The sequence below is a fragment of the Streptomyces zaehneri genome (assembly GCF_032248645.1).
Taxonomy (GTDB): Bacteria; Actinomycetota; Actinomycetes; order Streptomycetales; family Streptomycetaceae; genus Streptomyces; species Streptomyces coriariae.
This window is the reverse complement of record NZ_JASTTJ010000023.1, coordinates 56,849-111,954: the sequence shown is the minus strand read 5'-3', so window position 1 is coordinate 111,954 and position 55,106 is coordinate 56,849. Positions and strand designations below refer to the sequence as shown.

50 protein-coding genes and 2 pseudogenes (1 of these 52 cut by a window edge) are annotated in these 55,106 nt (G+C 72.5%); 23 read left to right on the top strand and 29 right to left on the bottom strand.

Annotated elements, in window-relative coordinates:
• The 6 genes and pseudogenes from QQM72_RS31505 to QQM72_RS31480 form a co-directional block, all read right to left on the bottom strand.
• Window positions 1-372 carry the 5' end (the start) of a DUF72 domain-containing protein gene (locus QQM72_RS31505; protein WP_314224241.1) on the bottom strand. The gene continues 408 nt to the left of window position 1, outside the view, so only the first 372 of its 780 coding nucleotides appear in the window; its start codon is at window positions 370-372; its stop codon lies off the left edge, out of view.
• A 16-nt stretch (window positions 373-388) separates the two neighbouring features.
• Window positions 389-1,483, bottom strand: a complete 1,095-nt coding sequence (locus QQM72_RS31500) for a DUF5925 domain-containing protein (protein ID WP_314224240.1) — start codon at window positions 1,481-1,483, stop codon at window positions 389-391.
• A gap of 144 nt (window positions 1,484-1,627) precedes the next feature.
• Window positions 1,628-2,413 carry a polysaccharide deacetylase family protein gene (locus QQM72_RS31495; protein WP_314224239.1) on the bottom strand — a complete coding sequence of 262 codons (786 nt, stop codon included), beginning with the start codon at window positions 2,411-2,413 and terminating at the stop codon, window positions 1,628-1,630.
• Window positions 2,410-3,408 (bottom strand): glycosyltransferase family 2 protein, encoded by a 999-nt coding sequence (locus QQM72_RS31490; protein WP_314224238.1) that lies wholly within the window; start codon window positions 3,406-3,408, stop codon window positions 2,410-2,412. Before QQM72_RS31490 ends, QQM72_RS31495 begins: the two co-directional genes overlap by 4 nt.
• Entirely contained in the window at window positions 3,405-4,235 is an 831-nt protein-coding gene (locus tag QQM72_RS31485; protein WP_314224237.1) for a glycosyltransferase family 2 protein, read from the bottom strand. The genes QQM72_RS31490 and QQM72_RS31485 overlap by 4 nt, the downstream gene beginning before the upstream one ends.
• A 501-nt stretch (window positions 4,236-4,736) precedes the next feature.
• A pseudogene (locus QQM72_RS31480) lies at window positions 4,737-4,943 on the bottom strand (S8 family peptidase); the annotation flags it as partial.
• Window positions 4,944-5,266: 323 nt separating this feature from the next.
• Here QQM72_RS31480 and QQM72_RS31475 point away from each other — a divergent pair.
• Entirely contained in the window at window positions 5,267-6,073 is an 807-nt protein-coding gene (locus tag QQM72_RS31475; protein WP_314224236.1) for an SGNH/GDSL hydrolase family protein, read from the top strand.
• A gap of 39 nt (window positions 6,074-6,112) precedes the next feature.
• Here QQM72_RS31475 and QQM72_RS31470 read toward each other — a convergent pair whose 3' ends face one another.
• The 4 genes from QQM72_RS31470 to QQM72_RS31455 all read right to left on the bottom strand — a co-directional run bounded on the left by QQM72_RS31470 (window position 6,113) and on the right by QQM72_RS31455 (window position 13,102).
• Window positions 6,113-7,741: a serine/threonine-protein kinase gene (locus QQM72_RS31470; RefSeq protein WP_314224235.1), complete on the bottom strand. Its 1,629-nt coding sequence runs from the start codon at window positions 7,739-7,741 to the stop codon at window positions 6,113-6,115.
• A gap of 60 nt (window positions 7,742-7,801) precedes the next feature.
• A complete protein-coding gene (locus QQM72_RS31465; protein WP_314224234.1) occupies window positions 7,802-9,505 on the bottom strand; it encodes a nickel transporter in 1,704 nt (567 codons plus the stop codon).
• A complete protein-coding gene (locus tag QQM72_RS31460; protein WP_314224233.1) occupies window positions 9,502-11,418 on the bottom strand; it encodes a tetratricopeptide repeat protein in 1,917 nt (638 codons plus the stop codon). Before QQM72_RS31460 ends, QQM72_RS31465 begins: the two co-directional genes overlap by 4 nt.
• Window positions 11,419-11,593: 175 nt before the next feature.
• Window positions 11,594-13,102, bottom strand: coding sequence for a DUF4331 domain-containing protein (locus tag QQM72_RS31455; RefSeq protein ID WP_314224232.1), 1,509 nt, complete (start codon window positions 13,100-13,102; stop codon window positions 11,594-11,596).
• Between the two features lie 210 nt (window positions 13,103-13,312).
• Here QQM72_RS31455 and QQM72_RS31450 point away from each other — a divergent pair, with 210 nt between their 5' ends.
• From QQM72_RS31450 to QQM72_RS31440, 3 genes are all read left to right on the top strand, one after another.
• A complete protein-coding gene (locus QQM72_RS31450; protein WP_314224231.1) occupies window positions 13,313-13,855 on the top strand; it encodes a sigma-70 family RNA polymerase sigma factor in 543 nt (180 codons plus the stop codon).
• A complete protein-coding gene (locus QQM72_RS31445; protein WP_314224230.1) occupies window positions 13,852-14,670 on the top strand; it encodes an anti-sigma factor in 819 nt (272 codons plus the stop codon). The genes QQM72_RS31450 and QQM72_RS31445 overlap by 4 nt, the downstream gene beginning before the upstream one ends.
• Before the next feature lie 126 nt (window positions 14,671-14,796).
• Window positions 14,797-15,078 (top strand): hypothetical protein, encoded by a 282-nt coding sequence (locus QQM72_RS31440; RefSeq protein WP_314224229.1) that lies wholly within the window; start codon window positions 14,797-14,799, stop codon window positions 15,076-15,078.
• Between the two features lie 35 nt (window positions 15,079-15,113).
• Here QQM72_RS31440 and QQM72_RS31435 read toward each other — a convergent pair whose 3' ends face one another.
• The 4 genes from QQM72_RS31435 to hmgA are packed head-to-tail and all read right to left on the bottom strand — an operon-like array spanning window position 15,114 to window position 19,619.
• The gene (locus QQM72_RS31435) at window positions 15,114-16,322 is read right to left on the bottom strand and encodes a CaiB/BaiF CoA transferase family protein (protein WP_314224228.1); all 1,209 of its coding nucleotides are present in this window, start codon (window positions 16,320-16,322) and stop codon (window positions 15,114-15,116) included.
• A 9-nt stretch (window positions 16,323-16,331) separates the two neighbouring features.
• Window positions 16,332-17,477 (bottom strand): type ISP restriction/modification enzyme, encoded by a 1,146-nt coding sequence (locus QQM72_RS31430; protein ID WP_314224227.1) that lies wholly within the window; start codon window positions 17,475-17,477, stop codon window positions 16,332-16,334.
• 25 nt (window positions 17,478-17,502) lie between these two features.
• Window positions 17,503-18,252, bottom strand: coding sequence for a GntR family transcriptional regulator (locus QQM72_RS31425; RefSeq protein ID WP_314224226.1), 750 nt, complete (start codon window positions 18,250-18,252; stop codon window positions 17,503-17,505).
• Between the two features lie 26 nt (window positions 18,253-18,278).
• Window positions 18,279-19,619, bottom strand: a complete 1,341-nt coding sequence (gene hmgA, locus QQM72_RS31420) for a homogentisate 1,2-dioxygenase (RefSeq protein WP_314224225.1) — start codon at window positions 19,617-19,619, stop codon at window positions 18,279-18,281.
• Window positions 19,620-19,796: 177 nt separating this feature from the next.
• On the opposite strand from hmgA, the gene QQM72_RS31415 reads away from it, so the two are divergent.
• From QQM72_RS31415 to QQM72_RS31370, 10 genes are all read left to right on the top strand, one after another.
• Entirely contained in the window at window positions 19,797-20,318 is a 522-nt protein-coding gene (locus QQM72_RS31415; protein ID WP_314224224.1) for a hypothetical protein, read from the top strand.
• 91 nt (window positions 20,319-20,409) lie between these two features.
• On the top strand, window positions 20,410-21,027 hold the full coding sequence (locus QQM72_RS31410; protein ID WP_314224223.1) for a TetR/AcrR family transcriptional regulator: 618 nt from the start codon (window positions 20,410-20,412) through the stop codon (window positions 21,025-21,027).
• Between the two features lie 139 nt (window positions 21,028-21,166).
• Window positions 21,167-23,404 (top strand): molybdopterin oxidoreductase family protein, encoded by a 2,238-nt coding sequence (locus QQM72_RS31405; protein WP_314224222.1) that lies wholly within the window; start codon window positions 21,167-21,169, stop codon window positions 23,402-23,404.
• A gap of 141 nt (window positions 23,405-23,545) precedes the next feature.
• Window positions 23,546-24,967, top strand: coding sequence for a CitMHS family transporter (locus QQM72_RS31400; RefSeq protein WP_314224220.1), 1,422 nt, complete (start codon window positions 23,546-23,548; stop codon window positions 24,965-24,967).
• Between the two features lie 19 nt (window positions 24,968-24,986).
• The gene (locus tag QQM72_RS31395) at window positions 24,987-26,225 is read left to right on the top strand and encodes an MFS transporter (protein ID WP_314224297.1); all 1,239 of its coding nucleotides are present in this window, start codon (window positions 24,987-24,989) and stop codon (window positions 26,223-26,225) included.
• Between the two features lie 103 nt (window positions 26,226-26,328).
• Window positions 26,329-27,213: a hypothetical protein gene (locus QQM72_RS31390; RefSeq protein ID WP_314224219.1), complete on the top strand. Its 885-nt coding sequence runs from the start codon at window positions 26,329-26,331 to the stop codon at window positions 27,211-27,213.
• Window positions 27,200-27,967 (top strand): class F sortase, encoded by a 768-nt coding sequence (locus tag QQM72_RS31385; protein ID WP_314224218.1) that lies wholly within the window; start codon window positions 27,200-27,202, stop codon window positions 27,965-27,967. The genes QQM72_RS31390 and QQM72_RS31385 overlap by 14 nt, the downstream gene beginning before the upstream one ends.
• 185 nt (window positions 27,968-28,152) lie before the next feature.
• Complete coding sequence (locus QQM72_RS31380; protein ID WP_314224217.1) at window positions 28,153-29,490, top strand: ABC transporter ATP-binding protein; 1,338 nt, start codon at window positions 28,153-28,155, stop codon at window positions 29,488-29,490.
• A 132-nt stretch (window positions 29,491-29,622) separates the two neighbouring features.
• Complete coding sequence (locus QQM72_RS31375) at window positions 29,623-31,011, top strand: aldehyde dehydrogenase family protein (protein WP_314224216.1); 1,389 nt, start codon at window positions 29,623-29,625, stop codon at window positions 31,009-31,011.
• Window positions 31,012-31,026: 15 nt separating this feature from the next.
• Window positions 31,027-32,109, top strand: coding sequence for a Zn-dependent alcohol dehydrogenase (locus tag QQM72_RS31370; protein ID WP_314224215.1), 1,083 nt, complete (start codon window positions 31,027-31,029; stop codon window positions 32,107-32,109).
• Between the two features lie 60 nt (window positions 32,110-32,169).
• Here the strand turns inward: QQM72_RS31370 and QQM72_RS31365 are convergent, their stop codons facing one another.
• The 3 genes from QQM72_RS31365 to QQM72_RS31355 all read right to left on the bottom strand — a co-directional run bounded on the left by QQM72_RS31365 (window position 32,170) and on the right by QQM72_RS31355 (window position 35,183).
• Window positions 32,170-33,189, bottom strand: a complete 1,020-nt coding sequence (locus QQM72_RS31365) for a DMT family transporter (protein ID WP_314224214.1) — start codon at window positions 33,187-33,189, stop codon at window positions 32,170-32,172.
• 472 nt (window positions 33,190-33,661) lie between these two features.
• Window positions 33,662-34,507 (bottom strand): ArsR/SmtB family transcription factor, encoded by an 846-nt coding sequence (locus QQM72_RS31360; protein WP_314224213.1) that lies wholly within the window; start codon window positions 34,505-34,507, stop codon window positions 33,662-33,664.
• A 34-nt stretch (window positions 34,508-34,541) separates the two neighbouring features.
• A complete protein-coding gene (locus QQM72_RS31355; protein WP_314224212.1) occupies window positions 34,542-35,183 on the bottom strand; it encodes a TetR/AcrR family transcriptional regulator in 642 nt (213 codons plus the stop codon).
• Between the two features lie 100 nt (window positions 35,184-35,283).
• On the opposite strand from QQM72_RS31355, the gene QQM72_RS31350 reads away from it, so the two are divergent.
• The 3 genes from QQM72_RS31350 (at window position 35,284) to QQM72_RS31340 (ending at window position 37,497) form a co-directional block, all read left to right on the top strand.
• Complete coding sequence (locus QQM72_RS31350) at window positions 35,284-36,435, top strand: acyl-CoA dehydrogenase family protein (RefSeq protein WP_314224296.1); 1,152 nt, start codon at window positions 35,284-35,286, stop codon at window positions 36,433-36,435.
• Window positions 36,436-36,510: 75 nt separating this feature from the next.
• Window positions 36,511-36,798, top strand: coding sequence for a YiaA/YiaB family inner membrane protein (locus QQM72_RS31345; protein WP_190148644.1), 288 nt, complete (start codon window positions 36,511-36,513; stop codon window positions 36,796-36,798).
• Window positions 36,799-36,870: 72 nt separating this feature from the next.
• Complete coding sequence (locus QQM72_RS31340; protein WP_314224211.1) at window positions 36,871-37,497, top strand: TetR/AcrR family transcriptional regulator; 627 nt, start codon at window positions 36,871-36,873, stop codon at window positions 37,495-37,497.
• Window positions 37,498-37,514: 17 nt separating this feature from the next.
• Here the strand turns inward: QQM72_RS31340 and QQM72_RS31335 are convergent, their stop codons facing one another.
• Window positions 37,515-37,976, bottom strand: a complete 462-nt coding sequence (locus QQM72_RS31335) for a MaoC family dehydratase (RefSeq protein WP_314224210.1) — start codon at window positions 37,974-37,976, stop codon at window positions 37,515-37,517.
• A gap of 130 nt (window positions 37,977-38,106) precedes the next feature.
• Here QQM72_RS31335 and soxR point away from each other — a divergent pair, with 130 nt between their 5' ends.
• Window positions 38,107-38,634: a redox-sensitive transcriptional activator SoxR gene (soxR, locus tag QQM72_RS31330; protein WP_314224209.1), complete on the top strand. Its 528-nt coding sequence runs from the start codon at window positions 38,107-38,109 to the stop codon at window positions 38,632-38,634.
• A gap of 157 nt (window positions 38,635-38,791) precedes the next feature.
• Here the strand turns inward: soxR and QQM72_RS31325 are convergent, their stop codons facing one another.
• The 3 genes and pseudogenes from QQM72_RS31325 to QQM72_RS31315 all read right to left on the bottom strand — a co-directional run bounded on the left by QQM72_RS31325 (window position 38,792) and on the right by QQM72_RS31315 (window position 41,085).
• Window positions 38,792-39,859 (bottom strand): RNA ligase (ATP), encoded by a 1,068-nt coding sequence (locus QQM72_RS31325; RefSeq protein WP_314224208.1) that lies wholly within the window; start codon window positions 39,857-39,859, stop codon window positions 38,792-38,794.
• Window positions 39,860-39,982: 123 nt separating this feature from the next.
• A pseudogene (locus QQM72_RS31320) lies at window positions 39,983-40,300 on the bottom strand (3-keto-5-aminohexanoate cleavage protein); the annotation flags it as partial.
• Between the two features lie 182 nt (window positions 40,301-40,482).
• Entirely contained in the window at window positions 40,483-41,085 is a 603-nt protein-coding gene (locus QQM72_RS31315) for a hypothetical protein (RefSeq protein WP_314224207.1), read from the bottom strand.
• 210 nt (window positions 41,086-41,295) lie between these two features.
• On the opposite strand from QQM72_RS31315, the gene QQM72_RS31310 reads away from it, so the two are divergent.
• A complete protein-coding gene (locus tag QQM72_RS31310) occupies window positions 41,296-44,082 on the top strand; it encodes a penicillin acylase family protein (protein ID WP_314224206.1) in 2,787 nt (928 codons plus the stop codon).
• A 57-nt stretch (window positions 44,083-44,139) separates the two neighbouring features.
• Here the strand turns inward: QQM72_RS31310 and QQM72_RS31305 are convergent, their stop codons facing one another.
• On the bottom strand, window positions 44,140-45,420 hold the full coding sequence (locus tag QQM72_RS31305; protein ID WP_314224205.1) for a serine-threonine protein kinase: 1,281 nt from the start codon (window positions 45,418-45,420) through the stop codon (window positions 44,140-44,142).
• A gap of 222 nt (window positions 45,421-45,642) precedes the next feature.
• Here QQM72_RS31305 and QQM72_RS31300 point away from each other — a divergent pair, with 222 nt between their 5' ends.
• The 3 genes from QQM72_RS31300 to QQM72_RS31290 all read left to right on the top strand — a co-directional run bounded on the left by QQM72_RS31300 (window position 45,643) and on the right by QQM72_RS31290 (window position 48,746).
• Window positions 45,643-46,407 (top strand): SDR family oxidoreductase, encoded by a 765-nt coding sequence (locus QQM72_RS31300; protein ID WP_314224204.1) that lies wholly within the window; start codon window positions 45,643-45,645, stop codon window positions 46,405-46,407.
• A gap of 2 nt (window positions 46,408-46,409) precedes the next feature.
• Window positions 46,410-48,077: an AMP-binding protein gene (locus QQM72_RS31295; RefSeq protein ID WP_399079379.1), complete on the top strand. Its 1,668-nt coding sequence runs from the start codon at window positions 46,410-46,412 to the stop codon at window positions 48,075-48,077.
• A gap of 75 nt (window positions 48,078-48,152) precedes the next feature.
• On the top strand, window positions 48,153-48,746 hold the full coding sequence (locus tag QQM72_RS31290; RefSeq protein ID WP_020128252.1) for a TetR/AcrR family transcriptional regulator: 594 nt from the start codon (window positions 48,153-48,155) through the stop codon (window positions 48,744-48,746).
• A 58-nt stretch (window positions 48,747-48,804) separates the two neighbouring features.
• Here QQM72_RS31290 and QQM72_RS31285 read toward each other — a convergent pair whose 3' ends face one another.
• The 3 genes from QQM72_RS31285 to QQM72_RS31275 all read right to left on the bottom strand — a co-directional run bounded on the left by QQM72_RS31285 (window position 48,805) and on the right by QQM72_RS31275 (window position 51,538).
• Complete coding sequence (locus tag QQM72_RS31285; RefSeq protein ID WP_314224202.1) at window positions 48,805-50,019, bottom strand: acyl-CoA dehydrogenase family protein; 1,215 nt, start codon at window positions 50,017-50,019, stop codon at window positions 48,805-48,807.
• 5 nt (window positions 50,020-50,024) lie between these two features.
• Window positions 50,025-51,056: a phosphotransferase family protein gene (locus QQM72_RS31280; protein WP_314224201.1), complete on the bottom strand. Its 1,032-nt coding sequence runs from the start codon at window positions 51,054-51,056 to the stop codon at window positions 50,025-50,027.
• A 185-nt stretch (window positions 51,057-51,241) separates the two neighbouring features.
• A complete protein-coding gene (locus QQM72_RS31275) occupies window positions 51,242-51,538 on the bottom strand; it encodes a hypothetical protein (protein WP_314224200.1) in 297 nt (98 codons plus the stop codon).
• Window positions 51,539-51,651: 113 nt separating this feature from the next.
• Between QQM72_RS31275 and QQM72_RS31270 the strand changes: the two genes are divergently transcribed.
• Complete coding sequence (locus tag QQM72_RS31270; protein ID WP_314224199.1) at window positions 51,652-52,611, top strand: NADP-dependent oxidoreductase; 960 nt, start codon at window positions 51,652-51,654, stop codon at window positions 52,609-52,611.
• Between the two features lie 25 nt (window positions 52,612-52,636).
• Here QQM72_RS31270 and QQM72_RS31265 read toward each other — a convergent pair whose 3' ends face one another.
• From QQM72_RS31265 to QQM72_RS31250, 4 genes are all read right to left on the bottom strand, one after another.
• Window positions 52,637-52,963, bottom strand: coding sequence for a DUF202 domain-containing protein (locus QQM72_RS31265; RefSeq protein WP_314224198.1), 327 nt, complete (start codon window positions 52,961-52,963; stop codon window positions 52,637-52,639).
• Complete coding sequence (locus QQM72_RS31260) at window positions 52,960-53,352, bottom strand: YidH family protein (protein ID WP_314224197.1); 393 nt, start codon at window positions 53,350-53,352, stop codon at window positions 52,960-52,962. The genes QQM72_RS31265 and QQM72_RS31260 overlap by 4 nt, the downstream gene beginning before the upstream one ends.
• A 136-nt stretch (window positions 53,353-53,488) precedes the next feature.
• A complete protein-coding gene (locus QQM72_RS31255) occupies window positions 53,489-54,004 on the bottom strand; it encodes an NUDIX hydrolase (protein ID WP_314224196.1) in 516 nt (171 codons plus the stop codon).
• Window positions 54,005-54,059: 55 nt separating this feature from the next.
• Window positions 54,060-54,953 (bottom strand): DMT family transporter, encoded by an 894-nt coding sequence (locus QQM72_RS31250; RefSeq protein WP_314224195.1) that lies wholly within the window; start codon window positions 54,951-54,953, stop codon window positions 54,060-54,062.
• Window positions 54,954-55,106 lie beyond the last annotated feature (153 nt).

Genomic DNA, 55,106 nt, shown 5'->3' with positions numbered 1-55,106 from the left:
ACAGGCGTCCAGGAGCCCGGTGTCGGCCCGCAGGGTCGGCGGCAGCTGGAGCAGCACAGGCCCGAGACGGCCGCCGAGGCCGGCCGCGTGGGTCATCAGGCGCCGTACCGGCTCCTCGGGCTCCTTCAGCCGCTTGATGTGGGTCAGATAGCGGCTCGCCTTCACCGCGACCACGAAGTCCGGCGGGACGCGCTCGGCCCAGGACACGAACGTCTCGCGCGACGGCAGCCGGTAGAAGGCGTTGTTGATCTCGACGGTGGCGAAGTGCCCGGTGTACTCCTCCAGCCACCGCCGCACGGGCACGTCGGCCGGGTACAGGACGCCCTTCCAGTCCTGGTACTGCCAGCCGGACGTGCCGACGTACAGCGTCATACCTCCATCAGAACACCTACAGGTAAAGTCCCGCGTCCGACCGCCCCCGGGGTTCCGGCAGCGAGGTCGGGGAGGTGCCCCGGCGCAGGGCGTACAGCTCGGCCAGCGTCGCGCCCTCGCGGCCGACCCCCTCCTCCGTGCCGAGCCAGTCCACGGCCTCCCGGCGGGTCAGCCCACCGACCTCGATGCGGGCCAGACAGCGGCCGGGGCGGACGACGGCGGGGTGCAGGCGCTCCAGGTCCTCGTTGGTCGTGACCCCGACCAGGACGTTGCGGCCCTGGCCGAGCAGGCCGTCGGTGAGGTTGAGCAGCCGGGACAGGGCCTGGCCCGCGGTGTGCTTGGCCTCGCCGCGGATCAGTTCGTCGCAGTCCTCCAGGAGGAGCAGCCGCCAGCGGCCCTTGCCGGCGGCGTCCTCCTCGCCGATCGCGATGTCCATCAGGTAGCCGACGTCGGAGAAGAGCCGCTCGGGGTCCAGCACGCAGTCCACCTGGCACCACTCCCGCCAGGAGCGGGCCAGTGTGCGAAGCGCCGAGGTCTTGCCGGTGCCGGGCGGGCCGTGCAGCAGGAGCAGCCGGCCGGCGATGCCCTCGGGGGTCGTCCCCATCAGGTGGTCCATCGCCTCGGCGACGGGCGCCGTGTAGTTGGGGCGCACCTCGTCCCAGGTGCCCGCGGAGATCTGCCGGGTGGTGCGGTGCGGGCCGCGCCGCGGGGAGACGTACCAGAAGCCCATGGTCACGTTCTCCGGCTGTGGCTCGGGTTCGTCCGCCGCACCGTCGGTGGCCTGGTCGAGCACCTGCGCGGCCAGTTCGGCGGTGGTCGCGGTGACCGTGACGTCGGCCCCGCGGTTCCAGCGGGAGACCAGCAGGGTCCAGCCGTCGCCCTCGGCCAGGGTGGCGCTGCGGTCCTCGTCCCGGGCGACCCGCAGCACGCGGGCGTGCGGCGGCAGCAGGGTCGCGCCGGAGCGCACGCGGTCGATGTTCACCGCGTGCGAGTACGGCTGCTCGCCCGTCGCGAAGCGGCCGAGGAACAGCGCGTCGACGACATCGGACGGGGAGTCGGAGTCGTCGACGTTGAGCCGGATCGGCAGTGCGTCGTGCGGGGGTACGGACATGCCGCCATGATCCGGCACAAGAGCGTCGCCCGCACCCGGTTTCCGCAGCGCGCGAGGTGCGCCCGGTGTGTCGGGCGTGCCCGCTGCCGGGAACCGGTCCCGCCGGGTGTGCGTGGCCCCGACGGGCTCGGCCGGGGCCACCCCTCAGACCCGTTGCCGGAGCCGACGGGTCCGCCGCACCACGGCGTACCCCTTGGTGAGCACCCGGTCCCTCGCGAACGTCCGGCCGATCGCCCGGCCGTCGACGAGCCGTTCGAACTCCTCGGCGTCCGTGCCGCGCCGCACCGTCACCCGCCGCAGGGCGTACGGCCCCTGGGCGCGGTGGGCCAGGGAGTTGCCCACGGCGAGCGCCTGGGCGAACCCGTGTCCGCGTACCGCCGTACGCACCCGGCGGCTGGAGTAGCCGTACGGGTAGGCGAACGAGACGGGCGGGGCGCCCAGTTCGCCGGCGACGACGTCCCGGCAGCGGGTCAGTTCGGCGCGCAGCCGGGCGTCGTCGAGCCGGTCGAGCTGCGGATGGGTGTGGCTGTGGCCGCCGATCTCGACGCCGCCGTCCGCCAGTGCGCGCACCTGCCGCCAGTCCAGCATGGTGTCCAGGCCGCCCCCGGTGTCGTGGGCGCCCCGGATCCAGCCGGTGGTGACGAACAGGGTGGCCGGGAAGCCGTGCTCGGCCAGCGCCGGGAGGGCGTGCCGGTGCACGCCCTCGTAGCCGTCGTCGAAGGTGATCAGGACCGGGCGGCCCGGCAGCGGCCGGCCGAAGCGCCAACGGGCCGCCAGATCGGCGGTGGTGAGCGGGGTCAGACCGCGGTCCGCGAGCACGGCCATCTGTTCGGCGAACGCCTCGGGCGTGACCGAGAGGGCGCGGGTGGCGGCGTTCGGGTCGGCGGCCACCGCGTGGTACATGAGGATCGGTACGCCCGCCCCCGTCATGCGGCCCGCTCCACCTGGTCCGCCGGGATCGGCACCACGGCGAACGTCGTCCCCGCCCGCCGCGCCCGCGCGCTGCCGACCAGGTACCCGCCGGCCGCCGTCAGCACCCCGGCGACGATCGCGGCCGCCCGCCGGGCCCCGCCGGGCCGGGCCAGCAGCCGGTCGCGCAGTCCGCGGACCACACCGGCCGGCAACACCCGGGTGGCGTAACGGCGTTCGGACTCCAGACCCTTGTCGACGCCGACGCTGCGCGCGACGAGCGCCTTGGACAGCCCCTCGGCGTAGGTGCGCGTGCGGAAGTACCCGAAGTGCTCGCGCGCCTCGGGCACCTTGTGGTGGATCACCGCGCGGTCGTCCATCAGCAGGATGGCGTCGGGTCTCGCGCGGCTGAGCCGGATGCACAGATCCGTCTCCTCGCCGCCCATCGGGCGTTTGCTGCCGTCGCGTCCGATGCCGGTGGCGAAGCCGCCCACGAAGTCGAACGCGGTACGCCGGAAGGAGGCGTTCCCGCCGAGGATGTTGCGCACCCGGACCCGGCCGGGCGGCAGGCCCCGGTAGGAGCAGCCCACCACCCAGTCGAACTCCTCGGGGAACCAGTCGGGCCGCCGGCCGGAGGACCAGACGGGCACCGCCCGGCCGCCCACGGCCAGCACCCGGGGATCGGAGTACGGGTCGGCGAACCGGCGCAGCCAGTCCCGTTCGGCGACGGCGTCGTCGTCGAGGAAGGCGACGACCTCGCCCCGGGAGACGGCGATGCCGGTGTTGCGGCCGGCCGACAGACCGCGCGGTCCCGCGTTGGGTAGTACCCGCACCCCGCCGGTCTCCTTGTACTCGCTCCTCAGCCGGTCCAGGAGCGTCGGGTTGTGGTCGACGACGACCAGGGTCTCCAGGGCCGGGTGGGTCTGCGCCCGCACCGAGCCCACCGCCGCGAGGATGTCCTCCCAGCGGTCCTCGGTGTACACACAGATGACGACCGAGACGTCGATCGTGCTCAAGACGCCTCTCCCCGGCCCGAGTCGAGCATCGGCGAGCGGCGGACCAGCCGGCCTAGCGCCCGCCGGTTGGACCGCTCCTCGAGGATCACCCGCAGCACGCGCAGCCCGTCGCGGACTGCGCGCAGATTGCTGACGCCGTGGATGCGCAGGTACTCGTGGCTGGGGATCTCCTGCACCTTGAGCCCGGCCTTGACGACCCGGATGTTCATCAGGGTCTCGACCTCGAAGCCGGTGCAGTCCAGCTCGATCTTGTCCAGGCAGTGCCGCCAGAACGCGTTGTAGCCGTAGCACAGGTCGGTGTAGCGGGCGCCGAACTTGCGGTTGACGATGGCGCACAGGACCCCGTTGCCGAGCCTGCGGATGAACGTCATGTCGTCGGTGCCGCCGCCGTTGGCGAAGCGGGAGCCCTTGGCGAAGTCCGCGCCGGAGACGAGGGCGGAGACGTACGACACGATCTCGTTGCCGTCGGCCGAGCCGTCCGCGTCGACCATCACGATGATGTCGCCGCTGCACGCCTCGAAGCCGGCGATCAGGGCGTCGCCCTTGCCGCGGCCCTGTTGTCCGACGACCTTGACGCCCGGCCACAGACCCCGCGCGACCTGCACGGTGTCGTCGGTGGAGTTGCCGTCGACCAGGACCACCTCGTGGATCCAGTCCGGCAGGGTCTTGAAGACGTACGGAAGGTTCTCGGCCTCGTTCATCGCGGGGATGACCACGCTCACCGGTGGCGTGATGGCCAGGTGAGAGGAGATGGGCCGGTACTTGCCGACGGTCGACGGGCCTTCGAGATCCTGGCCCGGTGTCGCCGGCTGCAGAACGGAACTCATGAGTCTGGTCCCTCTCGTCCGGTGGGCCGCCCGCCCCTGGGCGGCCCGGAATCCACGTCCGGTTCGAAAGGGGGGTTTCTCACCCATGGCGGAGTGATCTCCGCGCAGACACGGGTGAGCCGGCAGAACTGACCGGCCACCGTCGAAGGACGGCAGCCGACCGCGCGCGGCACGGCCCGGTCGACCAGCGCGGTCACCGAGCTCGGCACCCCCCTGCCGCGCTCCCGCCCCGATACCGCCGCGGTCCCTGAGCCCTCCCCTGGAGCCGTTGCCGACGGTCCGATGCGAGTGAGATGTATGACGGTATTGATGATTACGCCCGGATGGCAAGCCCTTGGTGTCTCACTCACCTTTTTGTTCGTTTGACCGTTACACAACGATGCGTCCCCTCGAAAGGAAACGGCACAGGAACGGTCACGGGAGCGAACAAAAGTGTTCCCCGGAGGCCGCGTGGGCCTCCGGGGAACGGTGGTTCGGATCAGTGCCGTGCCTCCGCGGGGGTCACGGGACGATCTTGAGGAGCTTGTTCGGTGAGCCGGTGCCCGGGCTGGTGACCACGTTCGAGGTCGCGCCGTTCACCAGGGCCGTGGCCACCTGGGCCGGGGAGTACGGGGAGGCGTTGGCGCTGCTGTTGCCCGCCGCCACCGCGTAGGTGACGCCGCTGGCGATGGAGTTGCGCACCGCGGTGTCCAGCGTGGTGGACGCGCCACGCAGTTGTGCCATGGCGAGGGAGTCCTCCTCTGGGCGGCGCGCGCCTGGGTCGGCGCACGGCTGTGGGGGAGTGCGCGCGGTCGCGCACACGGCCTCGAACGTCGCGTTCCGTTCGCGGCCGAGGTAGAGCCTCGGCCGTCCACGGGCGTGGAACCAGGGAGTTGAGGGGCTGACCACCTTGACATGCTCACGCAACACCAGCCCCGCAAAGGGCTTCGGGCGATCCCGTCAGCGGCCGGAAAGTCTTGGCATGGACACTTCCCGTCAACACGCGTAGTTGCTACGAACGTTGTGGCAGAGATCCTGCTAAGGGAGGTTCCATGAGACGTTCCCGACTTGTCGTATTCGTGAGCTCACTCCTCCTCGCCCTCGGCACCGCCCTCACCGGGGCGGCCTCGGCGCAGGGCGCCCAACTCGCCGCCACAGGCGGCTATGTGGCGCTGGGGGACTCCTACTCGTCCGGTGTCGGCGCGGGCAGCTACATCAGCTCCAGCGGCACCTGCAAGCGCAGCACCAAGGCGTACCCGTACCTCTGGAACGCCGCCCACGCCCCCTCGTCGTTCACCTTCGCGGCTTGTTCGGGCGCGCGAACGGATGACGTTCTGGCGAGTCAGCTCGGCGGCCTGAACTCCTCGACCGGCCTGGTCTCCATCACCGCCGGCGGCAACGACGCGGGCTTCGCCGACGTCATGACGACCTGTGTCACCGGCTCCGACAGCACCTGTCTGTCCCGCATCAGCACGGCCAGGGCCTACGTCGACTCGACGCTGCCCGGCAAGCTCGACACCGTCTACTCCTCGATCCGCGCCAAGGCGCCCAACGCGCGTGTCGTCGTCATCGGCTACCCCCGCTTCTACAAACTCGGCACGGTCTGCCTGGGCCTGTCCGAGACCAAGCGCTCCGCCATCAACAGCGCGGCCGACTACCTGGACACCACGACCGCCAGGAGCGCCGCCGCCCACGGCTTCGTCTTCGGCGACGTCCGCACCCCGTTCGCCGGCCACGAGATCTGCTCCGGCAGCTCCTGGCTGCACAGCCTCAACTGGCTGAACATCGGGGAGTCGTACCACCCGACCGCGTCCGGCCAGTCGGGTGGCTACCTGCCGGTCCTGAACAGCGCCGCCTGATCCGTCAGCTCGTCAGCTCCGTGCGTTCCGTCAGTTCCGTCACTCCGAGGCGGAAGGTGAGGGGGAGGCCCCGTCCGTCGGGGTCTCCGTCTCGCAGGTGACCGAGAACGGCACCGAGTTGGACGTCGTCTTCACCGGATCACGGACCTCTACGGCGATGGAGTTCTGGTACGTCCCGCTCTCGGCGTACGTCGACACGATCACCTGGTCCTGCTTGGACTTACCGCCGCCGGACGCGAAGTCGAGCGTCTTCCAGGTCTGCCCGGAGAGCTCACCGTCCTTCGACACCCAGCGGTAGGACACCGTCGCGGGCAGCCGCCCCACCGTGATCGTCGCGGTGAAGGAGGGCGCGTCCCCGTCCGGCGGCGGACAACTGCCCGAGTAGTCCGTGTGCGCGCCGGCGACGGTGACCGAGACGGTCTGCGCCGGGGCCTCGGAACTCTCGCTCTCGCTCGGACTCGGGCTCGGCGACTCGCTGGCCTCCTCGCTCTTCTCCGGCTGTGTCGAAGGCGAACTCACCACATCCGTAGCGCTGTTGGTGACCCCGCCACCACCGCCGGCGTCGTCGCCGCCGTCGTCGCGGTTCAGCAGCCCGTACGTCAGCCCGGCGACGGCCAGCGCCAGCACCACCACACCGGCGACGAGGGCCGCACCGGCGCGCCTGCTCCGGTGCGGCTCCGCCGAGCCGGTCGTCGTCCCCGGCGCGGCCGACCAGGACCGGGGCGGGGTCGCGGACGACGGCTCCTGACGGAACGGCTCGGCCGGGGTCGAGACCGTCGGCGGATACGGCGCGAACGGCGCCGGCGGCGTCGAGCGGACCGTGTCGCCGCCGCGAGGAGCGCCGCCCGCCGCGACGAGCCGCAGGTCCTGCTCGGCCCGGTCGGCCGGCAGCCGCTCGGCCGGGTCCTTGCGCAGCAGGCCCTCGATCACGGGCGCGAGAGGTCCGGCCCGGTGCGGCGGCGGCAGCTCCTCGTCGACGATCGCGCGCAGGGTGCTCAGCGGAGTGTCGTGGCGGAAGGGCGAGTTGCCCTCCACCGCCGCGTACAGCAGCACGCCCAGCGACCACAGGTCCGACTCGGGCCCCGGGGTGCGCCCCAGCGCCCGCTCCGGCGCGAGGAACTCGGGTGAGCCGATGACCTCGCCGGTCATCGTCAGCGCGGAGGTGCCCTCGACGGTCGCGATACCGAAGTCGGTGAGCACGACCCGGCCGTCGTTCGACATCAGCACGTTGGCCGGCTTCACGTCCCGGTGCAGCACTCCGGCCTCGTGCGCGGCCCGCAGCGCGGACAGCACCTCGGCGCCGATGTGCGCGGCCCGGACCGGTTCGAGCGGCCCCTCGGCGTCCAGCAGCTCGGCGAGGGAGATCCCGCGCACGATCTCCATGACGATCCACGGCCGCCCGTCCTGCGTGGCCACGTCGTACACCGTGACGACATTCCGGTTCGCGACCCGGGCCGCGGCCCAGGCCTCGCGCTCCAGCCGTGCGTACATCCGCTCGACGTCCGAGGCCGCCAGTCCGTGCGGCGCACGCACCTCCTTGACGGCGACCTCGCGGTGCAGCACCTCGTCACGGGCCCGCCACACCGTGCCCATGCCGCCCTCGCCCAGCGGGGTCAGCAGGCGGTAGCGGCCCGCGATCAGACGTTCACTGCCCGGTTCTTCGGACACCGCGCCCCCATTTCGCTCTTCGTATCCGGGCGAAAACCTCCGCAACCCCACAAACGTAGCTCAGCCGAGTACGGATGCGGCCCCCTTGAGCACCAGTCCGGCGCCGAGCGCGACGACGACGAACGCGGACCACAGGGGCAGGTTGCGGCGGGCCAGCGTCACGACCGGGTGGGTCGTCCAGCGCGGCTGCCGGTCCAGCAGACGGGTCGCGCCCGCGCCCAGCCTGACGACGGCGAACCCGGCGGCGGTCAGGGTCAGCGCGAGCCCGACGCCGTACGCGACGACGAGCAGCAGCCCGAACCAGGCGTGCCCGAGCGCCGCCGCGCCGACCAGCACGACCACGGCGGACGGACTGGGCACCATGCCGCCGGCGAAGCCGAGGAGGAGCGTGCCGCGGAGCGTGGGGGCGACGGCGTGGGTGTGGGTGTGGCCGCCGTGGGTGTGCGTGTGGGGGCGACCGTGCTCGTGACCGTGCTCGTGACCGTGGTCGTGCTCGGGGTGGCGGTCGCCGTCGCTGTCGTGGCCGGGGTCGTGACGGTGCCCGTGATCGTGCCCGGGGTCGTGATGGGCATGGGTGTGCGGGGTGGGGGCGCCGACGAGGGCGAGTTGACGTGCGGGGGCCTTCGCGGGCTCGTGGGTGTGCGGGTCGTCGCCGTGCGGGCCGCTGCCGTGGGGGTGGGGGTGGGGATGGGGATGGGTGTGTCCGTGGGGGCTGTCGGGGCCCCGACCGCGCCAGGCCCGTCGTGTGAGGGTCGCACCCGCGAAGAGCACCAGCGCGCCGCTGGCCAGGCCCAGCCAGGCGATCACCGAAGGCGCCGCGGCCGAACCGGCGGTGACGAGGAGGCCGAGGGCGACGACGCCCAGGGTGTGGGTGACGGTGACGGAGGCGGCCAGGGGAAGGACGTCCTTCATCCGGGCCCTGCCGCCCCGCGCGGCGGCCGTCGCGGCCATGATGGTCTTGCCGTGCCCCGGGGCGACCGCGTGCATCGCGCCGAGGCCGACGGCGATCACCAGGGCCAGCGCGGCGAAGCCGACGGTGAGGTCCTGCCGGGCGACCAGGTCGTCCAGGGCCCGCGTCCAGCGGTCGGCGCCCCGCGGCAGCACGGACGCGGCCGGCGCGTCCCGGTCCTCCTCGACCAGGGCCGCGCCACCGGGCCGCACCCGCACCGACGCGGTCGAGGTGTCGGCGGGGGAGGAGAGCAACTCCTTGGGATAGCTGGTGAGTTCCGACGAGGCCGACTTCCTCGCCACGTCGGAGTCGGCGAGCGTCATGCGGTCGCCGCGCGCGGTGATCTCGCGCCAGCCGGGCCCGGAGGAGGCGCCCTCGCTGTGGAAGGTGAGGGAGAGGGTGTCCTCGCCGGACACGGCGGGCAGCGGAGCCGTCAGCCCGCACTCCACGCGCAGGGTGTCGAGCCCCGCCTGGCCGGGCCGTACGACCGCCTTGCCGGCGCCCGCCGTGAGGGTGACGGCGCGGCCGTCCACGGTCAGCCTGCTGCCGGTCGCGGCGCTCGCGCAGCGCTGCCGGGCCCACTCGGTCATCCCGAGCCGTTCGATGTCCGGCTTCGCCTGGGTCGCCGGGATCTCGGCGAGGTCCTCGACGTGGTGGACGCGGAGCTGTCCGGGAGCGGCGACGAGACCGTCGTAGCGGTTGACGGTGAAGTTGCCGAGGGGGTGCGCGCTCGCGTCGGCGGAAGGGACCAGTGCGAGCGCGCAGCCGGCCGTGAACACGGCCGCGCAGGAAGCCAGCTGACGACGGGAGATCACTTGCTCGCCTCCAGCGTCTTCAGAGCCGTACGGGCCCCGCGGGCGCCCGGCGGGGAGAAGCCGGGGTTCAGCTTCAGGGCGGCGGCGAGGTGGGTACGGGCGTCGGCGGGGTGTCCCGTGGCCTTCTCGATCACCCCGCGGTGGTAGAGGAAGGACGCGTTGCGGTAGCCGGTTGCCGTGGCCTGCCGGGCGTAGGGGAGGGCCTCGGCATCCTTGCCGTTGACGTGCAGGGCCCAGGCGAGGGCGTCCGCCGTGTGCACGGTGTGCCGGCGGGACCAGTCGTCGCGGGCCGCGCGCAGGGCCGTCGCCCGGTCGCCGTGGTCGGCGGCGGCGAGCGCGGTGTCGAGGTCGGCGTTGACGCCGTTGGCGCGGGCGATGGCCGTCCACGCGTCGACGAGGAGGTACTGGTTCTCGGCCTTCGCCGCGTCCCCCTCGCCGCCCCTGGCCTCGTACAGCTCACCGAGCTCCACCAGCGGTCCGGGGAGCGGATAGCGGGCGACGATCAGTTCCAACCCCTTGATCGCCTCCGCCTGCTGTCCGCTCGCCGCCTGGGCGCGGGCACGGCCCTCCAGCGCGGGGAGGTAGTTCTCGTCGGCGGCGAGCGCGCGGGCGTAGTGGGTGAGAGCGGTGGCGTAGTCGCCCTGGTTCCAGGCGAGTTGACCGAGCTGTGCGGCCACGTAGGCGATGTCGCCGGGTGAGGTCGACGCGGCGAGCGCCCGCTCCAGGACCCGGCGGGCGGTGCTGACGTCTCCGCGCAGTTCGTGCACGTACGCGTAGCGGGTGAACACCGGTACGCCCGGCCGCCGTTCGTCGGCCGTCTTCGCGGCCTCCTCGGCGTCGTCGTAGCGGCCGAGTTCGACGAGGGCGTCGATACGGGAGCACAGGGCGCGCTCGCTGTAGGGGTTCTGTTCCAGCGCCTGGTCGGCGAGGTCCAGGGCGTTCGCGAAGTCGTGCCGGGCGGCGGCGAGGGCGGCCCGGCCGGCGAGCGCCTGGTCGTTGTCGGAGCGCAGCGAGAGGGAGCGCTTCAGGGCCTGCTCGGCCTGCGGGTAGCGGGAGGGGTCGCCCTTGGTGCGGGCCTGCTCGACGTAGGCGAGCCCGAGGGTGGCCCAGCCGCCGAAGTCCCTCGGCTGCGAACGGAGATGGGCCTGGAGCGCGGTGATGCTCGAGTCGAGGTCGCCACTGGCGAGCAGCCCGGGGGAGACCGCAGCGGCGGTCGACACGGGCACGTTCTGTCCGTCCCGCACCGCCCCGAGCGCGACTGCCCCGGCGGTGAGCGCCACGGCCAGCATGGCGGCGCAGGCGCTGAGCTGAGCGGCCCGCCACCGACGCCCGGCGGCCCCCGCCCGCCGCACCGCGGCGACACGCTCGTCGCCGCCGGCAGCGAGTCCGCCACCGTCACCCGTGCCGGGGCCACGATCACCGGCACTGTGGTCATCGGCGTCGCGATCACCGGCGCCGTGTCCCTGGGCGCTGCGGCCGACCTCGGCATCGGCAGACACATCGCCGTCGGCCTCCGCTGCCGCTGCCTCGGTGCCGGCCTCCGTGCCAGTAGCGGTCTCGGCGCCGGCACCGGTCTCGGCGTCAGACCCGGCCTCCGCCTCGGCGCCGGCCCTGGGCTCGACCCCGGCCTCCGCGCCGGCTTCGGCATGAGCGTCGCTGTCGGCATGAGCGTCGGCCTGGGCGCCGGCTTCCGCCGGGTTCCCGGGCTTCGCCTCTTCCGCCCCGGTCTTCGTGTCTGAGGAGGCTTCCTCGGAGGCCCGACCCGGGCCGGGGTTCGGCGCCGGCCGGCCGGGGTTCGCGAGCGGTCCGCCGTGGGCCGGTGCGCCGGAATCCGATGTGCCGGAGGCCGGTACAGGTCGGGCGGAGGCCGGTCGGGTGGGCTCCGGTTCGCCGTCGTTCGTCCGCGGGGACATGCCCTCTCCTAGGTCGCCTGGGGTCGTTCAGCCTGCTTGCACGAGGGTGGCGCGGCCCGCGCCGTGGGGGATGAGTACGCGGGCCGCGCCAGTCTGTGAGGCGGGCCGGGGAGCGCAGGATTCTCCCCGGCCCGCTCAGGAGGAGGGCCCGTTGGGCCCCGCTCAGGAGGAGGGCCTAGTAGGCCCGCCGCCGGCCTCGCCACCACATCAGCCCGCCGCCGATGAGGAGGATGCCCGCCGCGCCGGCGCCCGCGGAGGACGCGATCAGCGTGGTGTTGCTGTCGGAGCCCGTGAGGGCGTCACCGAGCTGGCTGCGGGTGGCCGCGTCGGTCTTGGCGGTCGCGCCGCGCGAGCCCTCGGTGGGCAGGGCCACGTACGGGAAGTACTTCTCGAAGGACTTGTCGTTCTTGTCGACCGCGTCGCCCAGGTCGTTCTTGGAACCGACCAGCTCACCCTCGACGACCTGGAGCGAGGCGTCGATCACGTCGTCGGTGAGGCGACGGCCGTTCGGGAAGCCCGCGTTGTCACCGTCGAGGACGCCGAGCCGCTTGGGGCTCGCGGCCGGCTTGATCGAGGTGTTGAGGCGCAGTTCCTCCGACGGCGTCACGTAGGGCGGCTGGTTGAGGCCCTTGACGCCCTTCAGGAACACGTCGACGAGGTCGTTGCGCGGCTCGGCCGGCGCCTTGATCTTGTAGATCGCCTCTATGAGCTTGGGCAGCTCGGGGTTGGTGACGTTCTTCAGGAACTGGCCGTCGTCCTTCGGCTCGGACGCGTTGAACTTGTCCTTGTCCTTGATCGGGTTGACGACCTCGTTGACCAGCGGCATGCCGAGCCGCGAGACCTGCGAGTAGTGGCCCTGCGCGTTCTCGCGCTGGGTCGTCGACCAGATGCCGACGATCGGCTGGTGCGCCGACTCGGCGATCATGTCGTTGGGGACCTGAAGCGCGATCGAGTTGACGTTGTAGCCCTTGAGCGTGTCGTTGCCGACCTCGGAGAGGTCACCGCCGTACAGCAGGTCGAAGACGCGCAGGTCGAGGAAGAACGGGTCGTCGGCCTGGCCCGCGAAGGTCTTGGCGCCGCTGGAGAGCTTGTAGATCGCCTGGTCGCGCAGCTTCGAGTAGTGCGGCATCGAGGCCTTGCCCACGTTCGACGGCGCCACCGGCACGTCGTCCGCGATCTTCGTCTCGTGCTCGACCTTCCCCTTCTTCGACTTGATCAGTTCGAGGTCGTACGTCTGCGTGATGTTCAGGTCGGCGTCGTCCAGGCTCTCGACGACACCCGTGTTGTAGAGGAACGTCTTCTTGTTCTTCACGTGCGTCTTGAAGGTGTAGCGGAAGGTCAGATCCTCCTTCGCGTCACCGTTGTTGTCGATGTGCAGGTCGTACTGGGCGTCCTCGGCGAACGGGAAGAAGTTGGGACCGCCGGCCGGCTCCTCGAAGGGGATCCAGTTCGCCACGATGGTCGTCGTGTCCGGGTGGTCCGGGCTGACGAAGGCGTACACGTCGGTGTTGTCGTACTGCGGGGTGCCCGAGATGAGGGGGGCCTCGCGGTGGCTGGAGGCGTAGGCCGCCCCCGGCACCAGCGTGGCCACGCCGGCGGCTGCGAGCCCCCCGGCGGCCAACGCACCGCAGACGAGGGTCGCGACGCTCCTGCGTCCGTTGCCGCTCCTGGAGAAAGCTGTCATGCCGTCCGTCCTCTGTGCCAAGTTGCCTGACGGACAGTGATACGGAGCGGGGGGTGGGTTCGGATTGGTCGAATCCCAAAAACTTTTTCTTTCCTGCTCACCCGCGTTTTCGGCGCTTCGATACGTACCCCCCATCCGGAGGTGTGTTCGTTGCGAATGCCTGGTGTGACGGGGCGGCCCGGGTGCGGCGGCCGCAGGGAGGGGGACCGCATGGAGGCGGACGAGCTACTGGTGCTCGTGGCTGGGGGCGACCAGCGCGCATTCGAACAGCTCTACGGACTGGTGTCGGGGCCGGTGTTCGGGCTCGTGCGCCGGGTCGTCAGGGATCCCGCGCAGTCGGAGGAGGTCGCCCAGGAGGTGCTCCTGGAGGCCTGGCGCTCGGCCGGCCGGTTCGACCCGAACCGGGGCAGCGCCCTCTCCTGGATCCTCACCCTCGCGCACCGCCGCGCCGTCGACCGGGTGCGCAGCGCCCGTGCGGCCGTGGACCGTGAGCAGCGCGAGGCGTCGCGCTTTCACGACCCCGCCTTCGACCAGGTGGCCGAGGAGGTCGAGGCGGGCCTGGAACGCCAGTTGGTCCGCCGCTGCCTCGACCGGCTGACGGCGCTCCAGCGTCAGTCCGTCACCCTCGCCTACTACGACGGCTACACGTACCGTGAAGTGGCCGACCGGCTGAAGCTGCCGCTGGGCACGGTGAAGACCCGGATGCGTGACGGACTCACGCGGCTGCGCGACTGCCTGGGAGGTGCCGCATGAGTGTGCTCGGCCTGTTCCGCCGCGAGGACCTGCACTCGCTGGCCGCCCCCTACGCGCTCGACGCCCTCGAATCCGACGAACGCCGCCGCTTCGAGAAGCATCTGACGGGCTGCGACCGCTGCGCCGCCGAGGTGCGGGCGCTGGCCGAGGACGCCGTCCGGCTCGCCTGGTCCCAGGCCGCGCAGCCACCGGCCCATATGCGCAGCCGGGTGCTGGCGGCCGTGCAGAGAACGCCGCAGGAGTCCTCCCGCGCGCCGGCGAGGGGGCGCGCGCCCCAACTGCCGCCGCACGTCTGGGGCACGCAGCCGCCGCCGGGACGCTCCCGAGCGCCCCGCGCGCGCCGCCCGCTGTTCGTGCCGTTCGCCACGACCACCGCCGCGGCGGCCCTCGTCGTCGCCTCGCTCTTCGCCGTGCAGGCGGGCCGCACCCAGGACGAACTGAACGCCGAGCGCGACCGGGCGCGTGAGATCGCCCACGTTCTCGCAGCTCCCGACGCGCGGGCGAGCACCGGGAAGGACGCGCAGGGCCGCAGTATCGGAGTGATCGCCTCCGCCGGGGAGGGGGAGGCGGTCGTCACCCTGAGCGGATACGGAGAGCTGCCCACCGGACAGGCGCATCAGCTGTGGCTCATGCGCCCCGGCGCGCAACCGCGCTCCCTCGGGCTCTTCGACGGCGACACGCCCCTGGTCGCCACCGGCCTCGACAAGGTCGCCACATCACTCGCTGTGACCGTCGAGCCCGACGGGGGATCACCACAGCCCACTACAGAGCCAGTTGTCCAACTCACCCTGAAATCGGTCGGATTCGGAGAGTGATCGAAGAGGGGTCGTCAACCCCCTTACGGGGAAGGTGAATCCTGTGAGCTCGATACACGTGTGCCTCGACGGGGCGATAGGGTTACCCTGCCCGGGCCGGGTGGACTCGTACGGGTGGGGAGTGACATGGAACAGATAACGATGCACAGCAGGGCGCGGGTCCCTGCGATCACCTGCGGGAGCAGTGCGACCAGTTCGCGCCTCGACCGCCATCTCTCGGTGCTGGCGGGCCCCGCCATACCGCAGCGCGAGACGCTCGAGGCGACCTCGCTCATGCGGGAGCTGACCGCGCGTGAACCCGCGCGTGACCACGGCCCCAGGACGGCGCGGGCACGGGTGAGCCGCGTCTCGCTCTTCGCGCCGCTGCGCCGACTGCGGCGTTCACTGTTCGGAGGCAACAAGCACTGACCGGCCGGCGCGTCCTCACGTACTGAGTCCCGCGCTCAGGCGGCCACACCGTCCCGGCGCAGCGCTGCGATATCCTCGTCCGTCATCCCCACGGCACGCAGCAGCGCTTCGGTGTGTTCCCCGAGCGCGGGCACGTCTCCCATCCGTGCCTCCGTCCCGCCCGGCAGCGTGATCGGGGGCAGCAGTGCCCGCAGCGGTCCGACCGGCGTCCCCACCTCCCGCCACCGCTCACGGGCCGCCAGCTGCGGATGTTCCGCCAGTTCGCGCAGATCCCTCAGGCGTGCGCACGCGATGCCCGCGCCCTCCAGCCGCGCGAGCGCCTCGTCGGTGTCCAGGACGCCCAGCGCCCCGGCCACCAGCGCGTCCGTGCGCTCCCGGTTCACCACCCTTGCCGCGTTCGTGGCGTACACCGGATCCGTCCCCGCGTCGGGTCGGCCGAGGACCTGTTCGGCCAGCCGTCGCCACTCCCGGTCGTTCTGCACGGACAGCAGCACCCGACCGCCGTCGGCGGTGGGGTAGGCGTCGTAGGGCGCGATCACCGCGTGCGCGAGGCCGGTGCGGGCCGGGGCGGCGCCGCCGTGCATCGTGTGGTGCAGCGGATGCCCCATCCACTCCGCGAGCGCCTCCAGCATCGACACCTCCACCGGACCGCCCCGCCCGGTCGTGCCCCGCCGCACCAGCGCCGCCAGCACGCCGGAGAAGGCGTACATGGCAGCGGCGATGTCCGCCGCCGGGATCCCCGCCTTCACCGGCTGCTCGGGCGTCCCGGTCACCGACACCAGCCCGGCCTCGCACTGCACGAGCATGTCGTACGCCCGCTTGTCCGCGTACGGCCCGCTCGCGCCGTACCCGGAGATGTCGACGGCGACCAGCCGCGGATGCGCCGCGCACAGGGTGGCCGCGTCCAGTCCCAGCCGGGCCGCCGCCCCCTGCGCGAGGTTCTGCACGAACACGTCCGCGTCGGCGATCAGCCGCCGTACGACGTCCAGGCCGCGCGGGTCCTTGAGGTCCAGCGCGATGGACTTCTTGCCCCGGTTGCACCACACGAAGTGCGAGGCGAGGCCGGCGGCGGCCGTGTCGTAGCCGCGGGCGAAGTCACCGCCGTCGATCCGCTCGACCTTGATCACCCGGGCGCCGAGATCGGCGAGCTGGCGGGTGGCGAACGGGGCCGCGACCGCCTGCTCGACGGCGACGACGGTGAGGCCCTCCAGGGGCGGCGGCAGCGGCGGGGGGCTCAGGTCCATGGGGGGATGCTAGATCAGGGCGAACTGGCCCTCCGGGCCCTCCTCGTGGTGGTCGAGGACCGTCGCCGGGTGCCGGACCTGGTCCGGCACCGGCAGGACGCCCGCCGCGCGCAGCTCCTTCGCGGTGACCGTGTCCGGCACCGTCAGCTCCTCCTGCCGGGCGCGCGCTTCCGCGAACAGCGCCAACACCGTGATCAGTTCGAGGAGTTCGGAGGTCCAGGCCTGCGGCCAGGCCGTCGGGCGGATCGCGGCCAGGGTGCCGGGACCGGGCTCCGCCGTCCGGGCCGCGAACCACTGCTCCAGGACGCGGACCCCGCCCGCCGTGAAGTCCCAGGCGGCGGCCGGGACCGGGGAGACCCGGCCGGCGTCGAGGTGCAGGGTCTCCTCGTCGCGGTCGTAGTGCAGTGTCAGGGGCCGGCCGGGCAGCGGGGCGCGTACGTAGGGGCGACGGCCGCCGGGGAGCCGGGGGCGGTCGCCGTCGCGGCGCAGCAGCCACAGGGCGCGGCGGCCCAGTTCCACACCCCGGGCCCAGAGTCCGGGGTCCCGGGTGAGCGGGACGGTGAGATCGGGGCGGGCGGCGGTCAGGGTCCAGGCCAGGAAGTCCACCGGATCGGGGGAGTGGCCGAGGTGCTCGAGCAGGCCCGGCGCCAGGTTGGGTTCCACGCCGCCGGGGCGCCGGTACAGCGGGCGGATCCGGCCGGGGCGCGCCAGCGGCATCAGGGCGGTCGCGAGCAGCGGCGGGCCCGGCGGGGACGGCGTCTCCACCACGAAGACCTGGTGCTCGTCCGCCACCCGCCACAGCTCCGGGCGGGCCGCGTCGATCAGCCGGTGGTCGGGGATGAGCCAGTGCTCGTCGAAGGGCCCGGTCAGTACCCGGACCGGCTCGGGGCAGGGGCCCGAGGCGCGGACGAGCCGCTCGGTGCCGCCGGGATGCCCGGGCAGCTGCCCGACCGCCGTGTGCAGGGTGCGTGAGCGGGTCGGCTCGAACAGCGCCTCGCGGCCCGGTCCCTCGGTCTTCACCAGGGCGTCCCAGCGGGCTTTCAGGGAAGCCGGGTCGGGGTCCGTCGGCCACCCCCGGCCGAGCCGCGGCGGTGCGACGGACCACGGCATGAGGTCCGCCAGCGGCGGAGCGTCGTCGGGCGTCACGCTGGGCATCGTACGACGGGTGGCCCGTGGCCGGTCACGTCGCGTCGAGGGTGACCGAGAAGGAGAAGCGGTCGCCCCGGTAGTGGATGACGGCCACGTCGAGGACCTGTCCGCCGGTGTCGTGGATGACGCCCGTGTAGTGCAGGATCGGGCTGAGCAGCGGGACCCGCAGCAGCTGGGCGGTCTCCGGGTCCGCCAGCCGGGCCTCGACCGTGTCCGTGATCCGGCCGATGTCCACGCCCGTGAGGTCCCGCAGCACCTTCGTCATGGGCCGGCGGACCAGGTCCTCGGGGTCGATCCGGGCGGCGATCTCGGGACGGACGTAGTTGCGGGCGTGGTTGGTCGGCTCACCCGTGTTCTCGTCGCTCCGCAGCCGGTGGTAGGTCGCCACCTCGGCCAGGTCCGGGAAGTGCTCGGCGACTTCGGCGGGGACGGAGGTGCGGCCGTGGCCGAGGAGTTCCGTCGTCATGGCGGACTGCTGGGCCACGATCGCGTCGACCGAGCCGAGGAGCCGGACCGGGGCGCCCCGTCGCGCGCTCGGCTCGATGAACGTGCCCCGCCGTCGGTGCCGGCTGATCAGCCCCTCGTCCTCCAGCTCCTTCAGCGCCTGCCGCATGGTCAGCACGCTCACCCCGTAGTGACCCGCCAACTGCTCCTCGGTGGGCAGTCGGAGCGGGTCCTGCGGCGAGCGGCCGAGTATCGAGGCGCGCAGCGACTGCGACACCTGGTACCAGAGCGGCAGCTTTCGGGTGAGGACGATCGAGTCCGGCGCGAAGGAGGTCACGGGCTATCCGTACCGGTCGGCATCGTTCAGTGCAATGTTCCGTCGGAGGGACGGAAGTGGCGTTCGAGACCCTGCCAGACGTCGTCGTAGTGCTGCTGGAGGTGGTCCGCCCGGGCCGCGTGCGGGGTGAGGGCGATCGGCCAGCGGGTCTCGAACATGAAGGCCAGCCCGTCGTCGATCTTCTGCGGCCCCAGCTCGGCGGCGCTCGCCCGGTCGAAGGTCTCCCGGTCCGGGCCGTGCGCCGACATCATGTTGTGCAGCGAACCGCCGCCCGGCACGAAGCCGCCCTTTCCGGCCGTCTTGGCGTCGTACGCGCCCTCGATCAGGCCCATGTACTCGCTCATCACGTTCCGGTGGAAGTACGGCGGCCGGAAGGTGTCCTCGCCGACCAGCCAGCGCGGGGCGAAGACCACGAAGTCGACGCCGGCCAGACCGGGGGTGTCGGACGGGGCGGTCAGCACCGTGAAGATCGACGGGTCCGGGTGGTCGTAGGAGATGGTGCCGATGACGTTGAAGCGGCGCAGGTCGTAGACGTACGGCACGTGGTTGCCGTGCCAGGCGACCACGTCGAGCGGGGAGTGGTCGTACGTCGCGCTCCAGAGGTGGCCGCAGTACTTGTTGACGACCTCCACCGGGCCCTCGACGTCCTCGTACGCGGCGACGGGCGCGCGGAAGTCGCGGGGGTTGGCGAGGCCGTTGGCGCCGATCGGGCCGAGGTCGGGGAGGCGGAAGGGGGCGCCGTAGTTCTCGCAGACGTAGCCGCGGGCGGAGGCGTCCAGCAGGTCGACGCGGAAGCGGACCCCGCGCGGGATCAGCGCCACCTCGCCGGGCTCGGCGTGCAACTGCCCGAACTCCGTGCGCAGCAGCAGTCCGCCCTGCTCGGGGACGATCAGCAGCTCGCCGTCGGCGTCGCTGAACACGCGTTCCATGGAGGCGTTCGCGTGGTACAGGTGCACGGCCATGCCGGTGCGCTGGGTGACGTCGCCGTTGCCGCCGAGGGTCCACAGGCCGGCGAGCAGGTCCGTGCCGGCCGGCGGCTCGGGCAGGGGGTCCCAGCGCAGCCGGTTCGGATCGGGGACGGTCTGCGTGAAGGGGCCGGTGCGCAGCGCGCCGTCGTCGGCGCGGGTGAACGCCGGGTGCGCGGCCGACGGGCGGATCCGGTAGAGCCACGAGCGGCGGTTGTGGGCGCGGGGCTCGGTGAACGCCGTACCGCTGAGCTGTTCCGCGTACAGGCCGAGGGGCGCGCGCTGCGGTGAGTTCCGGCCGTCGGGCAGGGCCCCCGGCACGGCCTCGGAGGCGTGCTCGTTGCCGAACCCGGAGAGATAGGTCAGGCCCTCGGCCGTCTTGCGTGCGTCCCCGCTGCTCATGATCGCTCCCTCCGGCGCCCCGCGGGTGCGCCTGCTGATTCCTATGCATCACCGTAGGATTGCGATTTCCCCGGCGCAAGAGGTGCGCCGGTCCTCCTCCTGGAGGACGATCAAGACGGCCGGAACCAGACTCCAGGGGGATCCCGCGTGTCGGTCCGTTGTTCTACGCTCCCCCGCATGTCGTGGACGCGCGGAAGCCTCGCCGTGCCTGCGGTCTGTGTCCTGCTGCTGGCCGGATCCGCGGGCTGCGGCACCGGTGACGCCCATGAGCGGGGGGACGCGTCGACCGCGGCGTCGGTCTCCCCCTCGCCGGTGGGCAAGGTCCTGAAGGACACGGACGACGAAGGGCGGCACTACCGCGAGGTGGAGAAGAAGGGGGCACCCGAGGTCGGTGTCGAGGTGGAGCCCGAGGACGACGGCAGCTGGGACGTCCGCCTGAAGGTGGAGAACTTCCGGTTCACGCCCACGGCGGCGAAGGCGGGGGCGGCCCACGGCCGCGGCGCCGCCCGGCTCTACGTGGACGACCAGCCGGTCGCCGACCTGCGCTCCCCGTCCTACCGCATCCCGGCCGGCTACCTGCCGCACGGCACCCACCAGGTCACCGCCCGGCTGTACGCGGACGACGGCACGGTGTGGGCGGTGGACGGCAAGCCGGTGGAGAGCACGGCGTACATCACGGCGTCGGAACCCTCGCCCTGAGCGTGCTTCCCCGGCGCCCCCCGTTGAGTGCATCAGGCATCTTTCTCCGTACCGAGGGGTGAGGTTCACCCCGCCGCGACGGAAAGGCATCATGAGCTCCGTGCCCCAAGCGACATCGCTCCGTCGTGCGCCCGTGCAGCGGCGCAGCGCCGAACGGCTGACCAGAATCCTCGACGCCTGCGCCGACCTGCTGGACGAGGTCGGCTATGACGGCCTGAGCACCCGGGCCGTCGCCGAGCGCGCCGGCGTCCCCATCGGCTCCGTCTACCGCTTCTTCGGCAACAAGCGGCAGATGGCCGACGCGCTGGCGCAGCGCAACCTCGAGCGCTACTCCGAGCGCGTCACCGAGCGGCTGAAGGGCGCGCGCCGGGGTGACTGGCGGGCCGCCGTGGACGCCGTGCTCGACGAGTACCTGGCCATGAAGCACACCGCTCCCGGGTTCTCCCTCGTCGACTTCGGCAACCAGATCCCGGTCGGTGCCCGGCACGCGGAACCCAACCACCGGGTCGCCGACCGCCTCACCGACCTGCTCTCCGACTATCTCGTCCGCGAGCCCGACGACGACCTGCGCCGCACCTTCCTGATCGCCGTGGAGACCGCGGACACCCTCGTCCAGCTGGCCTTCCGGGTGGATCCGGAGGGCGACCCGAAGGTGATCGACGAGACGCGCGAGCTGCTGCGGGCGTATCTGGCGCGGACCCTGGACTGAGCCGTCCGGCACGGGTGCCGGAACGAGCCGCTCGCGAGTTCGCGCCGTCACCCCGAGACCCCTCCCCTCCGTCCATACCGGTCGGTATGCTCGGTGGCAGCCCGTGCGTCATCGCTGCCGCCACGCTTCAGGAGGACCCGTGTCCCGCACCGCCCTGCGAATCTGCCCGTTGTGCGAGGCCACCTGCGGGCTGACGCTCACCATCGAGGGGACGAAGGTCACCGGCGCCCGCGGTGACCGGGAGGACGTCTTCAGCAAGGGCTTCATCTGCCCCAAGGGCGCCTCCTTCGGCGCCGTCGACGGCGACCCCGACCGGCTGCGGACCCCCCTGGTGCGCCGGGACGGCGAGCTGCGCGAGGCCACCTGGGAGGAGGCCTTCGACGCCGTGGCCGCCGGGATCCGGCCGGTCGTCGAGCGGTACGGGGCGAACTCCGTCGGAGTCGTCCTCGGCAACCCCAACGTGCACACCATGGCCGGCGCGCTCTACCCGCCCGTGCTGATCGCCGGCCTCGGTACCCGCAGCCTCTTCACCGCCTCCACGGTCGACCAGATGCCCAAGCACGTCTCCAGCGGCCTGCTGTACGGCGACGCCAACGCGATCCCCGTGCCGGACCTGGACCACACCGACCATCTCCTGCTCATCGGCGCCAACCCCCTGGAGTCCAACGGGAGTCTGTGCACCGCCGCCGACTTCCCCGGCAAGCTCAAGGCGCTCAAGGCCCGCGGCGGCACCCTCACCGTCATCGACCCGCGCCGCACCCGCACCGCGAAGCTCGCCGACCGGCACATCCCGATCCGGCCGGGCACGGACGCGCTGCTCCTCGCCGCCATGGCCCAGGTGCTCTTCGAGGAACTCCTCGTGGAGCCCGGCGAGTCGGCCCCGCACCTCGAGGGGCTCGAGGAACTCGCCGAAGCGGTACAGGACTTCACCCCCGAAGCGGTGAGCGCCGCCTGTGACGTGGACGCCTCGCTCATCCGCACCCTGGCCCGCGAACTCGCCGCCGCCCCCACCGCCGCCGTCTACGGCCGCATCGGCAGCTGCACGGTCCCCTACGGCACCCTCGCCAGCTGGCTCGTCGACATCCTCAACATCCTCACCGGCAACCTGGACCGCCCCGGCGGCGCCCTCTTCCCGCAGGCCGCCACCGACCGCACGCCCCGGCCGGCCGGCCCCGGCCACGGCTTCCGGCTCGCTCGCTGGCACTCCCGGGTGAGCCGGCACCCGGAGGCCAAGGGCGAGCTGCCGCTGTCGGCGCTCGCCGAGGAGATCGACACCGCTACGGCGCAGGGCGAGCCGATCCGCGCGCTCGTCGCCGTGGCCGCCAACCCCGTCCTGTCCGCCCCGGACGGCGACCGGCTCGACAAGGCGCTCGACTCCCTCGACTTCATGGTCAGCGTCGACCCCTACCTGAACGAGACCTCCCGCCACGCCGACGTCGTGCTGCCCCCGCCGCCGCCCTCGCAGAGCCCGCACCACGACTTCGCCTTCAACACCCTCGCCGTGCGCAACCAGGTCCGCTACAGCCGCCCGGCCGTCCCGCTCGAGCCCGGCCGGATGGCCGAGACCGAGATCCTCGCCCGGCTGACCCTGGCCGCCACCGGCATGCACGGCGCCGATCCGTCCGCCGTGGACGACCTGGTCATCGGCCAGACCCTCGGCAAGGCGGTGACGGAGCCGCACTCGCCCGTGCACGGCCGCGACCCGCACGAGCTCGCGGCCGCGCTCACCGGCGAGAGCGGTCCCGAGCGACGTCTCGACATGATGCTGCGCCTCGGCCCCTACGGCGACGGCTTCGGCGCCCGCCCGGACGGACTCGGCCTCGCCCGGCTGCTCGCCCACCCGCACGGCATCGACCTCGGGCCGCTGCGCCCTCGCCTGCCCCAGCCGCTGAAGACGCGCAGCGGGCGGATCGAACTGCTGCCGCAGCCGATCGCCGACGATCTCCCACGGCTGCGGGAAGGCCTGAAGCGACGGCCCGACGAACTCGTCCTGGTCGGCCGGCGCCATCTGCGGTCCAACAACAGCTGGATGCACAACGTCCCCGCCCTCACCGGCGGCACCAACCGCTGCACCCTGCACATCCACCCCGAGGACGCCGAACGGCTCGGCGTGCGGGACGGCGCGCCGGTACGGGTGAAGGGCGCCGGGGGAGAGGTGACCGCACCGGCCGAGGTCACCGACGGCGTGCGCCGGGGCGTGGTCAGCCTGCCGCACGGCTGGGGCCACGACCGCCCCGGCACCCGCCTCGGTCATGCCGCCACCGACCCCGGCGTCAACGTCAACCAGCTCCTCGACGGCAGCCTGCTGGACCCGCTGTCGGGCAACGCCGTTCTCAACGGAGTACCGGTGGAACTTGCCCCCGTAACGCCCCGCTGAGCTGAGCAAAGCTGTGACCTGGAGTTTTGCGCTTATTGCTCGCACGTCAACGTCTTGTTAACACCGTTTGAACGGACCTAACGTCAACCCACCGCCGACCCCCAGGTGGGATGTTCAAGGGCGAACGTTAGGTATCCACTCATGTTGACCATCCTCGGCTTCGCCATGATCGCGACCTTCCTGGTCCTGATCATGCTGAAGAAACTGTCGCCGATCGCGGCGCTCGTGTTGATCCCGGCACTGTTCTGCGTCTTCGTCGGGAAGGGCGCCAAGCTCGGTGACTACGTCATCGACGGCGTCACCAGCCTCGCCCCCACGGCGGCGATGCTCATGTTCGCGATCGTCTACTTCGGTGTGATGATCGACGTCGGCCTCTTCGACCCGATCGTTCGGGGCATCCTGAAGTTCTGCAAGGCCGACCCGCTCCGCATCGTCGTCGGTACGGCGCTGCTCGCCGCGATCGTCTCCCTGGACGGTGACGGCTCCACCACGTTCATGATCACCGTGTCTGCGATGTACCCGCTGTACAAGCGCCTGAAGATGAGCCTGGTCGTGATGACCGGTGTCGCGGCGATGGCCAACGGTGTGATGAACACGCTGCCCTGGGGCGGCCCGACCGCCCGTGCCGCCACCGCGCTGAAGCTCGACGCCAGCGACATCTTCGTGCCGATGATCCCGGCCCTGGCCGTGGGCCTGCTCTTCGTCATCGCCCTCTCCTACGTCCTCGGCCGCCGTGAGCGCGCCCGGCTCGGCACGCTGACGCTGGACGAGGTGCTGGTCGAGGAGAAGGAGACCGAGACGGTCCTGGTGGGCGCCGGCGGCTCCGGCGACGGCAAGACCCCCGTCCGCAAGGGCGGTTCAGGCTCCGGCTCCGGCACCGACGCTGCCGCGCGGGACGCCGAGGACGCCGAGGACGACGACTTCCAGGGCCTCGATCCGCACCGGGCCACCCTGCGCCCCAAGCTGTACTGGTTCAACGCGCTGCTCACGGTCACGCTGCTCACCTCCATGATCATGGAGTGGCTGCCGATCCCGGTGCTGTTCCTGCTCGGCGCCGCGCTCGCCCTCAGCGTCAACTTCCCGCACATCCCGGACCAGAAGGCCCGCCTCGCCGCCCACGCCGACAACGTCCTCAACGTCTCCGGCATGGTCTTCGCCGCCGCCGTCTTCACCGGCGTCCTCCAGGGCACCGGCATGGTCGACCACATGGCCACGTGGATGGTGGACGTCATCCCCGCGGGCATGGGTCCGCACATGGCCCTCGTCACCGGCGTCCTGAGCCTGCCGCTCACCTACTTCATGTCGAACGACGGCTTCTACTTCGGCGTCCTGCCGGTCCTCGCGGAGGCCGGCGCGGCACACGGCGTCTCGCCGCTGGAGATGGCCCGCGCCTCGCTCGTCGGCCAGCCCCTGCACATGTCGAGCCCGCTCGTCCCGGCCGTCTACGTCCTCGTCGGCATGGCGAAGGTCGAGTTCGGCGACCACACGCGGTTCGTGGTCAAGTGGGCCGCCCTGACCTGCCTGGCGATCCTCGGCGCGGGCATCCTGTTCGGGATCATCTGAGCCGACCTTGGAGGAACTTGTGAGGCCCGGCGGGAACCGCGGCTGGCTGATCCGTCTCGTCATCGCCTTCGGCTTCGCGCAGGGGGCGGTGTCGATGGCCCGGCCCGCCGTCTCCTACCGGGCCCTCGCGCTGGGCGCGGACGAGCGGGCGATCGGCGTCATCGCGGGTGTGTACGCGCTGCTGCCGCTCTTCGCCGCCGTACCGCTCGGCCGCCGCACCGACCACGGCCGCTGCGCGCCGCTGCTGCCGGTCGGAGTGGTCCTCATATCCGGCGGCTGCCTGCTGAGCGGAGTCGCCGGCTCCCTCTGGACGATGGCCCTGTGGAGCGGGGTGATGGGCCTCGGTCATCTCTGCTTCGTCATCGGCTCCCAGTCGCTCGTCGCCCGCCAGTCCGCGCCGCACGAACAGGACCGCAACTTCGGTCACTTCACCATCGGCGCCTCCCTCGGGCAGCTGGTCGGCCCGATCGCGGCCGGGGCGCTGATCGGCGGGGGCGACATGGTGGCCGGCAGCGCACTCGCCCTGCTGGTCGCGGGCGCCGGCTGCGCGGTCGCGTTCACCTCGCTGTGGCGCATCGAACACCGCGACACCATGCACAAGTCCCGTACGGAGCAAGGCGAACGCGTCCCCGTCGGCCGCATCCTGAACGCCCGGGGCGTCCCCGCCGGCATCCTCATCAGCCTGTCCGTGCTGTCCGCCACCGACATCCTCACCGCCTATCTGCCGGTGGTCGGCGAACACCGGGGCATCGCGCCGTCCGTCGTCGGCGTCCTGCTCAGCGTCCGGGCGGCGGCCTCCATCGCCTGCCGGCTCGTCCTCACCCCCCTGCTGCGGCTGCTCGGCCGGACCCTGCTGCTCACCGTGACCTGTCTGCTGGCGGCCCTGCTGTGCGCCGCGATCGCGCTGCCGGTGCCGGTCTGGGGACTGGGCGTGATCCTCGCGTTGCTCGGCTTCTGCCTCGGTGTCGGGCAGCCGCTGTCCATGACGACGGTCGTCCAGGCGGCGCCCGACGGCGCCCGTTCCACCGCGCTCGCGCTGCGCCTCACCGGCAACCGGCTGGGCCAGGTCGCCGCGCCCGCCGCCGCGGGGCTGGTGGCCGGGGTCGCGGGGGTGGCCGCGCCGTTCGTGATGCTGGGGGTGCTGTTGCTGGTCTCGTCGGGGGTGGCGGTGCGGTCGCGCGGGGCCGCGCAGGCGGAGGCGGCCGTGCCCCGGCGGCGCCGGTCCGGATCGGGGTTGCGCCGGTCGAGCGATGTCTGACGGCGCGTCGGGTGGCGCTCCCACAGTCGTGGGCGCCGATGTGAAAGAGAGTCAGGTGCAAGAGCGATTTGTATGAAAATCGTCCTGACTCGGAGGAATGCGCATGTCCAGCTCGACGCTCCCGTCCGCCCTCGGCTCCCGCCTCGGCGTCACGGCTCTCACGGTGCTCGCCGCGGCGGGGTTCACCTGCCTCTCGGCACCGTCCGCCGTTGCCGTGGGGGAGGCCGGCGACATCAGGATCCACCGCGAGCAGGTCCCCCCGGGCGTCTCGAAGGACGACCCGGTGGCCTGCCGCTTCTACCTCGACGCCGCCAACTTCGGCGAGCTGCAGACCGTCGCCTACACCATCAAGGCGCGGCCCCCGGCCCCCGACACCGCCACCGTCTCCGGCAACATCACCCTGACCCAGGGGGCCGGGCACACCGACACCCTGGGGCTGGCCGAGGGGTCGTACACGCTCGAGTGGACCATCACTCCCCCGGTCGCCTCGCCCAAGGTGAAGGTCTTCAAGATCAACTGCCCTGAGCGCCAGCGCGAGGGGAACGGCAGCCCGAACCGGCCGATCACGGACGACGGCCGCGAGGCCGGCGGGCCGAACGGCCAGAACGGCGGCGGCCAGAACGGCGGCGGCCAGAACGGCGGCGGCCAGAACGGCGGCGGCCAGAACGGCGGCGGCCAGAACGGTGAAGGCCAGAACGGCACCACGCAGGGCGCCGGCGGGCGGGAAGGCGGAACAACGCAGAGCGCCGGCGGCCAGAACGGCAGCTCGCAGGGCGCCGGCGGGCGGGAAGGCGCAACGCAGGGCGGCTCCCCCTGGAGCGGCGAGAAGGGCGGCCCGGAGGGCGGCGTGCACGCGGGCGGCGGCGGTCTCGCCGACACCACGCGGGCCTTCACCCCGCTGGCCGGAGCCGCGGCCGTCGCCCTGGTGGCCGTCGGTGGAGTCGCCTACTTCCGCCTGATCCGCCGGCGCACCCATGGTGCCGCGTAGGCGCGTACGCAGGCCCTGGCACCGGACCCGCGCCTACCGCCTCACCAGGACGGCCGTGCTCGCGGTCGTCCTGGTGACGGTCGGAGTCCGGTGCGGGGGGCACGACGGCCCGGCCACGGCGGCCCGGGCCGGGGAGGTGGCGTCCGGCGGGGCGCAGGCCGCCCCGGCCCCCGGGGGCGACGCCGACGAGGGCCGGACGGCGGGGAGCAAGGCGTCGAAGAGACCGGGATCCCCGCCCCGCCCGCTGTCCCGGTCCCCGGCGACCACCCTGCGCGTGCCCTCCCTGGGCATCGACGCGCCGATCGTGCCGCTCCGGCTCGGCCCGGACCGGCACCTCGGGACACCCCCGCTCGACCGGCCGAAACTGGTGGGCTGGTACGCGGGCGGCCCCACACCCGGGGAGCGGGGCACCGCCATCGCCGTGGGCCACCGCGACACCAAGACCGGCCCGGCGGTTTTCGCGGGCCTCGCGCGCGTGGCCCGGGGCGCCCGGATCGAGGCCCGGCGCGCCGACGGCCGCACGGCCGTCTACACCGTGGACCGGGTGCGCGTCTTCGACAAGGCCACCTTCCCCGACAAGGAGGTGTACGGCCCGACCCGCCGCCCCGAGCTGCGCATCCTCACCTGCGGGGGCCTCTTCCGGCACCCGACCGGATACACCAGCAACGTCGTCGTCTTCGCCCATCTGACGGCGACCCGCCGACCCCCGGCCGTCGCCGCGCCGGGCCCCGGCCACGGGGCCGACGCCCGCTGAACCAGGCAGTCCGGTTTCTCACCAGTCGGACGGGGGAGTCCGATCCTGGCCTGTCTCTTCCCCCGGGTGCGCACAGTCCGTTAACTTCCGTGACTCACAAGCCGCGTTCGGCCCGCACGGGGCAGGTCGGACGACGGAGCACCGGCCGGGCCGGCCCGGCACACGAGTTTCCGGGGACACTTCTCATGACACGCGCCATCTCGTTGCACGACGTCAGCAAGGTCCACACCCGGGGCGTCCGGGTCGTGGACCGGCTGTCGCTGGACATCGCGCCCGGCGAGTTCCTGGTCCTGCTCGGCCCCTCCGGCTGCGGCAAGTCCACCGTGCTCCGCATGATCGCCGGCCTGGAGCACATCACCGAGGGCGAGTTACGGCTCGACGGCGAGTACGCCAACGACCTGGCGCCCTCGGGCCGGGACATCGCGATGGTCTTCCAGAACTTCGCGCTGTACCCGAACATGACCGGCCGCGACAACATCGGCTTCCCGCTGCGCATCGAGGCCCCCGGCGCCGACCCGGGCCCCCGTGTGGACGCCACCGCCCGGATGCTCGGCATCGAGGAGCTCCTCGACCGCTTCCCCGGCCAGCTCTCCGGCGGCGAACGCCAGCGCGTCGCCATGGGCCGGGCCATCGCCCGGCACCCCTCCGCCTTCCTGATGGACGAGCCGCTGTCCAACCTCGACGCCAAGCTCCGCAACCATCTGCGGGCCGAGACAGCCAAGCTGACCCGGCAGCTGGGCGTCACCACGGTCTACGTCACGCACGACCAGTCCGAGGCCATGTCGCTCGGCGACCGGGTCGCCGTACTGCGCGGCGGAGTCCTCCAGCAGGTGGGCACCCCGCGGTCCGTCTACGCCCTGCCCCGCAACATCTTCGTCGCCGCGTTCATCGGCACCCCGCGCATCAACCTCCTGCGCGGCCTGGTCCGCGCCCCGCTCGACGGAGCCATGACGATCAACCTGGGCAAGCAGGCGCTGCGGCTGCCCGAGCCCCACTCCCTGGACCACAAGCTGCTGCGCGTGCAGCAGGGCCGGGAGGTGATCGTCGGGCTGCGCTCGGAGGCGGTCCGTATCGCCACGCCCGCCGACGCCCGGCCCGGCGAGACGCACATCACCGGCCTGGTGGAGCACGTGGAGTTCCAGGGGCACGAGGTGCTCGTCCACTTCAACACCGGCTCCCGGCCCGCGGTCGTGCCGGAGCTGGAGGCGCCCCGCCCCGTTCGGCGCCCGCCCCGGCGGCGCCGCCGCGAGGGCGGGGTCCTGGACCGGCTGCGCAAGGGCGCGGGCGGCCCGCGGACCGGCGCGGTCGACGTGCTGGACGAGCCGTCGCCGCGGGAAGGGCCGCCCGCGTCCCCGGAGGCCCGCCCGCTCGGCGACCTCGTCGTGCGCACGACCCCCGACTTCGACCTCCGTCACGGGATGCAGGTCCCGCTTCTCGTCGACATCGCCCATCTCTTCGTCTTCGACCAGCACGGCGAGCGCATCAGCCCGGCTCCGGCCCGGCTGCCGGACCTCGACGAGTGAGGAGGCGTCCCGAGGCGTCCGCGGTCCGGTGCCCCGCGCGTTCCGAGTCCTTCACCCGTCGTCCTCTGGTGCCCGAAAACTAACAGCGCTAGTTTAGGTCGCGGACGACGACGCCCGCCCGAAGGGAACGCGATGAAGGCACATGACGGCATCTATCTCGACGGCGCCTGGCGCCCGGCCGCGGGCCGGGACGTGATCGAGGTTGTCGACCCGGTGGGAGAGCAGGTGATCGCCCGGGTCCCGGCTGGCGACGCCGTCGACGTCGACGCCGCCGTACGGGCCGCCCGCGCCGCGCTGCCGGGCTGGGCCGCGACCCCGCCCGCCGGGCGCGCGGCCCGGCTGACCGCGCTCCGGGACGTCCTGGCGGCCCGCAAGGACGAGATCGCCGAGACGGTCACCGCCGAACTCGGCTCGCCCCTGGCCTTCTCCCAGGCCGTCCACGCGGCGGTGCCGATCGCGGTCGCGGGCTCCTACGCCGAGCTGGCCGCGACCCACCCCTTCGAGGAGAAGGTCGGCAACTCGACCGTGTTCCAGGAGCCGATCGGCGTGGTCGGCGCCATCACCCCCTGGAACTACCCGCTGCACCAGATCGTGGCCAAGGTCGCCCCGGCCCTCGCCGCCGGCTGCACGGTGGTCCTGAAACCCGCCGAGGACACCCCGCTGACCGCCCAGCTCTTCGCCGAGGCGGTCCACGAGGCGGGCGTCCCGGCGGGCGTCCTCAACCTCGTCACCGGACTCGGTCCGGTCGCCGGCCAGGCCCTGGTCGAGCATCCCGGCGTCGACCTGGTGTCCTTCACCGGCTCCACGGCCGTGGGCAGGCGGATCGCGGCGACGGCGGGCGCGGCCGTGAAGAAGGTGGCCCTGGAACTCGGCGGCAAGTCGGCCAACGTCATCCTGCCGAGCGCCGACCTCGCCCGGGCGGTCAACGTCGGTGTCGCCAACGTGATGTCCAACTCCGGCCAGACGTGCAGCGCCTGGACCCGGATGCTCGTCCACCGCGACCGGTACGACGAGGCGGTCGAGCTCGCCGCGGCGGCGGCGGCCAAGTACGCCGACCGCATCGGCCCCGTCGTCAACGCCGCACAGCGCGACCGCGTGCGGGGGTACATCGAGAAGGGTGTCGCCGAGGGCGCGCGGCTGGTCGCGGGCGGCCCCGACTCCCCGCGTGAGCAGGGCTACTTCGTCAGCCCCACGGTCTTCGCCGACGTCACCCCCGGCATGGCCGTCGCCCAGGAGGAGATCTTCGGCCCCGTCCTGTGCGTCCTGCGCTACGAGGACGAGGAGGACGCCCTGCGGATCGCCAACGGCACGGTCTACGGGCTGGCGGGCGCCGTCTGGGCCGGTGACGAGGCGGAGGCGGTGGCCTTCGCCCGCCGGATGGAGACCGGTCAGGTCGACATCAACGGCGGCCGCTTCAACCCGCTCGCGCCGTTCGGCGGCTACAAGCAGTCGGGTGTCGGCCGCGAGCTCGGCGCCCACGGCCTCGCCGAGTACCTCCAGACCAAGTCCCTCCAGTTCTAAGGGAGTCAACCGAACATGGCTGTCCGCGCCGCCGTACTCCCCGCCATCGGAGCTCCCTTGGAGATCAGGGAGATCGTCCTTGCGGACCCCGGCCCCGGCCGGGTCCGCGTCCGGCTCGCCGCCGCCGGGGTCTGTCACTCCGACCTGTCCCTGTCCGACGGCACCATGCGGCTGCCGCTCCCCGCGGTCCTGGGCCACGAGGGCGCGGGCACGGTCGTCGCCGTCGGCGAAGGGGTCGAACACCTGGCACCCGGCGCCGGTGTCATCCTCAACTGGGCTCCTTCCTGCGGAAGCTGCCACCCCTGCACGCTCGGCGAGGTCTGGCTGTGCGTGAACGCCCTCAACGGGGCCGCTGACGTGTACGCCCGCACGACGGACGGCACGGACCTCCACCCCGGTCTGAACGTCGCCGCCTTCGCCGAGGAGACCGTCGTCCCGGCCTCCTGCGTGCTGCCCCTGCCGGACGGCATCCCGCTCGCCGACGCGGCCCTCCTCGGCTGCGCCGTCCTCACCGGCTACGGCGCGATCCACCACTCCGCGCGGGTCCGCCCCGGCGAGACGGTCGCCGTCTTCGGCGTCGGCGGGGTCGGCCTCGCCACCCTCCAGGCGGCCCGGATCGCCGGCGCCTCGACGATCGTCGCCGTCGACGTCTCCCCGGAGAAGGAGGAACTGGCCCGGGCGGCGGGCGCCACGGAGTACGTGGTCGCCTCCGAGCGGACCGCCCGCGAGATCCGCGCCCTCACCGGCAAGCAGGGGGTCGACGTGGCCGTCGAGTGCGTGGGCCGCGCGGTCACCATCCGGACGGCCTGGGAGTCGACCCGGCGCGGCGGCCGCACCACGGTCGTCGGCATCGGCGGCAAGGACCAGCAGGTCACCTTCAACGCCCTGGAGATCTTCCACTGGGGCCGCACCCTCGCCGGCTGCGTCTACGGCAACTGCGACCCGGCGAAGGACCTCCCGGTCCTCGCCGACCACGTCCGGGCGGGCCGTCTCGACCTGAGCGCCCTGGTGACGGAGCGCATCGCCCTGGAGGACATCCCGGGGGCCTTCGACAACATGCTGGCGGGCAAGGGAGGGCGTGCGCTGGTGATGTTCTGACGGTGGCCCCGCTCCGGCGCCATCGGCGCGCCCCGGCGCTCTCGGCCCGTCCGGGGGCTCTCAGCCCGTCCGGGGTCCGACCTCCCGGTCGGGCCCCGGCGCCGGAACGTCCTGCCCCGCTTCGCCACCCTGCGCCGCTTCCGCCCCCGGCGTCACCTCCGGCTCCTGCGCCGACGGGGTGCGCGGCGCACGCGGCCTCGACCGCGACACGGCCACACCCGCCAGGCACAGCAGCCCACCGGCCAGGGTGAGCAGCCCCGGCACCTCGCCCAGCGCGAGCCACGACATCAGGACGACCAGTGCGGGCACGGCGTACGTGGTCGCGCCCATGCGGCTCGCGGTCGTCCGGGCCAGCGCGTACGCCCACGTGGTGAAGGCGAGCGCGGTCGGGAAGACGCCCAGGTAGACCATGTTGAGCGTCGCGGAGACCGGCGCGTCGGCCGCCTCGTGGACCAGTTGCCCCGCGAACGGCAGACACACCACCGTCCCGATGACGCATCCGAACGTCGTCACCTGGAGCGCGGTCGCCCGGCCCAGGGCGGGCTTCTGGGCGACGACCCCGCCCGCGTAACCGAAGGCGGCGAGCAGACACAGCACCACCCCGAGCACCGACGATCCGCCCTCGCCCGACATCGACAGCCCCACCGCGACCGCGCCCGCGAACGACACGGCCATCCCCGCCAGCAGCCGCGGCGGCATCACGTCCCCGAGCAGCCGTGCGCCGAGCAGGGCGATGAGGATCGGCCCGATGTTCACCACCAGCGCCGCCGTCCCCGCGTCCACCTGCTGCTCACCCCAGTTGAGCACCACCATGTAGAAGCCGAACCACAGCACGCCCGACACGGCGATCCCGCGCCAGGCGGCCCGCGGCGGCCACCCCGCGCGCAGCACGGCGCAGATGACCCCCAGCACCAGCGCCCCGGAGGCCAGCCGCCCGAGCGCCAGCGCCCCGGGCGAGTACGCGTCACCCGCACTGCGGATCGACACGAAGGCCGAGGCCCACAGCACGACGGTCACGGTGGCCGCACCGGCGGCGAGCAACTGGGTACGACGTTCGGAACGCCGGGGGCTGTTCATCATGGTCCTCAGGCTAGGAAGGGACGCGGGCCGAAAGCTCGCGGATTTCGGACGAGAGACCGAGGGGCCGCAGGGCCGGCGGTCGGGGGCCGTGGGGCTGGGCGGCCGCCGTGAGGCCATGGGGCTCGGCGGGGCCGTGGGCTGCGCGGCCGCCGTGAGGCCGTGGGGCTCGGCGGGGCCTTGGGGCTGCGGGGCCGCAGGGCCGGCGGTCGAGGGGTCGGGGGCCGTGGGGCTGCGGGTCCGCAGGGCCGGCGGTCGAGGGGGCGGGGGCCGTGGGGCTGCGCGGCCGCCGTGAGGACGTGGGGCTCGGCGGGGTCGTGCGGCCGTAGGGCCATGAGACGGAGGGTCGGCGTCGGCTCTCCGAGGCGCGGCCGGGGTCGCGGCCGCACCCTGCGGGCAGGCGGGTGCGGCAAGCGAGCGAGGGTCGCGCCGCTCACCGCGTGCGGGTCGGGGAGGCCGGGGCGCCTCGTGCGGGTCAGCGCAGCGACCCCGCCTCGATGCCCAGCAGTTCGGCCAGTGCCCGTTCGCCCGCCGCCGTCACCTTCACGGCCCGCTCGGAGCCGATCCGCACGCACCATCCCGCGTCGAGGGCGTGCCGGCACAGGGCCGCGCCCGCCGCACCCGCCAGATGTGGGCGGCGCTCGGTCCAGTCGAGGCAGGCGCGGGCGAGCGGCCGGCGGGTCGTGCGGTCGAGCGCGATGCCACTGACCTCGAACCACCGCAGCCCGGCCTCGGTCAGCAGGAACCCGGTGGCCCGTTCCCTGGACGCCGATGACGCCGGTGACCCCGCCGGTGCACCCGGTCCGCTCGCCACCGGCCCCGCCTGCGCCCCGTCGGTCCGTCCCCCCGGCTCGCTCGCCGCGCTCAGCAGTCCGTGTGCGGTGAGCGCGTCGGTGACGGCGATGCCGAGCCGGCCGGCGAGGTGGTCGTAGCAGGTCCGGCCGCGGGCCATCGCCGATCCCGCGCTCGCGGCGCGCAGGGTGCGCGGCCGGTGGGCGCGGTGCGGGGCGACCTGGCCGGCCAGGTCCTCCACGAGCTGGGCGATCCGGGTGTCGGCGAGCCGTACGTACCGGTGCCGCCCCTGCCGTTCCTCGGCCAGCAGCCCGCCCCCGACCAGCTTGCCCAGGTGCTCGCTCAGCGTCGACGGGGCCACGCCCGCGTGCCGGGCCAGCTCACCGGCTGTCCACGCCCGGCCGTCGAGCAGCGCCAGCAGACAGACGGCCCGCGTCTCGTCGGCGACGAGTCCGGCGAGGGCGGCCAGCCCCGGCGCCCGTACGTCCCTGTCGTGCCCGGTGTCCGTGATGCTCACGTGTTCCAGCATGCGCGACGGACGCTTCGGTGGCCGCCGAACCGTGCTAGCCGTGCCGGGCCAGCTGCTCGAACTGCTGGGAGAGCCCGTCCAGCAGTGCCGTCAGCCCGGTTTCGAACGCCCGGTCGTCGATCTTCTCCTGCCGCTCGGCGAGGAGGTGGGCCTGTCCGAGGTGCGGGTAGTCGGCGGGGTCGTAGGCGCTCACGTCGTCGACGAAGCCGCCGGCGAACGAGCCGAGCGCGGAGCCCATGACGAAGTACCGCATCAGCGCGCCGATGGAGGTGGCCTGCGCGGGCGGCCATCCCGCGCGGACCATGGCGCCGTACACCGCGTCGGCGAGCCGCAGCCCGGCCGGCCGGCGGCCGGGGCCCCGGGCGAGCACCGGGACGATGTTCGGGTGGTCGCGCAGGGCGGCGCGGTAGGAGACGGCCCAGTCGCGCAGCGCGGTCCGCCACTCCCGGCCGTCCTCGAACATCGACAGGTCGACCTGCGCGCTCACCGAGTCGGCGACGGCCTCCAGGATCTCGTCCTTCGTGCGGAAGTGGTTGTACAGCGAGGGTCCGCTCACCCCCAGCTCGGCGGCGAGCCGCCGCGTGGAGACGGCCGGCAGGCCCTCCGCGTCCACGAGCGTCCGTGCGGTCTCGACGATCCGGTCGGTGCTGAGAAGGGGCTTGCGCGGTCGGGCCATGGCGCACATAGTAGGGCTGCGGAACGAAAACTAGCAGTGCTAATTTAAACGGCAATCGTGAAGCGGTCCTGAAGGCCTTCCTCTGTGAGGTGATCTCGTGGTGAATCTGGCACTCGGCGAGGAGCAGGAGGCCGTCCGGCGGCTCGCCAAGGACTTCGTGGACCGCGAGGTCACCCCGCATGTCGTCGCCTGGGACCGTGCCGAGGACATCGACCGGTCCCTGGTCAAGAAGCTCGGCGGGGTCGGCTTCCTCGGCCTGACGATCGACGAGGAGTACGGCGGCTCGGGCGGCGACCACCTCACGTACTGCCTGGTCACGGAGGAGCTGGGCCGCGGGGACTCGTCCGTGCGCGGGATCGTGTCCGTCTCCCTCGGGCTGGTCGCGAAGACCGTCGCCGCCTGGGGGAGCGAGGAGCAGAAGCGGCGCTGGCTGCCGGGACTGACGTCCGGCGAGTACGTCGGCTGCTTCGGCCTCACCGAGCCCGGCACCGGCTCGGACGCCGGCAACCTCGGCACCCGCGCGGTCCGTGACGGCGACTCCTACGTCATCAACGGCACCAAGATGTTCATCACGAACGGCACCTGGGCCGACGTGGTCCTGCTCTTCGCCCGCTCCACGGACGCGCCCGGCCACAAGGGCGTCTCCGCGTTCCTCGTCCCCACCGACACCCCGGGCCTGAGCCGCCGCGCGATCCACGGCAAGCTCGGCCTGCGCGGCCAGGCGACCGCCGAACTCGTCCTGGACGACGTCCGGGTCCCCGCCTGCGCGATGCTCGCGCCCGAGGGCAAGGGCTTCTCCGTCGCGATGTCGGCGCTGGCCAAGGGCCGCATGTCGGTCGCGGCCGGCTGTGTCGGCATCGCGCAGGCCGCCCTGGACGCGGCGGTGCGGTACGCGGGCGAACGCGAGCAGTTCGGCAAGCCCATCGCCCACCACCAGCTGGTCCAGGAACTGATCAGCGACATCGCGGTCGACGTGGACGCGGCCCGCCTGCTGACCTGGCGGGTCGCCGACCTGATCGACCGGGGCCTGCCCTTCGCCACCGAGTCCTCCAAGGCCAAGCTCTTCGCCTCGGAGGCCGCCGTCCGCGCCGCCAACAACGCCCTCCAGGTCTTCGGCGGCTACGGCTACATCGACGAGTACCCGGCGGGCAAGCTCCTGCGCGACGCCCGCGTGATGACCCTCTACGAGGGCACCAGCCAGATCCAGAAGCTGCTCATCGGGCGGGCGCTGACGGGGGTTTCGGCGTTCTGAGCCGGAGCGCCCTGAGTACGTGTCTGAGTAGGTGCGCGGATGTGGCGCGGACCCCCTGCGCCGAAGCTTGTCCCCATGAGTGACACACCGGTCAAGCACCAGAGCACGGCGGCGTTCTACGGACAGGCCGTCGCTTCCTTCGGCATCGCCATCGCGGCCACCGCCATCGGCATCTACAACCTCCACACCGACGCCTGGGTGCGCGGCTTCCTGGCGATCGCCGTCCTGTACCTCGTGACCTCCGCCTTCACGCTGGCGAAGGTGATCCGCGACCGCCAGGAGGCCGGGCAGATCGTGAGCCGGGTGGACCAGGCCCGCCTGGAGAAGCTGCTCGCCGACCACGACCCCTTCGAGAAGATCTGAGCAGGCACGCTAAGCGGCCGCTCACCTTCGGCGGTATGGTGTAGCTCCTGTACCGAGAGGGGCGAACGAGCGATGAGTACGGCGGAGGAGACGGCCGGCGGCGAGATCGAGCCGTGGGAAGAGGTCACCCCTGACGCGGCCCGGCGACTGCTGGTCGCGGCCGTGGAGGCCTTCGCCGAGCGCGGCTACCACGCGACGACGACCCGCGACATCGCGGGCCGCGCGGGTATGAGCCCGGCCGCCCTGTACATCCACTACAAGACCAAGGAAGAGCTGCTCCACCGCATCAGCCGGATCGGCCACGACCGCGCGCTGGGCATTCTGCGCTCGGCGGCCGCCGGCGAGGGCGACGCCACCGGGCGCCTCGCGGACGCCGTGAGCTCCTTCGTCCGCTGGCACGCCGGGCGGCGCACCACGGCACGGGTCGTGCAGTACGAACTGGACGCGCTCGGCCCCGACGCCCGTGCCGAGATCCTCGACCTGCGCCGCCAGGTCGACGCCGAGGTGCGCGGGATCATCGAGGACGGCGTGGCGAGCGGCGAGTTCGACGTGCTGGACGTGCACGGGACGACCCTCGCCGTCCTGTCCCTCTGCATCGACGTGGCCCGCTGGTTCAACGTGGACGGCCCCCGCACACCCGACCAGGTCGGCGCGCTGTACGCCGACCTCGTGCTGCGGATGGTGGGCGCGGCGAAGTAGCGCCCGGCGGGGGCGCCCTACAGGTAGTAGCGGGACACCGACTCCGCCACGCACACGGGCTTGTCCCCGCCCTCGCGCTCCACGGTGAAGGCGACGGCCACCTGGACGCCGCCGGTGACGTCCTCGACGCCGGTGATCGTCGCGGTGGCGCGCACGCGCGAGCCGACGGGTACCGGGGCGGGGAAGCGGACCTTGTTCGTCCCGTAGTTGACGCCCATCTTCACGTTCTCGACCTTGATCAGCTGCGGGCCGAAGAGCGGCAGCAGGGAGAGCGTCAGATAGCCGTGCGCGATGGTGGTGCCGAAGGGGCCGGCGGCGGCCTTCTCGGCGTCGACATGGATCCACTGGTGGTCCCCGGTGGCCTCCGCGAAGAGGTCGATCCGCTTCTGGTCGACCTCCAGCCAGTCGGTGTACCCCAACTGCTCGCCCACCGCCGCCTTCAGGTCGTCGGCGGACGTGAAGATCTTCGGCTCTGCCATGTCTGCGGCCCTCTCGCGTCACCAGCTGCCCATGTCACCGTGCCATAGGTCTAAGCGACTGCTTAGCATGGTCGGATGCCGGGCCGATGTCAACGGACCCGTGGGCGAGGCCATGGGTAGGCTTTCCGGGGTGCCCCAGATTCCCGAGAAGATCCACGAGCTCACGGTCGGCCAGCTCGCCGCGCGCAGCGGCGCCGCCGTCTCGGCCCTGCACTTCTACGAGACGAAGGGGCTGATCAGCAGCCGTCGTACGGCGGGCAACCAGCGCCGCTACCACCGCGACACGCTGCGTCGTGTCGCCTTCGTCCGCGCGGCGCAACGCGTCGGCATCCCGCTGGCCACGATCCGCGAGGCCCTCGCCGAACTCCCCGAGGAACGCACCCCTACCCGTGAGGACTGGGCCCGTCTCTCCGCGACGTGGCGCGCGGAGCTGGACGAACGCATCAAGCAGCTCAACCGGCTCCGCGACCACCTCACCGACTGCATCGGCTGCGGCTGCCTGTCCCTCGCCACCTGCGTCCTGTCCAACCCGGACGACGCCTTCGGCGAACGGGGTTCCGGCTCACGACTGCTGGTGGAGAAGAAGGCGGGCGAGAAGAAGGCGGTCGAGCAGCGGCCCGAGGGGCAGCGGGAGGAGAAGGCGGCCGGCTGCTGCTGAGCGGCGCCGCGCGGCCGCCCCGGCACCTCCCGTACGTCCGGTGCGTCGGGCGTCTCCGGTGTGTCCGGTGCGTCGGGCGCCTCCCGCGCGTCGAGGGCACTCCCTCACTCCCGTCTGCCCGCGCGCCGCCGCACCTCGCTGACGGGCGTCCGGTTCCTCACTCGTACTCGGTTCCGCCCTTGCGGGTCAGATACGCACCGCTCACCGCCTTGGCGATCGCCCGTCCCCCCGTCACCGGGCTGTACCGCTCGACGGCCGGCCGGATCACCACGCCCTCGCGCAGGTGCAGCCCGCGTCCGGACACCGTCTCGCGGCCGGTCGCGATCTCCAGCACCCGCTCGCTGTCGTACGGACCCTCGAACAGGCGCGGCACGAGGGGCAGTTCGCCGTCCAGCAGCTCCGCCGCGTCCAGCCAGCGCACCACGCCGTCGATCTCGGCGGACACGTCGAACACCGCGTATCCGAGGCTGTCGCGTCGGCCGTCCGCGCCGTACGTCAGGTCCTGCACGCCCGCTCCGTAGACCTCGGCGAAGACACCGATCCGGCGCGCGCCCAGCCGCTCGGCGAGACGGGCCGCCGCCTCGGGGACGCCATGGCCGCGTACGGCCCGCCAGTACAGGTTCCTCGGATCCTCCGTCAGGGCGAGGGACTTCGAGCCGAAGCCCTTCGAGGAGACGTACACCCGTTCCTCGTCGGCGACATACGTCAGCAGGCACGCCGAGCCGTGCAGTTTCTCGGTCAGGATCACCGGCTCGCCGGGTTCGAAGATGCCGGGGTAGCGCTGGATGTTCTCGATGTCGACCCAGGGCAGCAGATCAGGCGCCGCCTCGACGTCGCCGCTCATGGTCGGCGGGATGGGCGGCACCCACTTGACGATGCCCAGCCGCTCCGCGAAGTCCGTGCCCTCCGCGGCGGCCAGCGCCAGGTCGACGTCCGCCAGCGCCTCGGGCCGGCACACGATCCCCTGAGACAGCTCGCCCCGCAGCCGCACCGCCTTCACCCGGTCCGACCTGCTGCCCGCCAGCCGCCCGGTCAGCCCCAGTTCCGCGACGAGTCCGGTGGGGAGCACCGACTGCTCGGGGATGTACAGGGCGGCCTCGCCGGTGCGGTACGCGCCCTTGGCGACGACGGCCCGGTACAGGCCGACCTGCGCCAGTTCGAGGGCGTCGGCGTTGGGGTGTTCGTGGACGGTCAGCACTTCGGCGGTGACGCGCAGCGTCGACATGAGGGCTCCTTCAAGTCCTGCGGGGCATGGCTCGGTTGGGTTTCATCCCCCCAACTCTCCCCGCCGGAAAGGGATGGAGCGACCCGATTATCGGCTGGTAGCGTCCCCCTCCGGTCGGCGGACTCACCCGTGCCGGGACAGCGCGTCCACCACCAACCGGGCGTTGGACAGGGCCCGTTCGCCGTTCGGAAGGGCCAGTGTGTCCTCCAGGCCCACTCGGGTCGGCAGGCCCAGCCGCGCCGCCAGCCGTAGTACCGGCCACGCGCCGCCGTCCTCCCCGTGCGGCAGGATCGGACGGCCGAACGCGGTGCCGAGCTCGGTCAGCAGAGCGTGTGCGGTCGACTCGGCCGTGTCCGGGGCGGTGTCCGTCACCTCCGCGAGCACCCGCAGCACCGACGGCCACTGACAACGGCCTCGGTCAACGGCGTCGGCTGACGGCCACTGACAACGGCCTCGGTCGACGGCGTCGGCCGACGGTGGCGGTCAACGCCTCGGCCGGCGGTGGCGACCGACCGCGTCGGTCGGCGGCACCGGCAAAAACCGGGGGTGCGGCATCCCCGGCGCACCCCCGCCGTGCTCTCAGGCCGGCCGGGGGCCGACCTTGGGCAGAGCTCGGGCCGGTGTCAGGCGGACACCAGCAGTCGTCCGCTCCTGGCGTACGCCAGGGCCTCGGGCGTGAGCACGGGGCGCGGTACGAGAATTCCGCAGTCCGCGCAGACCGGGCCGGCCGACGGTTCGTGATCCAGGTCGTACTTCCACGGCAGTCGCTCGCCGCCGCACACCGGGCAGCCGGAACCCGGTGCGCGCTCCAGCGCGGCGATCAGCTTGCGCAGCACGCCGGCCAGCGGCTCACGGGGGTGGAGCCGCGGGTCGTCGCACCAGGCGACGCCGAAGCCGCCCCAGGTCAGCCGGTGCCAGTCGTCCACACTGCCGGGCCTGCGCAGCCCGTCGTGCTTCTCCTTCTTGCGGCGCTCGGCGAACTCGACCTCGTAGGCCAGCCACACCGCCCGCGCCTCCTCCAGCTCGTCCAACGCGGCCACGAGCCGCGCCGGATCGGGGGAGCGGTCCTCCGGACCGAACCCGGCCCGGGAACACAGGTGGTCCCAGGTCGCGCGGTGTCCGTAGGGGGCGAACCGCTCAAGGCACTTGCGCAGTGAGTACCGCCGCAGTGCCAGATCGCACCGGGGGTCTCGCACCTGTCTCGCCAGACTCCGGAAACCGGCCATCGCCTTGCACCTCCGTCACATCTGCATCTGCACTTCGGTCACTTCGGCGTCGTCGTACGGACGTCGTCGAATAGACGTATCGACATGCGATTCGGCTCCCTCCGATTTCCGAGGACCTCCACCTGTCGAAAACTTGACGCATGTTCATCTTCAATCCCGGGGATACCGGCGGTAACCTTCCGCCGACCCCCCCGTCGCTAGGAGCAGCCGATGCCACGGCGAACCCCCCGCTTCACTCTCGACAGACTGAGAACTCCCGGCAGATTCCCCGGGTTCCTGAAGACAGCCTCCGTATGCGCGCTGATCGCCGGTCTTTTGTCGCCGCTTTCCCAAGTGGCGGCAGCCGCCGAGGTCACGGCGGCGAACGACTACTGCGGCGGCCAGTGTTCCGACATCCTGCCGCCCGGCGAGAACGGCAACGCCACCCTGGCGCAGATCCTCCTCAACCAGGCCTTCGGCACCCAGCCCGAGCACGCCGAGGACCAGCTCGGCCCCTACGCCAACCTGGCCAAGGGCTACCCCACGCTCACCAACGCCACGATCAACACGTTCTTCAACGACGCGTCGTTCGGTGTCGCCTCCGATCAAGTCGCCTCCACCCTGAGTCCCGCGGGCCGCAGCGACGTGACGATCGTCCGCGACAAGAAGACGGGCGTACCGCACATCACCGGTACCACCAGATACGGCACCGAGTTCGGCGCCGGGTATGCGGCGGCCCAGGACCGGCTGTGGCTCATGGACGTCTTCCGGCACGTCGGCCGTGGCCAGCTCACCGCCTTCGCGGGCGGCGACCCCTCCAACCAGGGTCTTGAACAGCAGTTCTGGCGCAACGCTCCGTACACCGAGGCAGACCTCCAGGCCCAGATCGACAACGCGGTGGCCAACAACGGCACTCGAGGCCAGCAGGCCCTCGCCGACGCCAACGCCTACCTGGCCGGCATCAACGCCTACATCGACGCCTCCGACAGCGGCCGCTACTTCCCCGGTGAATACGTCCTGACCGGCCACAAGGACTCAATCACCAACGCGGGCACCATCGACCACTTCAAGATCACCGACCTGGTGGCGCTGGCCTCGGTCATCGGAGCGCTCTTCGGCTCGGGCGGCGGCGGCGAGGTCGACAACGCGGTGTCGCTGCTCGCCGCGCAGGAGAAGTACGGGGTGGCACAGGGCACCCAGGTCTGGGAGGCGTTCCGCGAGCGCAACGACCCCGAGGCCGTGCTCACCGTCCACGACGGCCAGAGCTTCCCCTACGCCACCAAGCCCGCGAGCCCGCAGGGCGAGGCACTGCCCGACACCGGTTCGGTGGCCTCGGAGCCGCTGATCTACGACGCCACGGGCACCGGGGGCGACGCCACAGCGACCGCCACCTCCGCCAGGGCGACCGCGACCGCCCTCGGCTCGGCCAGGCGCGGCATGTCCAACGCCCTCGTGGTCAGCGGCCAGGCCACCGCGAGCGGCCACCCGATCGCCGTCTTCGGCCCGCAGACCGGCTACTTCGCCCCGCAGCTGCTCATGCTCCAGGAGATCCAGGGCCCGGGCATCAGCGCCCGCGGCGCCTCCTTCGCGGGTCTGAGCATGTACGTCGAACTGGGCCGCGGCCAGGACTACGCGTGGAGCGCCACGACCTCCGGCCAGGACATCATCGACACCTACGCGGTCGAACTCTGCCAGGACGACTACCACTACCTGTACCACGGCACCTGCACGGCCATGGACGTGGTGGAGCAGAAGAACGCCTGGAAGCCCACCACCGCCGACGGGACGGCCGCCGGTTCGTACACGATGCGCGTGTACCGCACCAAGTACGGTCCGGTGGAGTACCGGGCGACCGTGGGCGGCAAGAAGGTCGCCTACACGACCCTGCGCTCGTCCTTCATGCACGAGGCCGACTCGATCATCGGCTTCCAGATGCTGAACGACCCGGACTACGTGAAGAGCCCGCAGACCTTCCAGAGCGCGGTGCAGCACATCAACTACACCTTCAACTGGTTCTACGCCGACTCCACGCACACCGCGTACTACAACAGCGGTGACAACCCGGTACGGGCGAGCGGCGTCGACGCCGAGTTCCCGGTGTGGGCGCAGTCGGCGTACGAGTGGAAGAGCTGGGTGCCGGCCACCAACACGGCCGCGTACACCCCGGCCTCGGCGCACCCCAACTCCATCGACCAGGACTACTACGTCTCCTGGAACAACAAGCAGGCCAAGGACTACTCGACGGCCTCCTGGGGCGACGGTTCCGTGCACCGCGGAAACCTGCTCGAGGACCGGGTGAAGAAGCTGGTCGCGGCCGGCGGCGTCACGCGCGCGTCCCTGACGAAGGCGATGGCGGAGGCGGCCCTCGCCGACCTGCGCGCCGAGGACGTCCTGCCCGACCTGCTGAAGGTGATCAACAGCTCCACGGTCACCGACTCCACGGCCGCTGCCGCGGTGACCAAGCTACAGACCTGGCTGACGGCGGGCGGCAGGCGGACGGAGACGACGGCCGGTTCCAAGACGTACGCCGACGCCGACGCGATCCGCATCCTGGACGCCTGGTGGCCGCTGCTGGTGAAGGCCGAGTTCGAACCCGGCCTCGGCACCGGCCTGTACACGGCGTTCACCGCGAACCTGCCGGTCGACGAGGCTCCGTCGGCCGCCCACGGCCCGACCGGGGCGCACGCCGGAAGCTCCTTCCAGTACGGCTGGTGGAGTTATGTCGACAAGGACATCCGGGCCGTGCTCGGCGAGTCGGTGCAGGGCGCGCTGCCCCAGAAGTACTGCGGCAGCGGCACCGTCAGCAGCTGCCGGGACATCCTCATCAGCACCCTGAAGACGGCGGCCGGCAAGACCGCGGCCCAGGTCTACCCCGGCGACACCCTGTGTGCGGCGGGCAACCAGTGGTGCGCCGACTCGATCGTCCAGCGCACCCTGGGCGGCATCAAGCACGGCAACATCAGCTGGCAGAACCGGCCCACCTTCCAGCAGGTGGTGGAGTTCACGTCACACCGCTAGTCACGTCACACCGGTAGTCACGTCACACCGTCGGTCCCTGCGGCGGCGGGTCGCGTCCTAGCGGATCCGGCCCGCCGCCAGCACCAGCCGCGCCAGCTCGGGGTGCACGATGTCACTGTGCGCCCCGGCCGGCGCCCCGCCGCGCCGGACCACCGCCGCCGCGTCGACGTTCACGCACCCCGACGTCGGCAGTGGGCGGGACAGCGCGTCGGCCAGCACGCGCGCGTGCGTGCCCGGCACGGCCTGCACCCCGTCGTGCCCCAGAGCGCCCCACCTGGCGCCCAGCACCTCCCCGACGAGCCCCTGAGCGTCGCCCGCCATCCGCGAGGCCAGCGGGTACATCGTGCTCAGCGCCTGGTCGAACCGTGAGTAGCAGCACACCAGGGGGCCGTCGATCCGGTTCTGCTGGCCCTGGAGCACCCCTCGCGGGGCGAACGCGTAGTGCGAGAAGGCCCCTTGGAGCAGCGTCACGGACTTCACCGTGCGCACCCCGTCGGGCAGCCCCCGCAGCGCGAACGACACCAGCCGCCCGCCGAAGCTGTGCCCCACCAGATGTACCCGAAGGGCCGGCGCCACCGTCGCCAACCGTCCTACGAGCGGCCCGAGTCCACGCTCGCCGACCGTCCCGGCGCGCCGCTTCATCGCGTAGTACGTCGCCTGCCGCAGCAGCTCGTGCGCCCCGTCCCACGGGTCGGGCAGCGCGAACTCCCCGGCCCCCGGTGCAGATTCGAGGCCGGACAGGGCCCGCGCGAACTGCTCGCAGGCCACCGCCGTCGGGCAGACGAACATCTCCGGCTCGTCCTGCGGCACACCCTCCGCCAGCGTGTCCGCCCCGAACAGAGCCTGCGGACCCGGCGGCACCACGTCCACCAGCAGCCGCACCAGCCGGCCGAACTCCTCCAGCTCGGCCTCCTCGGGCGGCCGCTGCTCCAGCAGCCGTGCGATCCGGTCGACCACCGTGGCCCGGCCGGGGAACGTCTCGAGGAGCGCGTGCCGGGTGTCCCCGTCCAGGGCCGGGCGCCGGGTCTCCTCGGCCGCCGCCGAGCGCGGCAGGTCGGGGATCGGCTCGTCCGAGAACCGCATCGACGGCCACACCACGCCCACGTAGCCGATGCGCGCCGCCGGGGCCAGCGCGGGGATCGGGGCGAAGAAGCGGCTGTAGAGCCGGGTCGCGCCGGAACGGTCGCTGTTCCAGCCGTGCGCGAAGACGATCAGGTCACGCACACCGCTCCGCTTCACCTCGGCCAGCAGCCGGTCCCGCCGGACGCCGTCGGCGTCCCCGTCGGCGTCGAAGGTCAGCTCCCAGTAGGGAGTCACGCTCATCGCCGGATCCGCCATGACAGGCCCCCTCGTCCCCCGAGCGGTGCGCCAAGTGCGCGTATCGTCCTGCGAACGGGGGCAATTGGCCATACGTCACGGCTCATCCGTACAAGAGGCAATCCGGCCCCGTCCGCCGGAACGGGGCCGAGCCGATCGCGGGCACCCCTTCCGTCGCAACATACCGACTGGTTAGTCTGGCGGCAGAGCCGATTCGTGCCGCAGTCGCGTCGAAGGAGACCGATGGTGGAAGCCGTGCAGGATGCCGGAGTGGTCGTGACCGGAGCGGGAGGCGGTATCGGGGCCGCGCTGGCCCGCCGCTTCGCCGCCGAGGGAGCGCGTGTCGTCGTCAACGACCTGGACGCGGACCGGGCGCACGCCGTCGCCGACGAGATCGGCGGGATCGCGGTCCCCGGCGACGCTTCCGAGATCGTCGACCGGGCCCGGGAGGCGCTCGGCGGCACCGTCGACGTGTACTGCGCCAACGCCGGAGTCGGCTCGGGCGGCTCGGAGGCGGCCGGGGAGGCCGTCTGGGCGCTCGCCTGGGACGTCAACGTCATGGCCCATGTCCGCGCGGCCCAGGCGCTGCTCCCGGACTGGCTGGAGCGCGGCCGGGGCCGGTTCGTGTCGACCGTGTCCGCCGCCGGGCTGCTCACGATGATCGGCGCCGCCCCGTACAGCGTGACCAAGCACGGCGCGTACGCCTTCGCCGAGTGGCTGTCGCTGACCTACCGCCACCGGGGGGTCAAGGTCCACGCGATCTGTCCCCAGGGCGTGCGCACCGACATGCTGGACGCCACCGGCAGCGCGGGCGACCTGGTGCTCAAGCCGACCGCGATCGAGCCGCAGGACGTGGCGGACGCCCTGTTCAAAGGCATCGCGGAGGACCGCTTCCTGATCCTGCCGCACCCCGAGGTCGCCGGGTACTACCAGGTGCGGGCCCAGGACCCCGACCGCTGGCTGACGAACATGAACCACCTCCAGCAGAAGTGGGAGACCGCCGAATGACCGTGTCCGCCTCCCGTTACGCGGCCAAGCCCTGGGTGGCCCTCCTCGACGAGGCCCAGCGCGCCCCGATCGACCCCGCCGACTCCCTCGTGCACGCCTTCCGCAGGTCCGTCGCCGAGGCCCCCGACCGCACCTGCCTCGCCTACTTCGACGGGCGGCTCGGCTACCGCGAGGTGGACGAACTCAGCGACTCCGTGGCCGGTCACCTCGCCGCCCGCGGCCTGGAGCCCGGCGACCGGGTCGCCGTGCTGCTCCAGAACTCCCCGCTCTTCGTCATCGCCCTGCTCGGCGCCTGGAAGGCGGGCGCGACCGTCGTCCCCGTCAACCCGATGTACAAGTCGGGCGAGGTCGCCCACGTCCTGCGGGACGGCGAGGTGGCCGCGCTGATCTGCTCCGACCGGGCCTGGGAGTCGTATCTGCGGGAGACGGTCGCCGACTCGCCGGTGCGGATCGTGCTCACCGGCTGCGAGCTGGACTTCCAGACCCGCGGCGACGCGCGCGTGCTGACCTTCGAGCGGCTCCCGCCGGCGCCGGACACCGACGATCTCACCGCCGTCGCCCGCGCCGGCCACGAGGCCCCCGAGGGCCGCGAGGCCGCCCCCGGCGACATCGCCCTGATCAGCTACACCTCGGGCACGAGCGGCGCGCCCAAGGGCGCCACCAACACCCACCGCAACATCATGGTCAACGCCGAGCGGCAGCGCACCGGGCTGCGCCTGCCCGACGCGCCCGTCTACTACGCCCTCGCGCCGCTGTTCCACATCACCGGCATGGTCTGTCAGCTCGGCGCCTGTCTGAACAGCGCGGGGACCCTCGTCCTGACGTACCGCTTCGAGGCGGGCGTGGTGCTGGAGGCGTTCGCCGAGCACAAGCCGCACTACACGGTGGGCCCCTCCACCGCCTTCATGGCGCTGGCGGCCCACCCCGACGTCACCCGCGACCACTTCGCGTCCTTCGTGAACATCTCCTCCGGCGGCGCGCCGGTGCCGCCCGCCCTGGTGGAGAAGTTCCGGGCGGGCTTCGGGCCGTACATCCGCAACGGCTACGGACTCACCGAGTGCACCGCGCCGTGCGCCTCCGTACCGCCCCAGCTCGAGGCGCCGGTCGACCCGGCCTCCGGGACCCTCGCCGTCGGCGTGCCCGGACCCGACACGGTCGTCCGCATCGTCGACGAGCAGGGCGCGGAGGTGCCCTTCGGCGAGCAGGGCGAGATCGTCGTGCGGGGTCCGCAGGTGGTCCCCGGGTACTGGCGCCGTCCCGAGGCCACCGCCGAGACCTTCCCCGACGGCGAGCTGCGCACCGGCGACATCGGCTTCATGGACGAACAGGGCTGGCTGTACGTCGTCGACCGCAAGAAGGACATGATCAACGCGTCGGGTTTCAAGGTGTGGCCGCGCGAGGTCGAGGACGTGCTCTACACGCACCCGGCGGTGCGCGAGGCGGCCGTCGTCGGGGTGCCGGACGGCTATCGGGGGGAGACCGTCAAGGCGTACATCAGCCTGCGTCCCGGGGCCGACGCGGATGCCGATACGCTCGCGGCCTACTGCAAGGACAGGCTGGCGGCGTACAAGTATCCGCGCCAGGTGGAGATCCTGCCCGACCTGCCCAAGACGGCGAGTGGCAAGATCCTCCGTCGGGAGCTGCGCTCCCGTCCACAGGACAGTCAGTGACAATCAGCGTCAGATCAGCAGCACGACAGCCGGTACGGCTCGCCGATGCGGCATAGAGGAAGGCAGGTGGCGGCAGTGCCCAGGACGACGGACGGTGCAGAGGCCCCTGTTCCGCAGCGGCTGCTCGCCGCCGCCACCCGGCTCTTCGCCGAGCAGGGCTACGACCGGACCTCGGTGCAGGAGATCGTCGAGGCGGCAGGCGTCACCAAGGGTGCGCTGTACCACTACTTCGGCTCCAAGGACGACCTCCTGCACGAGGTGTACGCGCGCGTGCTGCGCGTGCAGCAGGAGCGGCTGGACGCCTTCGCGAACGCCGACGAGCCGATCGAGAAGCGGCTGCGCGGCGCGGCGGCGGACGTCGTCGTCACGACGATCGAGAACCTGGACGACGCGTCGATCTTCTTCCGCTCGATGCACCACCTGAGCCCCGAGAAGAACAAGCAGGTGCGGGCGGAGCGCCGGCGCTACCACGAACGCTTCCGCGCGCTCGTCGAGGAGGGCCAGGAGGCCGGTGTCTTCTCCACGGCGACCCCGGCCGACCTGGTGGTGGACTACCACTTCGGCTCCGTCCACCACCTGTCGACCTGGTACCGCCCGGACGGTTCCATGGGGCCGCAGGAGGTCGCCGACCACCTGGCGGATCTGCTGCTGAGGGCGCTGCGCCCCTGAGCGGACAAGCACACAGGTAAGGGGCGGTCACCAAGGTGACCGCCCCTTACCGCGTGTCCTACAGGTACTTCTTCAGCTCCCGCCGCGCCAGCGACCGCTGGTGGACCTCGTCGGGGCCGTCGGCGAGCATCAGGGTGCGGGCGCTCGCGTACAGCTCGGCCAGCGGGAAGTCCTGGCTCACACCGCCCGCGCCGTGCAGCTGGATCGCACGGTCGAGGATGTCGACCACCGCGCGGGGCGTCGCGATCTTGATGGCCTGGATCTCCGTGTGGGCGCCCCGGTTGCCGACGGTGTCCATCATCCAGGCCGTCTTCAGGACCAGCAGCCGCAGTTGCTCGACGGCGACCCGCGCGTCCGCGATCCAGTTCTGCACCACACCCTGCCGGGCCAGCGCCTTGCCGAAGGCGTCGCGGGAGACCGCCCGGCGGCACATCAGCTCGATCGCCCGCTCCGCCATGCCGATCAGCCGCATGCAGTGGTGGATGCGGCCGGGACCGAGCCGGGCCTGGGCGATGGCGAAGCCGCCGCCCTCCTCGCCGATCAGGTTGGTCACCGGCACCCGCGCCTGGTCGAAGACCACCTCGGCGTGACCGCCGTGGGAGTGGTCCTCGTAGCCGAACACCTTCATGGCGCGCTTGACCGTGACGCCGGGGGTGTCGCGCGGCACCAGCACCATGGACTGCTGACGGCGGATGTCGGCGCCGTCCGGGTCCGTCTTGCCCATCACGATGAAGATCTTGCAGTCCGGGTTCATCGCCCCGGAGATGTACCACTTGCGCCCGGTGACGACGTACTCGTCGCCGTCCCGCTGGATGAGCGTGGTGATGTTGGTGGCGTCGGAGGAGGCCACCTCCGGCTCGGTCATCGCGAACGCCGAGCGGATCTCCCCGGCCAGCAGCGGCTCCAGCCACTGCTTCTGCTGCCGCTCGTCACCGAACTGGGCGAGCACCTCCATGTTCCCGGTGTCCGGGGCGGCGCAGTTCAGGGCCGTCGGCGCCAACTGCGGGGAACGGCCGGTGATCTCGGCCAGCGGGGCGTACTGGAGGTTCGTCAGACCGGCGCCGTGCTCGGCGTCGGGGAGGAACAGGTTCCACAGGCCCTGGCTGCGTGCCCGCTCCTTCAGCTCCTCGACCACGGCCGGGGTGTCCCACGGTGAGGCGAGCAGCGCGCGCTGTTCCTCGGCGACGGGCTCGGCCGGGTACACGTACTCGTCCATGAAGGCGAGCAGCCTGGCGCGGAGCTCCTCGGTGCGTGCGTCGAACGCGAAGTCCATGCCGGTCAGCCTTCCTGGAGAGTGGTCAGTCCGTGCTCGATGAAGACGGGGACGAGCTCCCCGATGCGGTCGAAGCCGCGCCCGACCGTCTGGCCCAGCGTGTACCGGTAGTGGATGCCCTCCAGGATCACGGCGAGCTTGAACCAGGCGAACGCCGTGTACCAGGAGACCGCCGAGACGTCACGCCCCGAGCGGGTCGCGTACCGCTCGATCAGCTCGGCGGGCGACGGGTGGCCGGGTGCCGAGGCGGTCGTGGAGATGGGCGAGTTCGGGAGTTCCAGCGGCACGCTGTACATCACCAGCAGGCCCAGGTCGGTCAGCGGGTCTCCGAGCGTCGACATCTCCCAGTCGAGGATCGCCCGGATCGTGTCGTCGGGCCCGATCAGGACGTTGTCGAGCCGGTAGTCGCCGTGCACGACCGCCGGGGCGGGGGAGTGCGGCAGCCCACGGCCGAGCGCCGCGTGCAGCTCGTCGATCCCGGGCAGGTCCCGGCTGCGGGAGGCGTCCAGCTGCTTGCCCCAGCGGCGCAGCTGCCGGTCGAGGAAGCCCTCGGGGCGGCCGAAGTCGGCCAGGCCCACCGCGGCGGGATCCACCGAGTGCAGTTCCACCAGCGTGTCCGCCAGCGAGAGGACCGCGTCCCGGGTGCGCCGCTCGCCGAGCGGGGCTAGCTCGTCGGCGGTGCGGTAGGGGGTGCCCTCGACGAACTCCATGACGTAGAAGGGCGCTCCGGGCGCCGCCCCGTTGTCGGGGTCCTCGCACAGCAGCACCGGGCGCGGCACCGGCACGCTCGTCGGGTGCAGGGCGCTGATCACCCGGTGCTCGCGCCGCATGTCGTGCGCGGTGGCCAGGACGTGCCCGAGCGGAGGGCGCCGCACGACCCACTTCGTGCTGCCGTCGGAGACCGCGTAGGTGAGGTTCGACCGTCCGCCCTCGATCAGCCGGCCGGTGAGGGGGCCGTCGACCAGACCGGGACGCTCGCGCTCCAGCAGGGCGCGCAGCCGGTCGAGATCGAGTCCTGGCGGGTGGTCGGGGCTCATGCGCGGCTCCTGCGGACGGGACGGGTAATCAGCATGCGCACTATGATGCCGACCGGTCGGTATGCCGTCCAGTGGTCACGCCCAACGTGATCGGGGCCACGATAGGACGACGGCTCCCCGGGCGGTGCCAGGGGAGCCGTCGTCAGGGCGGTTCCCGGCCGCCCGGCCGTCGTCGTCCGGACGCGTCAGTGGTCGTCCCAGTGGCCGTCGTGCTCGGCGTGCCGGTGCCCGTCGTGCAGGTAGTCCACGTGGTCGCCGTGGCGTACGCGCGCGTGCCCGCAGTCCTCGCCGTGCCGGTGCTCGTGCCCGTCGTGGGTCACATGCCCGCCGGGCTCGCACTCGTCCCAGTGGCCGCCGTGCTCGCGGTGCAGATGCCCGTCGTGGACGTAGTCGACGTGGTCGCCGTGCCGCACCTCGGTGTGCCCGCAGTCCGGGCCGTGCGTGTGGGTGTGGGCGGAGTGCTCGAGATGGAGGGTGGTCATGCTGCTCACCTTCGAAGCCGCGGGGTGATGACGTCGGACAGGCTGCCACGCGAACTCCGCATATCGGGTCATTCGGCTTGCGTGGCGTCCCGGTAGCCCGGAGGGTCGGACCCATGAAGGCCATCAGCTACTCACGCTACGGCGGCCCGGAGACACTCGTGTACGGGGACGTCCGCGAGCCCAAGATCGGCCCCGACTCGGTGCTGGTGAAGGTCCGGGCGGCGGCCGTGAACCCTGTCGACTGGAAGGCCCGCGAGGGCTACCTGGACCCGATGCTCGACGCCGTCTTCCCGGTGATCCCCGGGTGGGACGTCTCGGGAGTCGTCGTGCAGCTCGGGGTGTCCGTCGCCGAGTACGCGGTCGGCGACGAGGTGATCGGCTACGTCCGCGAGGACTTCCTGTCCCGCGGCACCTTCGCCGAGTACGTCGGCGCCCCGGTGCGCACCCTCGCCCGCAAGCCGCGCAACCTCACCTGGGAGGAGGCCGCGGGCCTGCCGCTGACCGGGCTCACCGCCTACCAGGTGCTGACCCAGGCCCTCCAGGTGAAGCGGGGCGAGACCGTTCTCGTCCACGCGGCCGCGGGCGGCGTCGGCTCCATCGCCGTGCAGCTCGCCCGCCATGTGGGCGCCCGGGTGATCGGCACGGCGAGCGAGGCCAACCACGACTTCGTCCGCTCGCTGGGCGGCGAGCCCGTGGCCTACGGCCAGGGGCTGGCCGAGCGGGTGCGCGGGCTGGCCCCCGAGGGCGTGGACGCGGCCTTCGACACGGTCGGCGGCGACACGCTGAGGGTCTCCGCCAACCTGCTGGCTCCGGAAGGACGCCTGGCGTCGATCGCCGACGGGGATGTCGTCGGGTACGGCGGACGGTACTTCTGGGTCCGGCCCGACGCCCACGACCTCACCCGGTTGTCGGAACTCGCCGAACAGGGCGTGGTGTCCGTGCACGTCTCCGACACCTTCCCGCTGGAGCGTGCCGCGGACGCCTACCGGCTCAACGAACAGGGCCGCACCCGGGGCAAGATCGTGGTGACGGTGGACTGGGCGGACGAGGCCGCCGAGAACGCGGAGCAGTGAGGCCGGCGGGACCCCGCACGCGTCGCTAGACCACCACCAGCGCCGCGGCGCACACCGCCGTCGCCACCGCGCACAGCACCGCCGCCGTGGCGTGCCGCGGGCTGAGGGCCGCAGGGATCGCGGCGGCGGACAGGGCGTGGATCCGGTGGTGCGCGAGCAGCAGGAAGGCCAGCCACAGGCCGCAGCACAGCGCGCAGGCGAGGACCCCGGACACCGACACCCCGCCGTGCAGCGCCGCCTTGACGGCGAGCACGGCGGCCACCGTGCTCGCCAGCGTCGTACGCCGCCAGGCGAGCCGGGTCCGCTCGGGCTGAAGGCCGGGGTCACGCACCGGCCGGACCGCCTCGCTCACCCCTCCCACCCCACCAGCACCACGACGGCCATCGCCAGGGCCACCACCGCGACCAGCACGCCCAGCAGCGCAGGGAAGCGGGACGCCGGCAGGTCCTCGCCGCGGCGCATCGCCCGCTCGCAGCGCGTCCAGTGGTTGACCGCGCGCAGGGAGCACAACACGCCGGCGGCCAGCAGCGCGAGCGCCAGCCCGACCCGCCAGCCCCAGCGCAGATCCGGCAGGAACTGATCCACCGCGAAGCCCCCGCCGATCAGCGCGAGCGCGGTGCGCAGCCAGGCGAGGAACGTGCGCTCGTTCGCCAGCGAGAACCGGTAGTCGGGTGTGCGGCCCTCCTCCCGGACCTGCTCGGGAGCGAACCACAACCGGACGTTCCGCACGAACTCGATCACCCGCAGGACCCTACCCGCCGACCGTCGCCCGCCCCGCCCCCGTTGCCTGCCGCAGCGGTTCCCGCCCTGCTCCCGTTGCCTGCCGCAGCGGTTCCCGCCCCGCTCCCGCTGCCCGCTACAGCGGTTCCCGCCCTGCTCAGCCCGTCGCCCGGTGTGCCTTCAGCCGCTCGTACGCCGCCAGCCCGTCCGGCACCCACTCCCAGACGGACAGCCGCCGTTCGACCTCCTCCTCGGGGAGGAACTCGTGCCAGGCCACCTCCTCCGCCTGGGGGTGCACCGGCAGTTCGCAGCGGACCTCGTAGACGGCCGACCACCAGCTCCCGGCGGCGCCGGCGTCGTACAGGAACTTGAAGAGGAACTCCGGGCGGGGCAGGCCGCTCACGCCCAGCTCCTCCTCGGCCTCGCGCAGCGCGGCGTCGTCGTACGACTCGCCGGCGCCCACCACCCCGCCGACGAACATGTCGTACAGCGAGGGGAAGACCAGCTTGGTCGGGGTGCGGCGGTGGACGAAGACCCGGCCCTCGGCGTCCCTGGCCCGGACGAAGACGCAGCGGTGCCGCAGTCCCTCGGCGTACGCCTGCCCGCGTGGGAACTGTCCGACCACCCGGTCGTTCTCGTCGACGATGTCGAGGATCTCGTCAGCAGCGCTCATGAGCCCATCCAAGCAGGCCCGCCACCTCGGGCAGGCCCGCCACCGATGCCGGCGGCTACTGGGGCTGGAGGTCCGGGACCCTTTCGCGCGGCACCGGGCCGCGCGGCATGGCCGGGTGCAGCCCGAGGAGCACGATGCCCGCGACGATCGCCGCGAGCCCCGCCGCCTCCCAGGCCAGCGCGCCGGTGTCGGTGCGCAACCGGTCGCCGAGGAAGCCGACCCCGCAGATGATCCCCGCGAGGGGCTGCGCCGCGGTCAGCGCGGGCAGCGACATCCGCAGGGGGGCCGTCTCGAACGCGCTCTGGACCAGCACGAGGCCGGTCACGCCGAGCGCGAGCACCGCGTACGGCTGCCAGCCGGTCAGCAGCTCGCCGAGGCCGCCCGCGGCGAAGCGCTGCCCGCTGACCCTGGTCAGCGCGTCCTGGACGCCGTACAGCAGGCCGGCCGCGAGGGCCAGCAGCACCGGGCCGGAGCTGAGCCGGGAGCGTTTGGCGTAGGTGGTGAGCAGCAGCGACAGCCCGACCATCCCCCCGATGATCAGCCAGTGCCGCAGCGGATCCGAGACCGCGGTGCCGCCGCGCGGCTCGCCCGCCACGATGAAGGTGGTCACCCCGCCGGCGAGCAGCACCAGGCCCGCCCAGCCCTGGCGGCCGAGCGGCTGTTTCGTCTGGTGCCGGGAGAGCGCGAGGGCGAACAGCAGATTGGTCGCGAGCAGCGGCTCCACCAGGGAGATCTCGCCCTGGCCGAGCGCGATGGCACCCAGCGCCATGCCCGCCACCATGAGACCGATGCCGCCCAGCCAGCGCGGCACCTTCATCAGGTCGAGCAGGAGCCGCGGTGAGAGGAAGTCGCCGAGCGGCGCCCGCTGGGCGGCGTTCTGCTGGAGGACGAACCCGAAGCCCAGGCAGCAGGCGGCGCTCACGGCGAGAACCAGAACCAGAACCGACACGCTGCCTACCTCGATCATCCGGTCGGACCACGGACGGGATGCGTAGTGGCCGACTGTAGCGTCCCGGCGCCCTCGGCGCCCCGAGTACCCGGAACCGGGCGGTTGCCCCGGCCGCGGCACCCGGGAAACAGGGTCGGGGGTGCGGGGCGGCCC

What these genes read in the sequence shown, in the direction of transcription:
- QQM72_RS31300 (WP_314224204.1), top strand. Translation starts at nt 45,643, where the DNA reads ATGGTGGAAGCCGTGCAGGATGCCGGAGTGGTCGTGACCGGAGCGGGA.
- QQM72_RS31375 (WP_314224216.1), top strand. Translation starts at nt 29,623, where the DNA reads ATGAAGGCACATGACGGCATCTATCTCGACGGCGCCTGGCGCCCGGCC.
- QQM72_RS31415 (WP_314224224.1), top strand. Translation starts at nt 19,797, where the DNA reads ATGTCGTGGACGCGCGGAAGCCTCGCCGTGCCTGCGGTCTGTGTCCTG.
- QQM72_RS31345 (WP_190148644.1), top strand. Translation starts at nt 36,511, where the DNA reads ATGAGTGACACACCGGTCAAGCACCAGAGCACGGCGGCGTTCTACGGA.
- QQM72_RS31495 (WP_314224239.1), bottom strand. Translation starts at nt 2,413, where the DNA reads ATGACGGGGGCGGGCGTACCGATCCTCATGTACCACGCGGTGGCCGCC.
- QQM72_RS31355 (WP_314224212.1), bottom strand. Translation starts at nt 35,183, where the DNA reads ATGGCCCGACCGCGCAAGCCCCTTCTCAGCACCGACCGGATCGTCGAG.
- QQM72_RS31440 (WP_314224229.1), top strand. Translation starts at nt 14,797, where the DNA reads ATGGAACAGATAACGATGCACAGCAGGGCGCGGGTCCCTGCGATCACC.
- QQM72_RS31385 (WP_314224218.1), top strand. Translation starts at nt 27,200, where the DNA reads ATGGTGCCGCGTAGGCGCGTACGCAGGCCCTGGCACCGGACCCGCGCC.
- QQM72_RS31275 (WP_314224200.1), bottom strand. Translation starts at nt 51,538, where the DNA reads ATGACCACCCTCCATCTCGAGCACTCCGCCCACACCCACACGCACGGC.
- QQM72_RS31500 (WP_314224240.1), bottom strand. Translation starts at nt 1,483, where the DNA reads ATGTCCGTACCCCCGCACGACGCACTGCCGATCCGGCTCAACGTCGAC.
- QQM72_RS31365 (WP_314224214.1), bottom strand. Translation starts at nt 33,189, where the DNA reads ATGATGAACAGCCCCCGGCGTTCCGAACGTCGTACCCAGTTGCTCGCC.
- QQM72_RS31305 (WP_314224205.1), bottom strand. Translation starts at nt 45,420, where the DNA reads ATGGCGGATCCGGCGATGAGCGTGACTCCCTACTGGGAGCTGACCTTC.
- QQM72_RS31310 (WP_314224206.1), top strand. Translation starts at nt 41,296, where the DNA reads ATGCCACGGCGAACCCCCCGCTTCACTCTCGACAGACTGAGAACTCCC.
- QQM72_RS31360 (WP_314224213.1), bottom strand. Translation starts at nt 34,507, where the DNA reads ATGCTGGAACACGTGAGCATCACGGACACCGGGCACGACAGGGACGTA.
- QQM72_RS31430 (WP_314224227.1), bottom strand. Translation starts at nt 17,477, where the DNA reads ATGCCCAGCGTGACGCCCGACGACGCTCCGCCGCTGGCGGACCTCATG.
- QQM72_RS31380 (WP_314224217.1), top strand. Translation starts at nt 28,153, where the DNA reads ATGACACGCGCCATCTCGTTGCACGACGTCAGCAAGGTCCACACCCGG.
- hmgA (WP_314224225.1), bottom strand. Translation starts at nt 19,619, where the DNA reads ATGAGCAGCGGGGACGCACGCAAGACGGCCGAGGGCCTGACCTATCTC.
- QQM72_RS31280 (WP_314224201.1), bottom strand. Translation starts at nt 51,056, where the DNA reads ATGAGCCCCGACCACCCGCCAGGACTCGATCTCGACCGGCTGCGCGCC.
- QQM72_RS31285 (WP_314224202.1), bottom strand. Translation starts at nt 50,019, where the DNA reads ATGGACTTCGCGTTCGACGCACGCACCGAGGAGCTCCGCGCCAGGCTG.
- QQM72_RS31445 (WP_314224230.1), top strand. Translation starts at nt 13,852, where the DNA reads ATGAGTGTGCTCGGCCTGTTCCGCCGCGAGGACCTGCACTCGCTGGCC.
- QQM72_RS31315 (WP_314224207.1), bottom strand. Translation starts at nt 41,085, where the DNA reads ATGGCCGGTTTCCGGAGTCTGGCGAGACAGGTGCGAGACCCCCGGTGC.
- QQM72_RS31335 (WP_314224210.1), bottom strand. Translation starts at nt 37,976, where the DNA reads ATGGCAGAGCCGAAGATCTTCACGTCCGCCGACGACCTGAAGGCGGCG.
- QQM72_RS31370 (WP_314224215.1), top strand. Translation starts at nt 31,027, where the DNA reads ATGGCTGTCCGCGCCGCCGTACTCCCCGCCATCGGAGCTCCCTTGGAG.
- QQM72_RS31325 (WP_314224208.1), bottom strand. Translation starts at nt 39,859, where the DNA reads ATGTCGACGCTGCGCGTCACCGCCGAAGTGCTGACCGTCCACGAACAC.
- QQM72_RS31400 (WP_314224220.1), top strand. Translation starts at nt 23,546, where the DNA reads ATGTTGACCATCCTCGGCTTCGCCATGATCGCGACCTTCCTGGTCCTG.
- QQM72_RS31410 (WP_314224223.1), top strand. Translation starts at nt 20,410, where the DNA reads ATGAGCTCCGTGCCCCAAGCGACATCGCTCCGTCGTGCGCCCGTGCAG.
- QQM72_RS31475 (WP_314224236.1), top strand. Translation starts at nt 5,267, where the DNA reads ATGAGACGTTCCCGACTTGTCGTATTCGTGAGCTCACTCCTCCTCGCC.
- QQM72_RS31340 (WP_314224211.1), top strand. Translation starts at nt 36,871, where the DNA reads ATGAGTACGGCGGAGGAGACGGCCGGCGGCGAGATCGAGCCGTGGGAA.
- QQM72_RS31455 (WP_314224232.1), bottom strand. Translation starts at nt 13,102, where the DNA reads ATGACAGCTTTCTCCAGGAGCGGCAACGGACGCAGGAGCGTCGCGACC.
- QQM72_RS31255 (WP_314224196.1), bottom strand. Translation starts at nt 54,004, where the DNA reads ATGAGCGCTGCTGACGAGATCCTCGACATCGTCGACGAGAACGACCGG.
- QQM72_RS31270 (WP_314224199.1), top strand. Translation starts at nt 51,652, where the DNA reads ATGAAGGCCATCAGCTACTCACGCTACGGCGGCCCGGAGACACTCGTG.
- QQM72_RS31435 (WP_314224228.1), bottom strand. Translation starts at nt 16,322, where the DNA reads ATGGACCTGAGCCCCCCGCCGCTGCCGCCGCCCCTGGAGGGCCTCACC.
- QQM72_RS31450 (WP_314224231.1), top strand. Translation starts at nt 13,313, where the DNA reads ATGGAGGCGGACGAGCTACTGGTGCTCGTGGCTGGGGGCGACCAGCGC.
- QQM72_RS31390 (WP_314224219.1), top strand. Translation starts at nt 26,329, where the DNA reads ATGTCCAGCTCGACGCTCCCGTCCGCCCTCGGCTCCCGCCTCGGCGTC.
- QQM72_RS31460 (WP_314224233.1), bottom strand. Translation starts at nt 11,418, where the DNA reads ATGTCCCCGCGGACGAACGACGGCGAACCGGAGCCCACCCGACCGGCC.
- QQM72_RS31485 (WP_314224237.1), bottom strand. Translation starts at nt 4,235, where the DNA reads ATGAGTTCCGTTCTGCAGCCGGCGACACCGGGCCAGGATCTCGAAGGC.